This window comes from Pseudomonas sp. DD1 (assembly GCF_044510355.1).
Lineage (GTDB): Bacteria > Pseudomonadota > Gammaproteobacteria > Pseudomonadales > Pseudomonadaceae > Aquipseudomonas > Aquipseudomonas shahriarae.
In genome coordinates, this window is record NZ_MSAJ01000037.1 from 1 (window position 1) to 57,671 (window position 57,671).

Annotated in this window: 44 protein-coding genes and 2 pseudogenes (1 of these 46 running past the window's edge); 21 read left to right on the top strand and 25 right to left on the bottom strand. The window is 61.8% G+C overall.

What is annotated here, in order from left to right; genetic code table 11:
• Both PSFL_RS23210 and PSFL_RS23215 read left to right on the top strand, forming a co-directional pair.
• A pseudogene (locus PSFL_RS23210) lies at positions 1-2,456 on the top strand (hypothetical protein); the annotation flags it as partial.
• 43 nt (positions 2,457-2,499) lie between these two features.
• The gene (locus tag PSFL_RS23215) at positions 2,500-7,161 is read left to right on the top strand and encodes a hypothetical protein (protein ID WP_397470527.1); all 4,662 of its coding nucleotides are present in this window, start codon (positions 2,500-2,502) and stop codon (positions 7,159-7,161) included.
• A gap of 50 nt (positions 7,162-7,211) precedes the next feature.
• Here PSFL_RS23215 and PSFL_RS23220 read toward each other — a convergent pair whose 3' ends face one another.
• Both PSFL_RS23220 and PSFL_RS23225 read right to left on the bottom strand, forming a co-directional pair.
• Positions 7,212-9,587 carry an RND family transporter gene (locus tag PSFL_RS23220; RefSeq protein WP_057444729.1) on the bottom strand — a complete coding sequence of 792 codons (2,376 nt, stop codon included), beginning with the start codon at positions 9,585-9,587 and terminating at the stop codon, positions 7,212-7,214.
• 15 nt (positions 9,588-9,602) lie between these two features.
• The gene (locus tag PSFL_RS23225; protein ID WP_170060823.1) at positions 9,603-10,643 is read right to left on the bottom strand and encodes a YCF48-related protein; all 1,041 of its coding nucleotides are present in this window, start codon (positions 10,641-10,643) and stop codon (positions 9,603-9,605) included.
• A gap of 328 nt (positions 10,644-10,971) precedes the next feature.
• On the opposite strand from PSFL_RS23225, the gene PSFL_RS23230 reads away from it, so the two are divergent.
• Positions 10,972-12,087 carry a Gfo/Idh/MocA family protein gene (locus PSFL_RS23230; protein WP_057438653.1) on the top strand — a complete coding sequence of 372 codons (1,116 nt, stop codon included), beginning with the start codon at positions 10,972-10,974 and terminating at the stop codon, positions 12,085-12,087.
• A 998-nt stretch (positions 12,088-13,085) separates the two neighbouring features.
• Here the strand turns inward: PSFL_RS23230 and PSFL_RS23235 are convergent.
• The 10 genes from PSFL_RS23235 to PSFL_RS23280 form a co-directional block, all read right to left on the bottom strand.
• Positions 13,086-14,789 (bottom strand): AMP-binding protein, encoded by a 1,704-nt coding sequence (locus PSFL_RS23235; protein ID WP_057438654.1) that lies wholly within the window; start codon positions 14,787-14,789, stop codon positions 13,086-13,088.
• 27 nt (positions 14,790-14,816) lie between these two features.
• Positions 14,817-16,115 (bottom strand): acetyl-CoA C-acetyltransferase, encoded by a 1,299-nt coding sequence (locus PSFL_RS23240; protein ID WP_076964902.1) that lies wholly within the window; start codon positions 16,113-16,115, stop codon positions 14,817-14,819.
• The gene (locus PSFL_RS23245; protein WP_057438655.1) at positions 16,112-17,014 is read right to left on the bottom strand and encodes a MaoC/PaaZ C-terminal domain-containing protein; all 903 of its coding nucleotides are present in this window, start codon (positions 17,012-17,014) and stop codon (positions 16,112-16,114) included. The genes PSFL_RS23240 and PSFL_RS23245 overlap by 4 nt, the downstream gene beginning before the upstream one ends.
• A gap of 2 nt (positions 17,015-17,016) precedes the next feature.
• Positions 17,017-18,360 carry a 3-oxoacyl-ACP reductase gene (locus PSFL_RS23250; protein WP_115128017.1) on the bottom strand — a complete coding sequence of 448 codons (1,344 nt, stop codon included), beginning with the start codon at positions 18,358-18,360 and terminating at the stop codon, positions 17,017-17,019.
• Positions 18,361-18,503: 143 nt separating this feature from the next.
• Entirely contained in the window at positions 18,504-21,029 is a 2,526-nt protein-coding gene (locus PSFL_RS23255; protein ID WP_397470528.1) for an acyl-CoA dehydrogenase, read from the bottom strand.
• A gap of 295 nt (positions 21,030-21,324) precedes the next feature.
• Positions 21,325-22,767: an outer membrane protein transport protein gene (locus tag PSFL_RS23260; protein WP_057959848.1), complete on the bottom strand. Its 1,443-nt coding sequence runs from the start codon at positions 22,765-22,767 to the stop codon at positions 21,325-21,327.
• A gap of 125 nt (positions 22,768-22,892) precedes the next feature.
• Entirely contained in the window at positions 22,893-23,408 is a 516-nt protein-coding gene (gene praB, locus PSFL_RS23265) for an alkane oxidation protein activator PraB (RefSeq protein WP_076964898.1), read from the bottom strand.
• Positions 23,409-23,537: 129 nt separating this feature from the next.
• A complete protein-coding gene (gene praA / locus PSFL_RS23270) occupies positions 23,538-24,032 on the bottom strand; it encodes an alkane oxidation protein activator PraA (RefSeq protein WP_057438657.1) in 495 nt (164 codons plus the stop codon).
• Positions 24,033-24,178: 146 nt separating this feature from the next.
• Positions 24,179-25,456: an alkane 1-monooxygenase gene (locus PSFL_RS23275; RefSeq protein WP_057959850.1), complete on the bottom strand. Its 1,278-nt coding sequence runs from the start codon at positions 25,454-25,456 to the stop codon at positions 24,179-24,181.
• 326 nt (positions 25,457-25,782) lie between these two features.
• Positions 25,783-26,781, bottom strand: a complete 999-nt coding sequence (locus PSFL_RS23280) for an alpha/beta fold hydrolase (RefSeq protein WP_057959851.1) — start codon at positions 26,779-26,781, stop codon at positions 25,783-25,785.
• A 299-nt stretch (positions 26,782-27,080) separates the two neighbouring features.
• Here PSFL_RS23280 and PSFL_RS23285 point away from each other — a divergent pair, with 299 nt between their 5' ends.
• The 3 genes from PSFL_RS23285 to PSFL_RS23295 are packed head-to-tail and all read left to right on the top strand — an operon-like array spanning position 27,081 to position 30,375.
• On the top strand, positions 27,081-28,637 hold the full coding sequence (locus tag PSFL_RS23285) for a flavin-containing monooxygenase (protein WP_397470529.1): 1,557 nt from the start codon (positions 27,081-27,083) through the stop codon (positions 28,635-28,637).
• Positions 28,634-29,530: an SDR family oxidoreductase gene (locus PSFL_RS23290; RefSeq protein WP_120732595.1), complete on the top strand. Its 897-nt coding sequence runs from the start codon at positions 28,634-28,636 to the stop codon at positions 29,528-29,530. Before PSFL_RS23285 ends, PSFL_RS23290 begins: the two co-directional genes overlap by 4 nt.
• Positions 29,530-30,375 (top strand): metal-dependent hydrolase, encoded by an 846-nt coding sequence (locus tag PSFL_RS23295; protein ID WP_057438661.1) that lies wholly within the window; start codon positions 29,530-29,532, stop codon positions 30,373-30,375. Before PSFL_RS23290 ends, PSFL_RS23295 begins: the two co-directional genes overlap by 1 nt.
• Positions 30,376-30,438: 63 nt before the next feature.
• Here the strand turns inward: PSFL_RS23295 and hemN are convergent, their stop codons facing one another.
• The 3 genes from hemN to PSFL_RS23310 all read right to left on the bottom strand — a co-directional run bounded on the left by hemN (position 30,439) and on the right by PSFL_RS23310 (position 33,673).
• Complete coding sequence (gene hemN, locus PSFL_RS23300; RefSeq protein ID WP_397470530.1) at positions 30,439-31,824, bottom strand: oxygen-independent coproporphyrinogen III oxidase; 1,386 nt, start codon at positions 31,822-31,824, stop codon at positions 30,439-30,441.
• Positions 31,811-33,136 (bottom strand): coproporphyrinogen III oxidase, encoded by a 1,326-nt coding sequence (locus tag PSFL_RS23305; protein WP_115128013.1) that lies wholly within the window; start codon positions 33,134-33,136, stop codon positions 31,811-31,813. Before PSFL_RS23305 ends, hemN begins: the two co-directional genes overlap by 14 nt.
• Before the next feature lie 93 nt (positions 33,137-33,229).
• Entirely contained in the window at positions 33,230-33,673 is a 444-nt protein-coding gene (locus tag PSFL_RS23310) for a CopD family copper resistance protein (RefSeq protein ID WP_057959857.1), read from the bottom strand.
• A gap of 329 nt (positions 33,674-34,002) precedes the next feature.
• Here PSFL_RS23310 and PSFL_RS23315 point away from each other — a divergent pair, with 329 nt between their 5' ends.
• Both PSFL_RS23315 and PSFL_RS23320 read left to right on the top strand, forming a co-directional pair.
• On the top strand, positions 34,003-34,608 hold the full coding sequence (locus PSFL_RS23315; RefSeq protein WP_057959858.1) for an SCO family protein: 606 nt from the start codon (positions 34,003-34,005) through the stop codon (positions 34,606-34,608).
• Positions 34,608-35,078: a copper chaperone PCu(A)C gene (locus PSFL_RS23320; protein ID WP_057438666.1), complete on the top strand. Its 471-nt coding sequence runs from the start codon at positions 34,608-34,610 to the stop codon at positions 35,076-35,078. The genes PSFL_RS23315 and PSFL_RS23320 overlap by 1 nt, the downstream gene beginning before the upstream one ends.
• 997 nt (positions 35,079-36,075) lie before the next feature.
• Here PSFL_RS23320 and PSFL_RS23325 read toward each other — a convergent pair.
• Entirely contained in the window at positions 36,076-36,405 is a 330-nt protein-coding gene (locus PSFL_RS23325) for a DHCW motif cupin fold protein (protein ID WP_115128012.1), read from the bottom strand.
• Between the two features lie 135 nt (positions 36,406-36,540).
• Between PSFL_RS23325 and PSFL_RS23330 the strand changes: the two genes are divergently transcribed.
• Positions 36,541-37,035, top strand: a complete 495-nt coding sequence (locus PSFL_RS23330) for an HIT family protein (protein ID WP_115128011.1) — start codon at positions 36,541-36,543, stop codon at positions 37,033-37,035.
• Here the strand turns inward: PSFL_RS23330 and PSFL_RS23335 are convergent.
• Positions 37,016-37,486, bottom strand: a complete 471-nt coding sequence (locus PSFL_RS23335) for a GNAT family N-acetyltransferase (protein WP_115128010.1) — start codon at positions 37,484-37,486, stop codon at positions 37,016-37,018. The genes PSFL_RS23330 and PSFL_RS23335 overlap by 20 nt on opposite strands.
• Before the next feature lie 192 nt (positions 37,487-37,678).
• Here PSFL_RS23335 and PSFL_RS23340 point away from each other — a divergent pair, with 192 nt between their 5' ends.
• A complete protein-coding gene (locus tag PSFL_RS23340; protein WP_057438669.1) occupies positions 37,679-38,011 on the top strand; it encodes a hypothetical protein in 333 nt (110 codons plus the stop codon).
• On the opposite strand, the gene PSFL_RS23345 is transcribed toward PSFL_RS23340, so the two are convergent.
• A complete protein-coding gene (locus PSFL_RS23345) occupies positions 38,004-39,617 on the bottom strand; it encodes a hybrid sensor histidine kinase/response regulator (RefSeq protein WP_115128009.1) in 1,614 nt (537 codons plus the stop codon). The genes PSFL_RS23340 and PSFL_RS23345 overlap by 8 nt on opposite strands.
• Before the next feature lie 110 nt (positions 39,618-39,727).
• Between PSFL_RS23345 and PSFL_RS23350 the strand changes: the two genes are divergently transcribed.
• The 4 genes and pseudogenes from PSFL_RS23350 to PSFL_RS23365 all read left to right on the top strand — a co-directional run bounded on the left by PSFL_RS23350 (position 39,728) and on the right by PSFL_RS23365 (position 41,714).
• Positions 39,728-40,330, top strand: a complete 603-nt coding sequence (locus tag PSFL_RS23350) for a response regulator transcription factor (protein WP_057438671.1) — start codon at positions 39,728-39,730, stop codon at positions 40,328-40,330.
• A gap of 28 nt (positions 40,331-40,358) precedes the next feature.
• Positions 40,359-40,586 (top strand): annotated as a pseudogene (locus PSFL_RS23355) (ASCH domain-containing protein); the annotation flags it as partial.
• A 117-nt stretch (positions 40,587-40,703) separates the two neighbouring features.
• Positions 40,704-41,141 carry a GNAT family N-acetyltransferase gene (locus PSFL_RS23360; RefSeq protein WP_115129384.1) on the top strand — a complete coding sequence of 146 codons (438 nt, stop codon included), beginning with the start codon at positions 40,704-40,706 and terminating at the stop codon, positions 41,139-41,141.
• 81 nt (positions 41,142-41,222) lie between these two features.
• Positions 41,223-41,714: a GNAT family N-acetyltransferase gene (locus PSFL_RS23365; RefSeq protein WP_115128008.1), complete on the top strand. Its 492-nt coding sequence runs from the start codon at positions 41,223-41,225 to the stop codon at positions 41,712-41,714.
• 14 nt (positions 41,715-41,728) lie between these two features.
• On the opposite strand, the gene PSFL_RS23370 is transcribed toward PSFL_RS23365, so the two are convergent.
• From PSFL_RS23370 to PSFL_RS23380, 3 genes are all read right to left on the bottom strand, one after another.
• Positions 41,729-42,940, bottom strand: coding sequence for a TPM domain-containing protein (locus PSFL_RS23370; RefSeq protein ID WP_397470531.1), 1,212 nt, complete (start codon positions 42,938-42,940; stop codon positions 41,729-41,731).
• 129 nt (positions 42,941-43,069) lie between these two features.
• A complete protein-coding gene (locus PSFL_RS23375) occupies positions 43,070-43,447 on the bottom strand; it encodes a type 1 fimbrial protein (protein WP_115128006.1) in 378 nt (125 codons plus the stop codon).
• Positions 43,448-43,576: 129 nt separating this feature from the next.
• Positions 43,577-45,142: a L,D-transpeptidase family protein gene (locus PSFL_RS23380; RefSeq protein ID WP_115128005.1), complete on the bottom strand. Its 1,566-nt coding sequence runs from the start codon at positions 45,140-45,142 to the stop codon at positions 43,577-43,579.
• Positions 45,143-45,179: 37 nt separating this feature from the next.
• Here PSFL_RS23380 and PSFL_RS23385 point away from each other — a divergent pair, with 37 nt between their 5' ends.
• From PSFL_RS23385 to PSFL_RS23395, 3 genes are read left to right on the top strand one after another with little or no spacing between them, the layout of a single operon-like run.
• Complete coding sequence (locus tag PSFL_RS23385; RefSeq protein ID WP_115128004.1) at positions 45,180-45,878, top strand: murein L,D-transpeptidase catalytic domain family protein; 699 nt, start codon at positions 45,180-45,182, stop codon at positions 45,876-45,878.
• Between the two features lie 44 nt (positions 45,879-45,922).
• Positions 45,923-46,672 (top strand): creatininase family protein, encoded by a 750-nt coding sequence (locus PSFL_RS23390; RefSeq protein WP_057438676.1) that lies wholly within the window; start codon positions 45,923-45,925, stop codon positions 46,670-46,672.
• Positions 46,673-46,719: 47 nt separating this feature from the next.
• A complete protein-coding gene (locus PSFL_RS23395) occupies positions 46,720-46,995 on the top strand; it encodes a hypothetical protein (RefSeq protein ID WP_057438677.1) in 276 nt (91 codons plus the stop codon).
• Here PSFL_RS23395 and yfcF read toward each other — a convergent pair.
• Positions 46,970-47,602, bottom strand: a complete 633-nt coding sequence (gene yfcF / locus PSFL_RS23400; RefSeq protein ID WP_115128003.1) for a glutathione transferase — start codon at positions 47,600-47,602, stop codon at positions 46,970-46,972. The two genes, PSFL_RS23395 and yfcF, sit on opposite strands and share 26 nt — an antisense overlap.
• Before the next feature lie 92 nt (positions 47,603-47,694).
• Positions 47,695-48,240, bottom strand: a complete 546-nt coding sequence (locus PSFL_RS23405) for a DUF924 family protein (protein WP_397470532.1) — start codon at positions 48,238-48,240, stop codon at positions 47,695-47,697.
• Between the two features lie 134 nt (positions 48,241-48,374).
• Between PSFL_RS23405 and PSFL_RS23410 the strand changes: the two genes are divergently transcribed.
• Positions 48,375-49,538 carry a DUF1624 domain-containing protein gene (locus PSFL_RS23410; protein WP_397470533.1) on the top strand — a complete coding sequence of 388 codons (1,164 nt, stop codon included), beginning with the start codon at positions 48,375-48,377 and terminating at the stop codon, positions 49,536-49,538.
• 535 nt (positions 49,539-50,073) lie between these two features.
• Here the strand turns inward: PSFL_RS23410 and metE are convergent.
• Positions 50,074-52,362 (bottom strand): 5-methyltetrahydropteroyltriglutamate--homocysteine S-methyltransferase, encoded by a 2,289-nt coding sequence (gene metE, locus PSFL_RS23415; protein ID WP_057438681.1) that lies wholly within the window; start codon positions 52,360-52,362, stop codon positions 50,074-50,076.
• A gap of 119 nt (positions 52,363-52,481) precedes the next feature.
• Positions 52,482-53,255, bottom strand: a complete 774-nt coding sequence (locus PSFL_RS23420; RefSeq protein WP_315493105.1) for a M12 family metallopeptidase — start codon at positions 53,253-53,255, stop codon at positions 52,482-52,484.
• Positions 53,256-53,540: 285 nt separating this feature from the next.
• Between PSFL_RS23420 and PSFL_RS23425 the strand changes: the two genes are divergently transcribed.
• From PSFL_RS23425 to PSFL_RS23435, 3 genes are all read left to right on the top strand, one after another.
• Positions 53,541-54,638 carry a carboxynorspermidine decarboxylase gene (locus PSFL_RS23425; protein ID WP_057438683.1) on the top strand — a complete coding sequence of 366 codons (1,098 nt, stop codon included), beginning with the start codon at positions 53,541-53,543 and terminating at the stop codon, positions 54,636-54,638.
• 29 nt (positions 54,639-54,667) lie between these two features.
• On the top strand, positions 54,668-55,912 hold the full coding sequence (locus tag PSFL_RS23430) for a saccharopine dehydrogenase family protein (RefSeq protein ID WP_057438684.1): 1,245 nt from the start codon (positions 54,668-54,670) through the stop codon (positions 55,910-55,912).
• Positions 55,913-57,349: 1,437 nt separating this feature from the next.
• Positions 57,350-57,671: the 5' portion of a DUF6124 family protein gene (locus PSFL_RS23435; protein ID WP_115127998.1), read on the top strand. Its footprint extends 29 nt past the window's final position; 322 of the gene's 351 nt are visible here — the first part of the coding sequence; its start codon is at positions 57,350-57,352; its stop codon lies off the right edge, out of view.

A 57,671-nucleotide genomic window follows, 5' to 3' on the forward strand; every position in this document is an offset into this window, starting at 1 on the left:
CCCTTGAGCAGGCGGCGCACACCACCGAGCCGGCCTTGGCGCTGACCCTCGCGGCACTGCGCCGCCCGGCGACGACGGCCCACCCGCCGACAGTGATCGAACAAGGCACGGTGGGCCTGCCCGCCGAGCCACCGGCCGGCGACCAGACCCTGGTGGACTTTATTCACTCCAACGCGCGGGACAGCAGTCGCCGACGCCTGCTGGAGGCCCTGCACGAACTGCATGTACCCTGGCCGGTGCCGCCGCCCTTACCGGCGAGCATCGGCGCCTTCAAGGGCCTGTACCGCATTGATCAGCAGTGGCATGCCTCGGTGGCCGGCCTGCTGTTTCGCGTGAATGTCCTGCCGGACCTGGGCCAAGTGTTCCTGGTTCATCCGCACAAACCGCAGCACCCCGGCTTCCAGCTGACACGCAATGCCCAGGGTCGCTGGAGCCTGGACCTGGGCCTGAAACTGCGCGGTGGCGGGCCGAAGAACCGGCTCAAGGCCAAGCTGGCGCAAATCGATCAGCAACGCAGCCAGGTGTCGGAGGAAATTAATCGCATCGGTGATCAGATCAGCGTCCTGATCAAGCGCCTGCAACCGATCGACCAGTTGCTGGATGCCGCCCGCTTGAAGTTCGAGCAAGCGCATAACGCCTTGGGCAAAACGCGCCTAAGCTTGCGCAGCAAACCGGACGACCCGGCGCTGATAGCCGAGCACCGCGACAAAGTCGCCCAACGCTCCCGGACCAGGACCGCCTTCCAGCTTTTTCAGGAGCGCTTCGATCAGGCCGCCGCCGAATTGCTGCAACAGCGGCGCGAGCTGATCACGGCCTATGGCCAAATGAAAGAAGTGGACAGTCGCTTCGACTACGAAGGGCAGTGCATCGAGCAATATCAGTCGATCCTGGCCACCGATGAAATCCGCGTCAGCCAGTTGTCATCCCTCTACCTGGCAACATTCATTTCCGAACAGGGCGAGTCGCTGATCGAACTGCAAGGCGCAGCCCACGATGTCGGGGCGATGCGCTATGTCAAGGATCTGCTGGAGACCAACTTTGCGGTTTCCGAGCGCCACGCCCAGGCGATGACTGCCATTGAGAACACCCTGGAGGAAATGGCCGCACGCTTGAAGACCGGCCCCGCGCAACGCCTCAAGTACCTCAATGGTCACCCCAAGCGCCGGTTCTACAACCGCCTCAACGCCACCCTCGAATCCCTGGATGTGCTGACCGAGTTGAGCATCGACCAGACGATCCCGGCCACCACGCCCCAGGAACACTACTTCCTGGCGCGCCATGAACACCTGCAATCCTCGCTGTCGCCTCTGGAAGACTCACACCTGGAGCTACTGACCACCGAAGGCTTCACCCCAGCCGAGCGCAAGGCCGTGCTGAGCAACCTGATCAAGCATTACCGCCGCCGACTGCAGATTTACCAGAGCCTGCTGGAACTGGACTCACCTCTGGCACACCCACGGTATATGCCGCTGCTGATCGAGCGCCTGCACACCGCCCGTGACAGCGCCGAGACGGATCTGGCGGCCCTGTTGCGCGAGGATGAATTCCTGCCGCCACAACCGACGCCGTTTAAACCGGTACGCACGACGTCGCGAACCAAACGCGTATTCAAATCACGGGACAAGGGTGCCCTGGTCGGCGAGTTGGAACCCGCGCAAAGCGACATCCCCTTCCCCACCATCGTGACCCGCAACCCGATTACCCAGCAGGTCAGCGGGCGCTTTATGGAGCATCCCAATGAGGGCTGGGTAGAGATTGTCGACGCCCAGCCCACCGCGCCGGTCGAGCCATCTCCGGCGCCGTCCCTGGCGACCTTGCGCACCCAGGCACAACGGCTGCTGGAAGAGGTGCCCGGTATCGAGCGCTCTATCGAGTTCCAGAAAAAGAAGCTCAGCGACCCGACACGCCGCGATGAACTCAACCCGCAAGACTGGCGCGACATGCTCGCGCACCAGGCCGAGCGCCTCGAAGCGGTCGCGACCGAGTTGGCCAACCACCATGGGGACAAGCCGGACATGCCGCAGACCGTGGAACGCTTGCGCCGGCGCGCCAGCGACTTGCGCAGCCAAGGCACGCAGCAGTGCATCGAGGGCTACAAGGCCCAGCGCCCGCGCCAGGAACACATCGAGTTCCTGCGTAGCCACGGCGCGGTTGATATCGGCCTGGTCCACGGCGCCCAACGTACCGCGTCCAGGGACTACGTGTCGGAGTTCGCCGTGCGCGAGAAAAACAGCCTCACGGTGCTGTGGTACGCCCACTTCCACTACAGCCAGGCCGACAGTTTGCCCAGTGCCTACACCGCCGCCCATCTCAAGCGCCCCGAACAGCGCTTTGTGACCCTGCGGGACTTGATCGCCCAGGCCGGTGCAGACAGCCAGGCCATCGTGCGAGACCTGTACCACCCGATCACCGCGCCGTTTGACCAACGCCTGTTCCTCAGCCTGTTGCCCGCCTAGAACCCCGCCATGAAGGCATCTACTGCCAATAAAAAGGATGTTTATGCAAAACCTCACCCCCTCCTCCATCGCCCATGCCGTGAGCGCTCGATTTGCTGATCGCCCCGCGCTGGAAACGGTGATCCGCCAACAACTCGCCGCGGCCATCGGCGCCCAGTACCCAACGCTGACGATAGACCTGAGTCGCACGCGCCTGGCCCGGCCGCAACGCCGCAGCTGGCTGTTACAGCCATTTATGCCAGTGGTACAGGATGCGCTGGCCAGTGGCATAGCGCTGGATTTCAGCGATGTGAACAACGTGCCCTGGTACCTCTCCGACGAGCCGCCAAAACGTCTGAAACTGCCCGGTTTGACCGGGGAACAACTCAATATGCAAGTCATCGCACGCCTGGTTGGCGAACTGCCCCAGACCCTGCCCATCGCCCTGCAAAATGCCTTGGCCAAGTATTGGGACGCCGGGCATTGGCGCTGGCTTGCGCACGTGCTGATGGACACCTTGCGCGTATCCGCCCTTCGCCACACAGGCCTGGATGCCCAGGCGCAGGAGGCGATCGACCAACTGGTGGCCATCCCCGACCGTGAAGCGCGAATCGCCCGCCATGGCCAGGGTGTGGTGTTCGCCTATGGCCTGGAAGTCACCCTCAAGAGCGGGGAACAGAGCAGCCACCTGCTGAGTCCAGAACTGGTGCTGGTCCGCGCCGTGAACGGCAAGATGCCGGTGCTGCTGTGCAGCCCCGGCGGCGGCATTGAAGTGTTCGCCTCCATGGATGGGTTGGTCCAGGCCTACGGCCAGCGCCTGGGCAGCCAATATCAGGTCGACGATATCCTCATCCAGCGCTACGAGCCCGACGGCGATATCTTCGAACACCAGGCGGCGATGATCCTCAATCGCCAGTTGGCAGACCTGGGCAACCTGCGCCTGCCCACGGCCCAGCCCTTCAGCGCCTGGCAGGCGCTGTATGCTGAACTCACCGATCCCGGCCGGTTTTTCCGCGACTCGCCGGCCGCCCCACCCCAGGCCCTGGACACTCTGCGCCCACACCTGCCGAGCTGGCTGCAACAGGCCAGCGCCGACGACCGCGCGACTTACCGGCGTTATGCCCTGGCGCTGGCCAGCGCCAAACAGCGCGGCGGCGGGCGCCACTTCCTCAGTGATCTGGACGATATCCGCACCTACACCGTCAAGACCCTGCTGCAAACGCTGCAACACGACGCCGTGAACTTCGATTCCCTGTTGCCGACGCCGCCGTCTGTCGCCGCGCTGCACCCCGACGACCTGCAACTGACCTTCGCCGTCACCGCTGGCTATCCGGGCACCGTCGGAATTATCCGCCACGAGCGCATGAGCCTCACGGACATGGCCATCGACAACCTGGCCAGCCGCCCCAGCGGCACCGTGACCCTGACCCATCGCCATGGCCTGGCGCTGCCGTCGTGGCTGACCGCCGACTATTTGATGGGCGCCGGTGGCCTCATTGAAAAGGTCGATATCGGCCAGCACTACCCCCGCCTGCTGGAGCAGCATCTGCTGGGCGACAGTCCCGAGGCGCAGCAGCGTGAAGCGTTGTTTGCCGATCAGCAGGCCGCGCAACTGCCGTTGCTGGCGCTGGAGTTGTGCCTCAAACAACAGGCCGGCGTAAGCCGCCAGGGCACGCGCCTGGTGGCCGCGCTGATGCAGGGCAATGTTGCCGAGCAGCAGGTTGATAACCGTCAGGTGGTGATCCGTCATCTGGCGTTGGTGCGGGCCCCTGGCGCCTCTCCCGACAGCGTCAGCAACATGTACTTGATCGAAACGCGGGACGCCGAGGTCGGCCCTCATCTGCTGTACCGCCCGTTGTATGCCCAAGCGCTTCTGGAATTCGCCAGCCGCGAGGCGCTGTTCGAGGCCATCGCCCAGCCCGGCGAGCTACAAGACAGTGTGCTGACCTGGCTGAGCGACAGCGCCCGGCCGATCTATGCCCACGGTGGCTTGCGCGAACCGCATTACCTGCGCTTCGGCCAGGGCGATGAATTTGCCCCCCTGAATAAGCCGGTGCCGGCGCGCCTGTCCAGCGATGGCATCAACGATGAATTACAACAATGCCTGGTGACCGGGCGCCTGATGAGCTACCTGTTCAGCGACCACGCCCGTGCCTTGGTGCAACAGGCCAACCGCGAGTCGGTGTCCAACAGCGAGAGCCGCTGGCGGGTACTGCTGGAAGGCAGCAGCCTGTTGTTCGGCAACCTGCTGCTGCCGTTGCTGCGTGGTCGGGCGATGCTCACCGGCTGGTTGATGGCCCTGATGGCCAGCCTGGACCAGGACATACCGGCGCTGGATGCGCCCGACCGCCAGACCCGGGAACTGGCTGCCGTCGATCTGCTGCTCAACCTCGGCCTGCTGCTGTTCGAGGCGACGCCCGAGGTGACCGCGTCTTACCCGCCCCTGGCTGCCGGGCTCAAGGCGCGTGCACTGCCTTCGGCCCTCGCGCCGCGTATTACCGAACAATGGCCGGTGCCCGCGGCGCCGACGGTTCGCGAGGGAGCCGTGGCCCTGCCAGGTGTGTTGCCGGATACACGCCGCAATGTGCTGGACTTCAGCTTTGCCCAGACCCGTCAACGCCTGACGCCAGCCCAGCGCGTGCGGCTGAGCAGCTTCAAGGCCATCCGGCCGACGCCCATGCCCCGCCCCGTGCTGAATGGGCCACGCAAGGGGCTGTACCTGGTTGACAACATTTGGCACGCCGAGGCGAACGGCGAGTGGTTGCAAGTGAGCCTGGAGCCGGAGGGCGACATCAGGGTCGTCGCCCCTGGCGACCCCAACCGCAGCGGCCCTTACCTGCGCAGCGATGCCAACGGCGTGTGGTCGGTAGACACCCGCCTGCGCCTGCGCGGTGGCATGCCCCCCAGGCGAATCGCCGCCGAACGTCAGCGACGGGCTGAACGGGTCAGCCAACTGAAGCGTTCTTACGAACAGTTCATCCAGGGTCAGGTGGCCCGGCAAAACCGGATCGAGATTATCCTGGGGGTGATGACCAGGACCGCCGAAGACCCACGCTTCAGCGAAGCGCAACAGGCTGACAGTCGCCAGCGCTTCGATACGGCCCTGCAGGAACAGACATTGGAATACCAGCAGCAGTTGGACAGCCTGAAAGAACGCAGCGAGCTGGGGATTGCCTTGCCACCCGAATCGGTGGCGAGCTTGCTGGAAAACATCGTCAACAATACGCGCAAGCATGTGGTGGTGGCCGAGAAAGATCGCGGTGCGCTGTACCGCAACAACAGTCACTTCACGTCCCGAAGCACACGCCTGGCCGAGGCTGTGCTCAGTGACTTTGCGGCTTACCAGCGGTTCATCCGCGAAATGATTGCCATCAATGAGCGTTCGATCCACTGGCTGGAGCTGCGCGACCGCTACCTGGACCAACTGTTCAACCTGGGCACCGCCGGCAGCGAATACTACAACCGTTTGACCTGGGACCGTCCGCAGGAAATCAGCGCCCTGGCCGTCAAGGATCTGCTGATGCGCAACTACGAACTGATGACCCACAAGTACCCGGATCATCCACTGGTCGATGTACTGATCGACATCCTTGAGCCCCTGCAGGAACACTTGCGTACCCACAGTGAGCTGAACGACCTGGAACTGACGGCCGAGGACCGCGTGAGCGTGCTGGAAAGCCTGGTGGAACACTATGGCCGGGGCCTGGATTCGTTGCAGGGGCTGGGTATCGTCAATGCCGATGAGCTGGACAGCGAATATTTTGCCAAGCTGGTCACGCTGGTAGAGGGACTGTACCAGGACGCCGCCAAGCAACTGGCCGGCGAAATCAAGCCCGTCGCCCAGCCCCCCAGGCGCCCGAGCCGACGCAGCCCGGCAATGATCGGCAAGCCTCTGAAAAAAGTGATCCGTACCCCGAAAAAGGGCACCTTTATCGGTGAGGTCAAGCCAGTGGGCTCGGTGGAAACGGTGGAGGTTCGCTCCCAGGTCAGTGACCAACTGCTGGCCATGTATTCACAACGGGGGGACCAGTGGATCGAATACAAGGAGTCGCGACCACCGGCCTCTGCGCCAGCACCGCGCAGTCTGAGCCTGGTCAAGGGTGAAGCCCGCAAGCTGCTGGCCATGCTCGAAGAACACCTGCGCCGTGGCGAGCAATACCGGAGAATCTCCCGGCACCCGCAAGAAGTGCAGGAAGTGCTGCAATTTGAAGCGGTGCGTTACGACAGACTGGCCAACGAACTGCATCTGGCGATTCAGGCCCAACCCGCCGAGGCGCGTACGTCAGCGGATCAAACCCTGGTTAACAACATGCGCCAGGCGGCGTTGCGCTTGAGTGCGCAAGGCCTGGCGCTGCGTACCCAGCTGTGCCTGGACCTGCCCCCGACCCACGGCAACCTCGAGTACCTGATCGAACAGAAGCGCGCCAACATAGGGTTGCTGGGGGAGCGTATCCAACTGAGTGGCGAGCGTCGGGATTTTGTCCAGGAGTATGCGGTGAACGACCAGGGCGGCTATCCGTTGTGGTATGCGCACTTGCACTACCCGGCGGCCGATACGCCCAAGGAACTGTATACCGCGGCCCACCTGAAAACCCGGGAGCAGCGCAAGCAGAGTTACTACTCGCAACTGGCCAGGGCGCAAAGCCCCCAGGCAGTCGTGGATGTCCATCGCGGGTTGATCGGCAAGGCGTTGGTGCAGCGCTGGTTCCTGCCGCTGGCTCCCTGACCGGCTGTGGCGAGCGGAATTGCCCGCTCGCCACAGGGGGGGGGCTTGGGTCAGTGGGCGAACAAGGAGTTGCCCTTCTGCCCCGCCAGTTTCTCCGGTTTGATCAGGAACCGCGCCAGTGCCGGCAGCAGCCACAGTGCACCGAACATGTTCCACAGCAGCATGAAGGTCAGCATCAGGCCCATATCGGCCTGGAACTTGATGGCCGAAAAGATCCAGGTGCACACGCCGATCGCCAGGCACAGGCCGGTGAACAGTACGGCTTTACCGGTGGATTTGAGGGTCTGGTAATAGGCTTCCTGCAACGGCAGGCCGGCGCGCAGGAAGCTTTCCAGGCGGCTGTAGATGTAGATGCCGTAGTCCACGCCAATCCCCACCCCCAGCGCCACCACCGGCAGGGTCGCGACCTTGACGCCGATGCCCATGAACGCCATCAGCGCGTTGCCCAGCACCGAGGTCAGTACCAGCGGCAGCACGATGCACAGGGTCGCCGCCCAGGAGCGGAAGGTGATCATGCACATGGTCGCCACGCACAGGTAGACCAGGATCAGGATGGTCAGCTCGGCTTCCTTGATCACTTCGTTGGTGGCCGCTTCGATCCCGGCGTTGCCGGCGGCGAGGATGAACTCCAGGCCTTCCTTGTTGTTTTCCTTGGCGAAGTCCTGCACCGCATGCACCGCACGGTCGAGGGTCTCGGCCTTGTGGTCGTTGAGGAACACCAGCACCGGCGCCAGGGAACAATTGTTGTTGTACAGGCCATCGGCACGGGCGATGGAGTTGTTCAACACATCCGGGTTACGCGACAGGGTTTCCCATTTCAGGTTGCCCTCGTTCATACCCTTGATCATCTGCTTGGACACGGTCACCAGGGAGATCGCCGACTGCACCCCCTCGGTGTTCTGCATCTTCCACATCAACTGGTCGATGGGCGCCATGGCTTCGTAGCGCGAGCAGCCTTCTGCCTTGGTCTTGACCATCACCACCAGTACATCGGAGCTGGTGGAGTAGTTGCTGATGATGAAGTTGTTGTCTTTGTTGTAGCGCGAATCCGGGCGCAGTTCCGGGGCGCCCTGGTCGAGGTCGCCGATCTTCAGGTTCTGGCTGTACCACAGGCCGCCACCAAAGGCGATCACGGCCAGGGCGACGGAGATCGGCGCGACTTTCGGGCTGGCGAAGTTCGACAACAGGCGCCAGAACGGATGGTCGCGGTTGGCGTCCTTTTTGCTCTTGGCAATCGCGCGTTTGCTGATGCCCACATAGGAGATCGCGACCGGCAGCAGAATCAGGTTGGTGAACACGATCACTGCCACACCGATGGAGGCGCCGATGGCCAGTTCACGGATCACGCCGATGTCGATGATCAGCAGGGTGATAAAGCCCACCGCATCCGCGAGAATCGCGATCATCCCCGGCAGGAACAGTTGCCGGAACGTGCGGCGGGCCGCCGTCAGGGCGTTGTCGGCCTCACTGGATTGCAGGGCGATGCCGTTGATCTTCTGCACGCCATGGGAAATGCCGATGGCGAAGATCAGGAACGGCACCAGCATCGAGTACGGGTCCAGGCCGAACCCGAAAAAGTGCATCAAGCCCAGTTGCCAGACCACCGCCACCAGCGTGGTAATCAACACTGCGATGGTGCTGCGTACGCAGTTGGTGAACCACAGCAGCAGCACCAGGGTGATCACGAACGCGACACCGAAGAACAGCACCACCATGATCAAGCCGTCGATCAGGTCGCCGACCTTCTTGGCGAACCCGACGATATGGATCTGGACGTTGGGGTTCTGCTCCTGGAACTTGGTGCGGATCTTGTCTTCCAGTTCGTGGGAAAACTTCTGGTAGTCCAGGGCCAGCAACTTGCCCTGGTCCTGCGGGTCCGGGTAGGACTCCAGCAGCGGGATATCGACGATGCTCGACTTGAAGTCGTTGGCCACCAGGCGCCCGACCTGACCGGACTTGAGCACGTTGTTGCGCAACTGGTCGAGGCTTTCCGGCGAGCCGTTGTAGCTCTGCGGGATCACTTCGCCGCCGGCAAAGCCCTCCTCGGTCACTTCGGTCCAGCGTACGCTGGGGCTCCACAGGGACTTGAGGCCGGAGCGGTCGACACCGGAGATATAGAACACTTCGTCGTTGATCTGGCGCAGGGTCTCCATGTACTCCTTGGAGAAGATGTCACCGTCCTTGGCCTCCACCGAGATGCGCACGGTGTTGCCCAGGTTCGCCAGGTCGTTGCGGTGCTCCATCATCTTTTCGATGAAGGGGTGTTGCAGGGGGATCATTTTTTCGAAGCTGGTGGACGGGCGAATCAACGTCGCCTGCCAGAACAGGAAAATGCTCACCAGCAGGCAGATGACGATCACTGCCGGGCGGTTATTGAAGATCAGGCGCTCAAGAAAGGTCGCTTTATCGTTGTGATGACTGCTCATTCTGTCCCCGCCTTCTTATTGTTTTTTGCGTTCGGCGCCGGTTGGCTCGGCGACGCGCACGCCACCCTGCCCCACCAGAATCAAGTCGCCATTGCCCGCCGCCGTCACTGCCGAGAGTGAAATGCGGTCCGGGCGATTGAATACGCTGAACGTCAGGCCATCGTCGTGGCTGACCACCACGCTGCCGCCGTTACCCACCACCACCAGGGTGCCGTCGTCGAGCAAGGTCGCGCCCGACAGGCCGAACTCCAGGGCGCCACGGGCGGCCTTGAGCGCCACCGGCTCCCAGGTGTCGCCAAAATCGGTGGAACGGAACAGATTGCCGCGCAAACCGTAGGCCAACAGAGTCTTGGGCTGGGCGGTGCCGATCACGCCAAACAGCGAGCCCTCGTAAGGGCCTTCGAGTTTTTCCCAGGTCTGCCCCTCGTCGCTGGAGCGGAACATGCTGCCCTGCTCGCCGACGATAAACAGGCCGGCGTCCTTGACCCGGGCAATGGCGTTGAGGTGGTACTGGTCTTCGTTGTCGAGACGGTCGCTGACATCCTCCCAGGTCTTGCCCGCGTCGGTGGTCTCGATCAGCGCACCGTAGGCGCCCACGGCAAAGCCGTGGTTGGGGTCGTTGAACAGCACGTCCAGCAGCGGAGCTTCGCGGCTGAGGTCCTTGAACTGCTCGCTCCAGGTGGCTCCGGCATCGTTGCTGGCGAGGATCTTGGCGTCATGCCCGACCGCCCAGCCATGCTGGTCGTCGATAAAAAACACCGCCGTGAGCAATTGCCGGGTCGGCACCTTGGCCTGCACCCAGGTGGCGCCCTGATCATCGGAATAGAGGATATGCCCGCGATCACCGACCGCCACCAGGCGCTTGCCGGCCTGCACGACGTCGATCATCAGGCCTTTTTCGGCCCTTGGCGATTCAATGGCAAATGCCGCAGGTTCTGCGGCGTCGGTTGCAGCCTGGGCAGCCGTCGACAACGCGACAACCCCCAGCAGCGAGAGCGCTGTAGCCAGCACCGCGACCTTGCGCGACGCGAGCGGGCGGCAAAAACCCACACCCATGACAGGCTCACTCATAGACCTTTCTCCCATTTATTATTGTTAGGTCGTAACACCTTCCAGGGTGTTCGCAGTGCGCAAACCTGCAATCTAGAGCCCCTTGAGGAAGCAGGGGCCATCCTATCGGGCTTTCGAATCGTCTGACAATCGGCGCTACGTTATCTTTTGTTAACTAAAGGCCTTTTGCCCTCGCGCTGAATATAGCTGCATTCGCTGAAATGATGAGTTGCCCGCATCCGCTAGGCGATATTTTTATTCCATATATTGATCATTGGGAATTTTTATTCTATTAATTGCGCTCCTGAAACAATAATTCAAAAGGACCACCGCCATGCGCTCACTCGGAATCGGCCTGATCGGTACAGGCTTCATGGGCCGTGCCCACGCACTGGCGTTCAATAACGCCCGTGCGGTGTTTGAGCTTCCCTTCAACCTGACGCTGGCGGCCCTGGCCGATGCCGATACCAAGCGCGCGCAACGTTGCGCCAGCGCCTGGGGCTTTGCCCAGGCCCATGGCGACTGGCAACAATTGATTGATAACCCGCACGTGGACCTGGTCGCTATCACCACCCCCAACCACCTGCACTACCCCATGGCCATGGCCGCACTGGCGGCGGGCAAGGCGGTGTATTGCGAAAAACCCCTGGCGACCAGCCTGCAGCAAGCCGACGCCATGCGCCTCGCCGCCTACGAGGCTGGAGTGGTGACGCGGGTCGGCTACAACTACCAGCACAACCCGATGATCGCCCTGGCGCGACAGATGATCGACGCGGGCGAGCTGGGGCAGATCATCAGTTTCCAGGGCGAGTTCAGTGAAGACTTTATGGCCGACCCGGCGTCGCCCTGGTCCTGGCGCTGTGAGGTGGAGCATGCCGGCGGCGCCCTGGCGGACCTGGGCAGTCATCTGCTGGCGATGGCGCGTTACCTGGTGGGCGATGTGAGCAAGGTGTGCGCCGACAGCCAGACCGTCCACGCCCAACGCCCGGCCAGCCCTGGCAGTACCGAGTGGCGTTCGATTGCGGTGGATGATCAGGTACATGCCTTGCTGCGTTTTGCCAATGGTGCACGCGGCACCGTCAGCAGCAGTTGGCTCAAGCACGGCTACAAGAATCACTTGAGCTTCGAGATCAGCGGCACACACGGCACCCTGGCGTTCGATCAGGAGCGATTGAATGAATTGCGCCTGTTTCGCGCCGGTGAACAGGGGTTCCAGCGTTTACTGGCGGGCCCCGCCCTGCCCGGCTATGCCGCGTTCAGCCCGGCGGCGGGGCATCAGTTGGGGTACAACGAACTGAAAACCCTGGAAGTGCAGGAGTTGATCATGGCCCTGGCCGGGCAAGGTGCCGCGGGTACTGATTTTGAAGCGGCGTGGGAGGTGGAGCGGTTGGCGACAGCGCTTCGGCTGGCGGCGCGGGAGGAGCGGTGGGTCAACGTGAGCGAAATTTAAAGACCTGCACCGATTGATGTGGGCTTGTTCGCGATGGGCATAGGTATCTACACAACTCTCTTCTGGGGTTGTGTGTACATATCCGTTGCTGCGGTTACGGCGGCTATTGGTTCCGCCCTTACGGCGGGTCACTTTTGGAAAAGAGCCCCAAAAGTAACCAAAAGGGCTCTTGCCCCACCACTCGGCACCTCGCCCAGGCTCGGTGTGCCCGTCACCCGACATTGATTTGGGGGGCCGCCGCGATGGGCCATCCATGGCCCAGCGCGGCTAACCCGGCGTCCTGCCGGGTTACCCCCCAAATCAATATCGGATGACGGCCAGCGTGGTTTAACGGGGCGCCTAAGATCAAAATCACAAGCAAAGCGAGGCGGCCTGACAGCCGACCTGATCGTCGAGGCGTACGCGTACCTCTGTGGGAGCTGGCTTGCCTGCGATGGTCGTTAACGATGACAAATGAATACCTGACACTCTGATGTGTTCTTTCGGCCGTCATCGCAGCGATGCGGCGATCCGACAAGCCAGCTCCCACAGGGGGGAATGCAGCTTCGCGCCCCGGCTTTGGCATTGCTGTTGCTGTTGCTCTGCTTTTGATCTGGCTTTTGATTTTGATCTTAGGCGCCCCGTTAAACCACGATGGCCGCAGGCAGGTATTGCGCAGTGGGCACCCCGGCATGGATGCCGGGGTAGCCGCGACACGGCCAGGGATGGCCGATCGCGGCGGGCCCACGGAGCAATGCCTGACTGCGGGCATGCCGAGCCTAGGCGAGGCACCGAGTGGTGGGGCAAGAGCGCTTTGGTTACTTTCGCGCTCTTCGAAAGTGACCCGCCGTAAGGGCGGAACCAATAGCCGCCGTAACCGCAACAACGGATATGTACACATACCGAAAAGAGAGTTGTGTAGCTAATCATGCCGCAATGGCAGACTGTCAGTCAGCAATTGTACTGACTAGCACTCCGTCATCGCGGGCAAGCCCGCTCCCCCATTAGACCGCATCAAGTCAGCGCAATGCGCGGCGCAGGACCTTGCCCACCGTAGTCTTGGGCAATTCCTCGACGCGAAACTCGACAAACTTCGGCACTTTGTACCCCGTCAGGTATTCCCGGCAATGTGCCAACAGCTGCTCCTGGGTCAGGCTGGGGTCGCGACGCACCACGACAATCTTCACCTTCTCTCCGGTCACCCCATCCTCCACGCCAATCGCCGCCACTTCCGCAACGCCCGGGTGCAACGCGACCACGTCTTCGATTTCATTGGGGTACACGTTGAAACCCGACACCAGGATCATGTCCTTCTTGCGATCCACCAGGCGGATGAAGCCCTGTTCATTCATCACCCCGATATCCCCGGTGGACAGCCAGCCCTCGGCATCCAGCACTTCGGCGGTTTCCTTGGGGCGCTGCCAGTAGCCCTGCATCACCTGCGGGCCGCGCACCTGCAGTTCACCCGGTTCACCGATGTCGGCGAGTTCACCGTCCTCGCGGATAAAGCGCACCCAGGTCGATGGCAGTGGCACGCCGATGCTGCCGGTAAATTCCATCTCGCGCATGCGCGAGATGTCGATAGGGCTGATGCTCACCACCGGCGAGCACTCCGTCAGGCCGTAACCCTCGATGATCGGCAGCCCGGTGACTTCCTTCCAGCGCTTGGCCACCGCGGTGTGCGTGGCCATGCCGCCGGCGATGACCAGGCGCAGGTCGGAAAAGTCCCGGGCACGGAACTCTGCGTTCTCCAGCAAGCCGTTGAACAACGTGTTGACCCCGGCAATGCCGTTGAAACGCTCCTTGCGCAGGATCATCTGCACCCGCTTCACGTCCCGTGGGTTGGCGATCAGGATATTGCGCCCGCCCAGGCACATGAACATCAGGCAATTCACGGTCAGGGAAAAGATGTGGTACAGCGGCAACAACGTGACGTTGGTTTCCTGCTGGTTCTGGTCCAGTTGATCGCCCACCCACGCCTTGGCCTGCAACAGGTTGGCGATGATATTGCGGTGGCTGAGCATCACGCCCTTGGCATCGCCGGTGGTGCCGCCGGTGTATTGCAGGAACGCCAGTTCTTCACGCGCCAGCGGCACCGGCGTATGGGTCAGGCCCCGGCCCTGCTTGAGCGTCTGGTTGAAACGCAGCGCACCCGGCAGGTTGTAGGCCGGCACCTGCTTCTGCACTCGGCGCAGGATGAAGTTCATCGCCGCGCCCTTGAAGGTGCCGAGCAGGTCGCCGATGGCCGCAATGACCACGCGCTTGACCGTGCTGCCGGCCACAACTTTTTCCAGGGTGTGCGCGAAGTTCTCGAAGATCACCACGGTCTCGGCGCCGCTGTCCTTGAGCAGGTGCTTGAGTTCGTGGGAGGTGTACAAAGGGTTGACGTTGACCACCACCGCACCGGCAAGGATGGTGCCCAACAGACAGATCGGATACTGCAAGCAGTTGGGCATCATCAACGCCACGCGATCGCCCTTGCGCACGCCCTGGGCCTGCAGCCAGGCGGCAAAGGCGATGCCCTGGGCCTGCCAGGTGGCGTAGGTCATTTCGGTGCCGATGCTGACGTAGGCCACGCGGTCGCGGTATTTGTGCAAATGTTCGAGAAACACCTCGCGCAACGACGGGTAGTCCTCGATGCCGGCGTCGATGTCGCTGGGCACCCCAGGCAGATAAGCGTTCAGCCAGATACGTTCGGTTTGGTCCAGGCTTACAGCGTTCATCGCAGTCTCCTTATTGTTGTTGTACGGCTACTTTTCAATGATGGCGGTAATGCCCAGGCCGCCGGCGGCACAGATGGAAATCAAACCGCGTCCGCCACCGCGCAGGTGAATGGCCTTGGCCAGCGCCGCCAACTGGCGGCCACCGGTGGCGGCAAAGGGATGACCGCAACCGAGCGAGCCGCCATTGACGTTCATCCTGGCGCGGTCGATAGCCCCCAGTGGCGCCTCCAGCCCCAGGCGCTCACGGCAGTAATCGGCATCTTCCCAGGCCTTGAGGGTGCACAGCACCTGGGCGGCGAAGGCTTCGTGGATCTCGAAGAAATCGAAATCGGCAAAACTCAGGTTTTCGCGTGCGAGCATGCGGGGCACGGCGTAGGCCGGGGCCATCAGCAAGCCTTCGCTGCCGTCGACGAAGTTCACCGCGGCGGTTTCGCCGGTACGCAGGTAGGCCAGCACCGGCAGGCCACGAGCGGCGGCCCACTCCTCGCTGGCCAGCAGCACCACCGAGGCGCCATCGGTCAGCGGCGTGGAGTTACCGGCCGTGAGGGTGCCGTTCTGCCGATCGTAGGCCGGGGACAGGCTGGCGAGCTTCTCCAGGCTGGCATCGGCGCGCAGGTTGTTGTCGCGGGACAGGCCGCGATAAGGGCTGATCAGGTCGTCGAAGAAGCCGTTTTTATAGGCCGCGTCGAGGCGCTGGTGGCTGGTCAGGGTCAGTTCGTCCTGGGCCAGGCGCTTGATCTGCCAGCGCTTGGCCATTTCTTCGCAGTGCTCGCCCATGGACAAGCCGGTACGCGGCTCGCCATTACGCGGCAGCAGCGGCTTGAAAAACATCGAGGGGCGCACCTGCAACAGGCTGCGCAACTTGTTGCCGCTGCCCTTGGCGCGGTTGGCCGCCAGCAGCGTGCGGCGCAGGGATTCGTTGATGCCGATGGGCGCGTCGGAGGTGGTATCGGCGCCCCCGGCAACCCCCACGTCAATCTGGCCGAGGGCGATTTTATTGGCCACCAGCAACGCCGCCTCCAAGCCGGTGCCGCACGCTTGCTGCAGGTCGTAGGCCGGGGTCTCGGCGGACAGGGTGGTGGACAGCAGCGACTCACGGGCCAGGTTGAAGTCCCGCGAGTGTTTGATCACCGCGCCGGCGGCGAACTCGCCCAGGCGCAGGCCGTGGAGGTTGTAGCGGTCCACCAGGCCTTGCAGCGCGGCCACCAGCAAATCCTGGTTGCTGTCGTGGGCGTACACCGTGTTGGAGCGGGCAAACGGAATGCGGTTGCCGCCGACAATCGCCACGCGGCGCGTCGGGGCGGGGCTGAAGCTGTAGTCACTCATGAACGACTCTCATCAAAACGCGAGGTCCAGATAAACAGGCCACGCATGTGGGGTTTGTCCCCGGCCGGATTGCGCACCTCGAATGCACGGCGCGGGCCGTCTGCCGGGGCATTCCACAGGGCGACCTGGCCGGGCAGGAAGATCGGCAACTTGAAATCGCAATGGGCCTCGGCCACGTCCAGCCCGCCTGGGGGTTGCTGGGCGGCCAGGGCGCGGCCCAGGGTCCACATGCCATGGGCGATGGCCCGGCGAAAACCGAACAGCCGCGCGCCGATCAACGAGGTATGGATCGGGTTGAAATCCCCCGACACCTTGGCAAAACGCCGCCCCAGGTCCGCTGGCAACACCCAACGCTGGGTGCGCCGCACGCCCTCTTCGGGCAATGCCAGGCTGTCGCCCCATGGCTCGCCCACCGGGTTGGCGACATCGCGACGCAGGTACAGGCTTTCGCTTTGCCACACCAACTCGCCCGCGCTGTAAGCGTGGGTGGCAATACTCAAGGCCTGGCCCTTGGCATGGGCCACCCAGCGTTCGGCAAACACTTCCAGGCGCAGGGCCTGACCTTCCTGCAGGCGTCGATGTTGGCGAATGCGATTGGCCAGATGCACCATGCCGCTGGCCGGGTACGGAAAGCTCGGGCGCGTCAGCAACATCAAGTGCAAGGGGAACGCCAGCACATGGGGGTAGGACAGCGGCACCCCTTGCTCGCGCCGAAAGCCACAGGCCCGGCCATAAGCCGCAATAGCATGGGCGCTCAACTCCACCGCCGAGCGCACCAGGCGCTCCCGGGGCAACGTGGGGGCGCCTTCCAGCCTGGGTTTGCGCATCGCCAACAGGCCGTCCAGCAGCAGGCGATTGCGCGACGGTGGCGGGTCGATAATCTGCGTCACGTCGTCCATGCTCAGGCTCCCAACAGGCTTTGGCCACATACGCGCACCACCTGGCCGTTGACCCCGCCCGAAGCCGGGTGCGCCAGCCAGGCGATGGTTTCGGCGACGTCGATGGGCTGCCCGCCCTGGGACAGGGAGTTCATGCGCCGCCCCGCTTCGCGAATCATCAGCGGGATTTTCGCGGTCATCTGGGTCTCGATAAACCCCGGCGCCACGCCGTTGACCGTGACCTGTTGCGCCGCCGCCACTGGCGCCAGGCCCTGCACCAGGCCAATCACCCCGGCCTTGGAGGTGGCGTAATTGCTTTGCCCCAGGTTGCCGGCGATCCCGGAGATCGACGACACGCACACAATCCGCCCACCGGCCTTGAGCCCCTGCCCTTGCAACAAGGCTTCACTCAACTGCAACGGCGCTTCGAGGTTGACCGCCAGCACACTGCGCCAGGCGGTTTCGGTCATCTTGGCGATGGTCTTGTCGCGGGTGATCCCGGCGTTGTGCACCACCACATCAAACGCGCCATGCTCGGCCACATAGGCCTGCAACTGCTGCTGCGCATCGGCGCCGGTGATGTCCAGCGCCCAGGCCTGGCCGCCGACGCTGCTGGCCGCCTGCTCCAGGGAGGGCAGCGCTTGCGGCACATCCACGCACACCACGTGCGCGCCGTCACGCGCCAGCACCTGGGCGATGGCCAGGCCGATGCCACGGGAGGCCCCAGTGACCAGGGCGCGGCGGCCGCTGAAGGGTTTGTCCCAGTTGATGGCGGGGGCGGCATCGACCGGTTTTTCCAGGCGCACCACCTGCCCCGAGACATAGGCCGAACGCCGCGACAGGAAGAAGCGCAGGCTGCTGTCCAGGGACTGCTCGGCACCCGGCGCGACATAGATCAACTGCACGGTGATCGCCCGCCGCAGCTCCTTGGCCAAGGATCGCACCAAGCCCTCCAGGGCTCGCTGGGCGATGGCCTGGGGCAAGTCCTGGCAGTGTTCGGGCGCGGTGCCCAGCACCACCACCCGCGCGTGCGGCCCCAGGCGCCGGGCGTTGGCGTGGAAAAATTCGTAGAGTTCGTCCAGTTGCTTGAGGTCGACCACGGCGCTGGCATCAAACACCGCGCCCTGGACCTTGACCGTGGACGGCGCCTTGAGCGTGGCGGCCTGGGCCGGCACAGTGTCGGTGGCCTTGAAGAGGCGCCGCACTTCGTCCGCCAGGCGCCCTGCCCCAGCGATAATCACCGGGTTGGCCAGGCCCTGCTGGCCGCTGCGGTGACGTTGCAGGGCCAAGGGTTGCGGCAAGCCGATAGCCTGGGCCAGACGACGGCCCCAGGCAGAATTAACAAAAGAAAGGTAGCTGTCGCTCATAAATCAATCCGTTTTCCTGACCTGCAAATCCAACCCCTTGTGGGAGCTGGCTTGCCTGCGATGGCGGTGGATCCGATTGCATCTGTGGCGCAGATACACCGCTATCACAGGCAAGCCCGCTCCCCCGTTGAGCGCGCTCGTTTCTAGTTCACCGGGGCGTTTTCACGTTTTCTGCTGCTGGGTTTGGCCGCTTGCTCCAACGTTTGCTGGCGCTTTTGCAAGGCCTCCAGCAACCCGAAGTCCTGTGGGAAGTCGTCCACCTGGATGCCGTGATCGGCGTATTCCACATAGCGCGCCAGCAAGGCGTCTTCGTCGGCGCTGATCAAATCCAGGGCGCGGGCCTTGATGCGCCAGGCGGTAAAGGCCGTGCTGCTGATCGGCATCGGGTCGAGGGTGCCTTGCTTGACCGCCGCCTTGAGCCGCCCTTCGATCAACTCCACCTGGGGTAGCAGGCGGAACGCCAGTTCGCCATAGGCCAGCTTGTCGACTTCCGGACGCGGGATGTAGGAATTGGCCAGCAAACGGTCGCGGCTTTCGCCCGGGGTCTGCACCAGCTCGGCCACCTGGGCCAGCAGGCGGTCGGAGGGTTTGCGCTGGGGAATGCCGAACGGGAAGCTCAAGCCACGCATCACTGCCGCAGCCGGCGTCGAAGGATAATTGTCGAGCACCTCGGCCAGGGCTTCATGGGCCCGCAACAAGGCATCCTGGGCCGACCAATGCACCAACGGCAGGTCGGCCTGGGGCCGGCCATCGTCCTCAAAGCGTTTGAGCACGCAGGACAGGATGTAGAGCTGGGACAGAATATCGCCCAGGCGCCCGGTGATGCTTTCCTTGCGCTTGAGCGCGCCGCCCAGCACGCCCATGGAAATATCGGAAATCAACGCCAGCACCACCGACAGCCGATTGGCCTGGCGGTAGTAGGACGCCAGCGCCGGATCCGTCTTGGCCGGTACGCCAATCAGCCGTCCGCCTGTCAGGGAATGCACTGCCGCACGTACGGTGTTGGCCAGCACAAAACTCAGGTGACCGAACATGGCGCTGTCGAACTCGAGCAACGCCTGGCGATTATCAGTGTTGCGCGCCGCTTCCATTTCTCGGAACACGTAGGGGTGGCAACGGATCAGGCCCTGACCGTAGATGATCAGGCAGCGGGTCATGATATTCGCGCCTTCCACCGTGATCGCGATGGGGCTTTGTTGATAGGCACGGGCCAGGAAGTTGTTGGGCCCCATGCAAATACCCTTGCCGGCGACGATGTCCATGCCATCGTTGACGATGATCCGCGCACGCTCGGTGACGTGGTATTTGGCAATCGCCGAGATAACCGAGGGTTTCTCGCCGGCATCCAACGACGCCACCGACACTTTGCGTACCGCATCGCAGGCATACAGGTGCCCGGCCATACGTGCCAGGGGCGCCTGCACCCCTTCAAACTTGCCAATCGGCAGACCGAACTGCTTGCGCATCGCCGCGTAGGCCGTGGTACCGCGTACCGCCACCTTGCCCAGGCCGACGTTGGCCGACGGCAGGGAAATCGCGCGCCCGGCGGCCAGGCATTCCATCAGCATGCGCCAACCGTTGCCCACTTGCTCGCGGCCGCCGATCACCCACTCCAGGGGGATAAACACGTCCTTGCCGGTGGTCGGGCCGTTCTGGAACACCGCATTGAGGGGCCAATGGCGGCGACCACTGTTCACCCCGGGATGGGAAGTGGGGATCAACGCGCAGGTGATGCCCAGCGAACCGGGCTGGCCCAGCAGGCCGTCAGGGTCTTCGGCGCGAAAGGCCAGGCCGAGCACCGTGGCGATGGGGCCGAGGGTGATATAGCGCTTGTCCCAGGTCACGCTGAAGCCCAGCACTTCCTGGCCTTCATGCATGCCCTTGCAGACGATGCCCAGGTCGGGAATCGCCCCGGCGTCGGAGCCGGCATAGGGGCTGGTCAGGGCAAAGCACGGGATGTCTTCGCCACGGGCCAGGCGCGGCAGGTAGTAATTGCGCTGGGCGTCGGTGCCGTAATGCAGCAACAGTTCGGCGGGGCCCAGGGAGTTGGGGACCATCACCGAAATCGCTGCCGCCGAGCAACGGGTCGACAGCTTCATCACCACTTGCGAATGGGCATAGTGGGAGAAGCCTTTGCCGCCATATTGCTTGGGAATGATCATGCCGAGGAAGCCGGCGTCCTTGGTGTACTGCCAGCCTTCGGGCGACAGGTCCTGCCAGACCTGGGTGGTTTCCCAGTCGTTGGCCATGTCGCAGAGGGTTTCTACTTCGTTGTCGAGAAAGGCCTGTTCTTCGGCGCTCAAGCGTGCCGGCGCGGCTTGCAGCAGGCGCGGCCAATTGGGTTTGCCGCTGAACAACTCGGCGTCCCACCACACGGTGCCGGACTCGATAGCCGCGCGTTCAGTGTCGGACATGGCCGGCATGATCGTGCGAAACAGACCCAGGGCCCTGCTGGTCAACAGCGTGCGACGCAGGGGCTTGATGCTCATCAGCAGCGCCGGTACCACCACCAGCAACGCCGCAACGCTCAGGCCAAACCCTGCAACCACATTGAACAGATAGCCGCCCGCCAACCAGGCCAGGCCAGCACCCAGCCACAGGGTGGCTGCCGCTTGTCGATACGCCAGGGCAGTCGCCACAGCGAGTCCCGCCAATAACCAGATAACCATGGAGATACCTCTACTTATTATTCAGGGCACGGCACGCACAGCAGCAGGTCGGTACGGCCTGCGACTGATCACCACACTACAAACTTGAAAAGCCAAATTCAAATTTTGTTTTGAAATTTTTATTTAATGTCTTTGCGAAATAATTCTCGGCCGAACGCGTCAGCCGAAGTGTTAAAGGGAGAAGGAAATCACCAGGGGTCGCGTGGGCGCCCCACAGGTGGAGCACCGGGTAAACGCAGTAGAAAGATGCGCTGACTACGCGTTTACCCAGGCACTACGCAGATACAACCCCAGGTCAGAAGGCGTAGGTAGCCGACAGGCTGACCACTTCGCCCTTGGCCTCGGATTTGCCATCCAGCGACGCTGCGCCAAGACGGTCAACGTTCTTGGTCTTGAGCTTGACGGTCTCCACAAACTGGCGGGAATACGCGCCGTCGATGCTCAGGCCCGGAATGGCGCGGATGTTGTAGCCAAAGCCCAGGGAAGCGAAGGTGCGATCCCCATCCGGGATACGCGGGTCACGGGTGGAGTTGCGGGTTGGGGTCTGGTCGAAGGCCACACCGGCACGCACGGTAAAGTCATCCGTGAGTTTGTAGTCACCGCCGAACGAATACATCCAGGTGTTCTTGTACTTGTACGGGATCGACACGATGGTGCTGCCATTGGACTTCAAGGTCAGCGCCTCGAAGGAGGACCATTGGGTCCAGGTCACACTGGCGCCCAGGGTCAGGCGGTCAGAGAAGTCGTGTACCCAGTCCAGGGACGCGTTGGCAGGGATATCCAGTTGCGTGGAGGCATTGGCACCGCCCGGATACAGTTTCAGCCCAGGGTAAGCCAACTCGACCAGGGTTTTACCGTCGACCACCGGGGTGGTCATCAGCCCTTCCGAGCCTGGATCGGCGTACATGTTGTACTTGCCCTCCAGCTTGTTCTTGATCTTGGCGTGATAGTTCAAGCCCAGGGTGTCCTGCGCCGTGGGTTTCCAGGTCATCCCCGCAAACCAACCCAGGGAGTTATTGTCGACTTTGACCCGCATCAAGGCGAAGCCCTGGCCGGCCGGGAACGGAATCATCCCGAAGTCCGGCGACTGCGCAGCAGCGGCATACAGATCGACGTTCTGGCTCACAAAGCCTTTGGTGTGCTGGAGAATCGCACCACCACCGATGGAAAACTCATCATTGACCTTGAACGACAGGGAGCCGGTCAGGCCCACGGTTTCGATGCGGGTGTCCACCGCGAAGTCGCGACCTTTCCAATCCTCATCCCAGGTTGTGCGCGCGCCCATCGGCACCACTTGGCTCAAACCAAAGGCAAAACGATCGTTGATCGGGATCACCATGAAGCCAGTGGGTACCCACGCTTCGAAGCCGCCTTGACCGCCATTACCGGTGCGAGGTGTCGATGTTAACTCGCCAGTATTGGGATCATAGACCGTGTTGGACGTCGGATTGCCAGCGTAGTCATACGCCGACCCTTTGTATTTGATGTCGATGTTTGCGTAGTTGATGGTGAACTGCGAAATGGTCTTGTCAATGAAAGCCATGGCAGCAGGGTTGTTGTACGCCGATGACGGGTCGTTCTTGAACATCGACCCCCCACCAAACGCCCGGCCCCAACCAGCAGTGTTTGCGGTTGGCGTCATGAAACCACCCGCCTGAACGGTTCCCGCTGAGGCGATCAGCCCGCCCAACAATGCCAGGCCTAACAACGCCTGGGCCTGCTGCTTCATATTATTCATGCGTCACTCCTTATTGTTTTTATTTGTCACAGCCGGTTGGACCGAACGGCTTTACCTCAACAGATGCCTCTGACGAGGCACCTGTTTTTCACCGGGTGATCAAGCCTATTTCCGAAGTCCCGGCATCAAGGAACAATGGTGACGCCGGTAGCGCCTACGTTCAGTGTCACCACCGTGCAACTGCCGCTAAGCGGCTGGTTGGTCGCAGCAAGAGTGATACTTGGAGACGGAGCTGGGGTTGAGGCCAGCGCTACATCGATAGCCGTAGGGCCGCAGTTGGTTGGAGGGAACGAAGTGATCGTGTAACCAACGTTGTAAGCTTTACCGGCACTTGTGCTGGTGGCTTCCAGCAACCAAGGCAAACCAGTGATATTGGGTAGGTTGCACAGCACGCTTGATCCTGGAGAGATAGTTACTTTGGTGATATCTGCCTTACCATCAGGGCGCACCTTGCCTTCGAATACAGCCTTACATGTTACGGGCTGCTGAAACGACGAAGGTGATTTAACAACAATGCTCCCAGTCGCCCCTGTAGTAAACGTCGCTCCAATTGGACTAAAAGACGCCGCACTGGCCATCGAAGCCGCGCCAAAGCACAGAGCAAACGAACTTACACAAACGAGGGTTTTCAAACTTTTCATTATTTTTCCTCACATGTATGGCGAGTCATTTCGCCGGGGTAATGGCCATGATCGAGAGGTCACGGAGAAACAGCAGAACTTCCCTTTCCAGCCAAATTTCAATTCATTTACCGCTACAAATTCGGGGGTTTACTCGACGACTTTGAACGTCGGCGGCATCTTGATCGACACGGTTTTGATCTTGCAGTCTTCGCCAATCGGCACATTGACCGCTTCCAACTTGCCGGTGGCGTTATCCCAGGTGCCTTCGGCAGTGGACGGGCCACACTTGCCGCCCAGGCCAAAGGCGTGCACATCGACGCTGATCTTCGACATGGAGCCGCTCCTGGCATCCCTGGCCACTAATATCCACGGCAGGTTGATGGCCTCGACGCGGCTGCACTTGAGGCCACCGTCGAACTCGACCTTGTCGACATTGACTTGCGAACCATCGGCCGCGACCTTGCCGGCCACCTTGATGGTGCAGTCGGCGCTAATCAGCGCGCCCTTGGAAAAGCTGATGGGGCCCTGGGCAGTGAAGGCGCTGCCGGCGGGTTCGATACGGGCGGCCTGGGCCTGGTGATAGGCAATAAGCCCCAGTGCAGCGAGCACGATATGCGCAGTGAACTTGGCAGGTGTTTGCATGGTGTACGTCCTTCCCTTGATTTTATTTTTGTTAGGGTCAAACAACTTTCTTGCAACTAAGCAGCACTCGAAACCGGCAAACCCTGGGCGATGAAAACCTGCGCGATACACAGATCCCGAGTGCGCCCTACAACGGTTAATTCACATTAGAAGGTGCTGGTCTTGCCGTACTTCTCCAGTATCTTCAAGCGTTTGGATGGCTGGATATTGGCCAGGGTGACATCCCCCGAATAATGCCGTAGTACCCGGTGATCCATACGCCGGCGCCATAAGTAAGGGATATAGGCCCAGACAATCATGCTGGCGTAGCCATACGGCAGTTGCGGCGATTCATCAAAGTGGCGCAACGACTGATAACTGCGAGTCGGGTTGGCGTGATGATCAGAGTGGCGCTGCAACTGGAACAGAAAGATATTGGTGACAATACGGTTACTGTTCCACGAGTGGCGCGGCGAACACCGTTCATAACGGCCGTTAGGCAACTTCTGGCGTTTAAGCCCGTAGTGCTCGACATAGTTCACCACTTCCAGCAACGAGAAGCCGTAGATGCCCTGGATCAACAGGAAGGGAATCACCGCCATGCCCAGCCAGGCGATCATCGCGCCCCACAACACCACGCTGTACATCCAGGCGCTGAGTACGCCGTTCTTCCAGTGCCACGCCGGCAGGCCGAGCTTGCGCAGGCGTTCGCGTTCCAGGTTCCAGGCCGAGCGCGCACTGAACCACACCGAGCGCGGCAGGAACGCCCAGAAGCTCTCCCCCAGTCGCGAGCTGGCCGGATCTTCCGGGGTGGCAACGCGTACGTGATGGCCACGGTTGTGTTCGGTGTAGAAGTGCCCGTAGAAGGTCGGCGCCAGGGTGATCTTCGCCAGCACAATCTCCAGCAGGCGCGGCTTGTGCCCCAGTTCATGGGCGGTGTTGATCGCGATACCGGTGGCAGCGCCGGTGGACATGGCCATGCCCAGGTAGGTAAACCCACTGACCTCACCGTGCAACTGCACCCGGGCCGTCAGGAAGCTGGCGGTTTGCGCCATCCAGCTCGAAGGATCGAGGGAGGCGGTGAGTTGCAGCAGCCCGCCGCTGATCATCCAGTCGATGCCGCTGACGGCCAGCCAACCGGTGATCACCACCGAGGAAATAACGAACAACACCCCGGTGTAGACGATCCAGCGGTAGTACTTCTGCGATTCAAGGCCGCTGACAGCGGATTCCGGTGGGTTGCTGACGTCTTCGCCGAGCAGGCCGTCGATCAGCGGGATCAGGCCGAAAATCACCAGTACACCGACCCACCACAGTTGTTGTACGCCGGTAGTGATGGCCAGGGCGCCGGACAGCAGCGGGGTCGCCAGAGGCATGATGCCGAGCCACCACAGGTGGCGCTTGCCGTCGGTCCAGACGTGGGGGGCGGCCAGGGTCTGATTCATGGCAACCTCCGGGCGCACTGCGCGGCAGAGAGTGAGAGCGAAGCAAAAGAGGCAGAAAAGCGGTTCAGGCGGCACTGAAGGCCACTTGAAACAAACCATGCGATAAAAGGCGTTTTTTTCATTATTTTATTCGCTCTTAGGCATTTCAAAAATCATTTCAAAATAAATATTGAAATATTTTTTTAAATAAATAGCGCGGAATCGATAGGTCGTCAACTACTTTTTCGGGGCCTTTTTTACGTGACCGGCCAGTCTCTTTTTCATCCGTTCGGTCAGGTGTCTAGGGCAAGCGTCAGCGACTTTCGACCACGCCGTGGGCGTCATGATTATTTACTCGCCAGCGCAAACGGCGGGTGCAACACCGTGGCGCTTGCCACCGGCTTGCTGCGCTTGGCCACCTGCTCGACCAGTGCCGCCACGCGCTCGGTGGCGGTGATTGGCAGCATATGGCCACGGCCTTCGACCAGCTGCAGCTTCAGCCCTGGCACCTTGTCTGCCAGGGCCTGGCCGTGCTTGCGGAAGTCCAGCACCTTGTCCCGCGAGCCATAGATCAGGCCGATGGGCAGGCGCAGTTGCGGGTAGCGCTTGACCATCTCGGGCAGGTAATCGTTGACCAGACTGATTTCGGTGGAAGCGGCATAGAAGTTATCGGGGCGCATCCCCAGCAGGCCGCCGCCACGGGTGGCGAAGTCGGCCGGCGCCGGGTCGGGAGCGAACACGCCCTTGACCACCGCACCACTGGTGAGCATGCCGATGGGCACCGTCAGCGTGCGCGACACCCAGCGCCGCAGCCAGGCCGGGCGCACCGCCAACGACAGAAACACCAGGGGGAGCATGCGCTGGGGATGGGTCAGGGGTGCCACCAGCACCAACCCGGACACCGCATGGGGATGGTCCAGGGCCAGGGCCAGGGAGATCGCCCCGCCCAGGGAATGCCCCAGCACCAGGGGCTGGCCCAGGTCCAGGGTCTGGATAAAGGTCGCCACTTGCCGGGCCTGGCTTGGCAGGTCGGCACCGGTGCCTTTGCGGCGGGTGGAATAGCCTGAGCCGGGTCGGTCCAGGGTGATCACCCGAAAGTGCTCGCGCAGTTGTGCGGCCAAGGCATAGGTCAGGTTACGACTGCTGCCCATCAGGCCGTGGATCATCACCAGCGGCGGGCCCTTGCCCTCGTCTACATAATGAAAGCGCTCGCCATCCACTTCCAGAAAGCGCCCGTTACTTGGAACAGCCGCTTCGATACGGCGCGTCATCCAGGCACTCAAGCCCCATAACGCCGCACTGGCAGCCATAAACACACCCGCAGCGACAACCCATTCGACAGCCATAGCTCGGTCCTCTGCTTCCCTGCTGCTGGCGATCTGACCGGTATTGGTCAAGACCTCAGCCATCGTCCACACCCTGGACTTCAACTGCGCGCGTCAAGCGTTCGTCCGTCGGACAAATCGCACATAAAGGACAAGGGTCTAGCGTAGACGACATTTTCAGGTAGATTATTTAAAATCTTTTTTAAAATAATAAATACAATTTTTCTTTGCAATGGTGTTCTATCTAAAAGCCAAAACAAAAAAGGAGCACATCCGATGTCAACACCCGTAAGGCGCCCACAGCCCACGAGGGACACCCTATGAATGCCTCTACCCAGCCAAGCGGCACGGCAGATTGCGTCGATATCGCAATCATTGGCTCAGGCTTCGCCGGCCTGTGCATGGCGATCAAACTCAAGCAAGCCGGGCTCGACGACTTCTTTATTGCCGAACAGGCCGACTCCCTGGGCGGCACCTGGCGCGACAACCAATACCCGGGCTGCGCCTGTGATGTGCAATCCCACGTCTATTCGTTTTCCTTTGCGCCCAACCCCGACTGGACCCGCCAGTTCGCCCCCCAGGCGGAAATCCGTGCCTACCTGGAACATTGCGCACAGCGCTTTGAGTTGGCGCCGTACCTGCGTTTTGGCATGGGCCTGCAACAGGCGGTGTTCGATGAGCAACTGCAACGCTGGCAATTGCAGTTCAGCAATGGCCGCCGCGCCAGTACACGGGTACTGGTGTCGGGGATGGGGGGACTGTCCCGCCCGGCACTGCCGGATATTCCGGGGTTGGACAGTTTCAAGGGCAAGCGCTTTCACTCCCAGCACTGGGACCACGACTATTCACTCAAGGGCAAGCGTGTGGCGGTGATTGGCACCGGCGCCAGTGCGATCCAGTTCGTGCCGCGTATCGCCCCCCAAGTGGCGCACCTGGACCTGTTCCAGCGCACCCCGCCGTGGATCATGCCCAAGCCGGACCGCCCCATTTCAGGTTTTGAGCGCTGGGTGTTCAAGCATCTGCCGTTCACCCAGCGCCTGGTGCGCGGGGCTTTCTACTGGGCCCTGGAAGGTCGGGTGGTGGGCTTTGCGCTGCACCCGCGCCTGATGAAAGTGGTGCAGAAAATCGCCGTGCGCCATCTGCACAAACAAGTGGCGCGCCCTTCCCTGCGCAAAGTCCTGCGGCCGGACTACACCATCGGCTGCAAGCGCGTACTGATCTCCAACGACTACTACCCAGCGCTGTCACGTAGCAATGTCGAAGTGGTCACCGACGCTGTACTGCGAATCGAGGCCGACGGGGTCGTCACCGCCGATGGCATCAAGCACCCGGCGGACTGCCTGATCTTCGGCACCGGGTTCCAGGCTACCGATCCCCTGCCCCGCGACTGCATCATCGGGCGCGGCGGCATTGACCTGATGGAGGCCTGGCGCGATGGCGCCCATGCGTACAAGGGCACCACCGTGCCGGGCTATCCGAACCTGTTCCTGATCGTCGGGCCCAACACCGGGCTGGGCCACAACTCGATGATTCTGATGATCGAGGCACAGGTCACCTACATCCTCGATGCCCTGCAACAGATGCGCCGCCAGCAAATCGCCACGGTCGAGGTCAAGCCAGCCGTGGAAAGCGCCTACAACCAGCAAATCCAGGCAAAACTCCAGCGCACTATCTGGAACACCGGCGGCTGCCGCAGTTGGTACCTCGACCCGCGCACCGGCAAAAATACGACGTTGTGGCCCGGCTCGACCTGGCGCTTCAAACAGGTCACCCGCCAGTTCGCCCTGCGCGATTATCAGGTCACGCCACTATTGACCGGCGCCACACCGCGCCCCGTTGCGCCACCCCATGCCACCGCAGAAGGAAGCCTGTCATGAAGTCATTCAATGGCCGCGTGGCGGCCATCACCGGTGCCGCGTCCGGTATGGGCCGCGCCTTGGCCCTGGCCCTGGCGCGCGAGGGTTGTCACCTGGCCCTGGCGGACAAGAACCAGACCGGCCTGCAACAAACCGTGGAGCTGATCCAGCGCAGCAGCCTGGCGCCGATCCGCGTGACGTCAAGGGAGGTGGATGTTGCCGACCGCCAGGCCATGGAGGATTGGGCCGCCAGTTGCGCGGCAGAACACGGCCAGGTGAATTTGATTTTCAACAATGCCGGGGTGGCCCTGTCGAGCACCGTGGAAGGTGTGGACTACGCCGACCTGGAGTGGATCGTCGGCATTAATTTCTGGGGCGTGGTGTACGGCACCAAGGCCTTTCTGCCCTACCTCAAGGCCAGCGGCGAGGGGCATGTGGTCAACACCTCCAGCGTGTTCGGCCTGTTCGCCCAGCCCGGCATGAGCGGCTACAACGCCACCAAGTTCGCGGTGCGCGGCTTTACCGAGTCCCTGCGCCAGGAACTGGATTTGCAACGCAGCGGCGTCTCGGCCACCTGCGTGCATCCCGGTGGGATCCGCACCGACATCTGCCGCAGCAGCCGGATCGACGCGAACATGACCGGGTTCCTGATCCACAGCGAACAACAGGCCCGCGCCGACTTCGAAAAACTGTTTATCACCGACGCCGACCAGGCCGCCAAGGTCATCCTGCAGGGCGTGCGCAAGAACAAGCGCCGCGTGCTGATCGGCCGCGACGCCTACGCCCTGGACCTGCTCGCGCGCTGGCTGCCGGCGGCCTATCAAGGGCTGGTGGTGTTCGCCAGCCGGCGCATGGCACCGAAACAGCGCAAGGCCCTGCCACCCTCCCCCCTCTCTGAACAGGAGTCGCCATAATGCTGCCCATTCGCCGCGACCTGCGTTTTACCCTGCCTGCCGAACGCATCAAGGACTGGCACGAGCAAGGCCCGTTCATCACGCACTTTTTCAATGCCCTGTCGTTGCTGTTTCCCCAGGGCGAATTGTTCTTCATGGACAGCGTGCGCCACTATCGCCAGCGCATCGACGACCCGGCGTTGAAAAAGGAGATCCAGGGTTTTATCGGCCAGGAGGCCATGCACAGCCGCGAGCACGTGGCCTACAACGAGCTGCTGCAAGCCGCCGGGCTGCCGGCCCACCTGCTGGACCGCCGCTTGAAATTTATGCTCGACCTGCAAAAGAAGCACTTGCCGCCGTCCTTCAACCTGGCGGTGACCATCGCCCTGGAACACTACACGGCGATGCTCGCGGAAATCCTGCTCAGCGACCCCACGCGTTTTGGTGATTCGCTCAAAGGCTACCAACAGATGTGGTACTGGCACGCCCTCGAAGAAACCGAGCACAAGGCCGTGGCCTTTGATGTGTGGAACAGCGTGATCAAACCAGGGTCCAAGCGCTATCTGCTGCGCACCGGGACCATGCTGTTCACCACGGTGTTTTTCTGGCTGGTGGTGTTTGATTTCCACCTGCGCCTGCTGATCGCCGATCGCCGCGCGGGCGGGCATCTGAAGGGCTTCTGGCGGATGCTGAAGTTTCTCTACGGGCCCAAGGGCGTGTTCCCGCGCATGGCGCGGCCGTGGCTGCATTATTTCAAGCCAGGGTTTCATCCGTGGGATCACGACAACCGGGCACGCTTGGAGGGGATTGATAAGCTGGTGGAAGAGATTGAGCGCACCAACGGCGCGGCAGGCGCCTATACCTGAGCCGTGGTGAGGGGGGCTGTGGCGAGGGGGCTTGTCCCCTCGCCACAAGGGTGGATTCGGTGGTCAGACCGTGCGGGAAAACTGCCCCTTCTGCTGCCCACCCAGGTACGCATCAAACGCCATCGCCACGCTGCGCACCATCAGCTGCCCCTGGGGCAGCAACTGCACCCCATCGTCCTCGACATGCAGCAAACCATCCGCCACTTGCTCATCCAACTGTGACAACGCCTGGGCAAAGTATTCGGTAAAGCGGATCGCATGCCCCGCCTCGACCCCGGCAAAGTCAATGCGCCCATGGCACATCAGGCCGTTGATCACGTCCCGGCGCAACACGTCATCGGCGTTCAGGCGGTAGCCGCGCTGCACCGGCAACAACCCGGCGTCGATCCGCGCGTAGTACTGGGACAACTCCTTGACGCTCTGGCTGTAGCTGTCGCCCACCTTGCCGATGGCCGAGACGCCCAGCCCGATCAGGTCGCAATCGGCATGGGTCGAGTAGCCCTGGAAATTACGCTGCAAGGTGCCATTGGCCCGGGCCAGGGCCAGTTCGTCGTCGGGCAAGGCAAAGTGGTCCATGCCGATGTACACATAACCCGCTTCGGTCAGCCGGCGAATGGTCAACTCCAGCAGCTCCAGCTTGCGCTCCGGCGGTGGCATGTCTTCGGGGCGGATCATGCGCTGGGCGCGGATTTGCGTGGGCAAATGCGCGTAGCTGTAGGCCGCCACACGGTCCGGGCGCAGGGCAATCAGCTTGCCCAGGGTCACGTCGAAACTGGCCACGGTCTGCAATGGCAGGCCGTAGATCAGGTCCACGCTGATGGACTTGAAGCGTGCCTGCCGGGCGGCCGTGACCAACTGCACAATCTGCTCTTCGCCCTGCACGCGATTGACCGCCGCCTGCACATCGGCATCAAAGTCCTGCACGCCAAAACTCAGGCGATTGAAGCCCAGCCCGCGCAGGTTATGGATGCGTTCCACGCTGATGGTGCGCGGGTCGACCTCAATGGAAAACTCATGGTTGTCGCTGGTATCCAGGCTGAAGCCCTGCGCCAGGCTTGCCATCAACTCGGCCAGTTGCGCATCGTCCAGGTAGGTCGGCGTACCGCCCCCCAGGTGCAACTGGGTCAGGGGCCGCGTGCGATCGAACAGCGCGGCCTGCATCTGGATTTCGCGCTTGAGGTAGCTCAGGTACTCCACGGCGCGATGGGTCTTGCGCGTGATGATCTTGTGGCAACCGCAGTAGTAACAAAGGCTCTGGCAGAACGGTATGTGGATGTACACCGACAATGCCTTGGGTGCCGCCCCCTGGTTGCTGGCCGCTACTGCCTGCTGATAGTCATCCAGGGCAAACGCCGAATGAAACTGCGGCGCCGTCGGGTACGAGGTGTAGCGCGGCCCCGGGCGGTCGTATTTCTGCACCAGGGCCCGGTTGAACTCAAACGCTTTCATGGTCGATGGTCTCATCGTTGGAGCAAGGGGGAACCGCGCTGCCTGCCCGGTCAAACAGCGCGCAGAGGGCTTCGACCCGCTGCCGGCCCGCAGGCAGCACACAGAGGAAGCGCTCGGACAAGTCGATCAGGCCGTCCTGGTGCAGGTGCTCCAGCAGCGGCCAGATCGCCGAAAAGTAGCGGGAAAAAATCACACCATAACGGCGCTCCAGCGCCTGGATATCCAACTCCAGGTCACAGGCCAGGCGCTCCATGACATGCTGACGGATCTGATCGCCCGCCTCGCAGCGCCAGCCGCGGGCGGTGGGCAACAGGTCGCTGTCCAACTGCTGACGATAGCGCGCCAGGTCGTCGGTGTTTTGCGCATACAGGTTGTCGAGCTGGCTGATGGCGCCCAGGCCAAAGCCGATATGGTCGCAGTAACCGTGACGAGTAAAGCCCTGGCAATTGCGGCTCAGGCGTCCGTGTTCCTGGGCCAGCGCCAGGTCATCGTCAGGGCGTACGAACTGGCCCAGGCCAATGTAGTGATAACCGGCAGCTTCCAGGTGCTGGAAGGCGATCGCGCGCATCGCGCACTTGTCGGCATTCGACGACAGCGCCCGCGCCCGTTGCTGCTGGTAGCGCCGGGGGGCCTGGGCATAGTCGAACACTTGCAGGCGGTCCGGCTCGAGGGCGATCAGGCTGGCCAACTTGGCTGCAAAGCTGTCGCAGGTCTGCCAGGCGTGGCCATACCCGAGGTCGACATTCACCGAGCGAAAACCCAGGGTGCGCGCCGCGTCGATCAGCGACTGGATGGGCGCCGGGTCTTGATAGCCGGCCACCGAAGGTGTGACGTCGCCACTGGCATCCGACACGCCGATATTGATGTGATTGAAGCCCAGTTCACGCAGGCGGCCCATGGTCGCCCAGTCGGTGTGCAGCGGGTCGAGGTCGAGGCTGTAGTCACCCTGGTCATGCTCGAGAAAATGCAGGCGACTGCGCAGGTGCGCCATCAACCGCTGCAGGTCGGCCATTGCCGGGGTAGCGCCGCCCAGATGGAATTGATCCACCGGCTGGCGCCCACCCACGTGGCAACCGACCAGGTGGATTTCCTGCTCCAGCGCGTCCAGGTAGTCATCGGCCACCAGGCCCGCCGGCCATTGCAGGTTCAGCGCCAGGGGACGCTGGCGTTGGCGACTGCTGCGCATGGCGCGCAACAGGTCGAGGGAGCCGATCCCCGTATGAAATTTGCCGATGTCGACCTGGCCCTGGTCCAGCACGCTTTGGTCACGGCGCAGGCGCCACTCGCGGGCGGGATGAATGACAGTGAGCATGACGGCCTCCGGGTCTGGCTACGGTGGGTCATTGTGCGGTGCGACCGGACAGCGCACCTTGATATGCATCAAGGCCAGGGAATACGAGGGGGGTTACCAGGTGATGTAGAACATGCTTTTGGCCAACAACACAATGGCGACCATATGGCAGAACAGGCTCAGATGAACGAAGCGCAAATAGGCCGCGCTGACCCGCCCACGCCGCATCAGCCACACCGTCAGCAAAAAATGCATCAGCACACTGGCGGCGAGGATCAACTTGAGCGTCAGCAAGGCGCCGAATGCCGAACTCGATGGCGCCGCCAGCACCGGCAGATAGCGCAACCAGACCATGCCGATACCCGCGCCGAACAGCACCAGCAGCACCCACGGCATCAAGGCCCTGGCACGGTTGCCGATGCCCTGCTCCACCAGCAGCATGACGCGGGCCGGCAGTTGCTTGTGCACGCTGGCGAGGATCAGTACTTCAAAGAACACCGTGCCGATAAACATCAGCGCCGCGAACAGATGGGCCAGCAGAAACAGGAGATAGAGCATCAGCGCCTCACAGTGGGCCGGTCCGTATGGCGTGACTGTGCCCCAGGCCGGGGGGACGCTGCCTTGATGCGGGTCAAGGGCCCTGATAATCGTTGAAACATTTGCCCAAAGCCTTGTACGCCGGGCGTTTCAAGGCGTCTGCGACAGTGTGCCACAGACGCAATCGCCCCCTTGGCTGGTAAGGTGGCGACCGCCCCTGTGGCAGAACGTCGCAGATTATCAAGCGTGATCAACACCGGTAGACTACCCACCCTGCTTGTTCACCGCTTTTCAAAGCCTGACTGACCTGTTATGCGCAGCCGTCAGGCGCTTCACGGGACGCCCACTTCATGAATACGTTACTCACCCGCCGCAAGGTCCTCACCGGTATGGGCCTGCTGGGCCTGGGCCTGCTGAGCGGCTGTGACACCGGCCCCAAGCTGAATTTCAAGTACGGCAAGGATCTGAGCAACAAGATCATGGGCCGCACGTTCAAGCTCAAGAATACCGCCGGCGAAACCGTGACCCTGACTTCGTTTCGCGGCTTGATGCCGGTGGTGTTCTTCGGGTTCACCCAGTGCCCGGCCGTGTGCCCCACCACCCTGGCGCGCATGGCCCAGGCCAAGAAGCTGATGGGCCGCGACGGCGAAATCATGCAGGTGATCTTTATCACCCTGGACCCGGAACGCGATACGCCCGAAGTGCTCGACGCCTACGTCAAGGCCTTCGACCCCAGCTTCGAAGCGCTCTACGGCACGCCGGAAGAAATCGCCGTGGCCGCCAAGGAGTTCGGGATCTTTTATGAAAAGATCCCCGCAGGCGACACCTACACCCTGTCCCACACCGCCACCAGTTTTGTGTTCGACACCCGCAGCAACCTGCGCCTGGGCCTGTCGGCATCCCTTAACGCCAAAGAGTGCGCAGAAGACCTGCTCACCGTCATGGAGGTCTGCTAATGACTGCTGTCCACACCCTCAAGCGCATCGCCCTCGGCCTTTCCCTGCTGGGCCTCGCCGCCCACGCCAGCGCCCAGGTCCAGGTCAGCGATGCCTGGGCCCGCGCCACCGTACCGGGGCAGCATTCGAGCGGGGCATTCATGACCCTCACCGCCGACAGCGACAGCAAGCTGCTGAGCGTCAAGTCGCCGGTGGCCAAGGAAGTGCAGATTCATGAGATGAGCATGAAAGACGACGTCATGCGCATGGGCCCGGTGGATGCCGTGGCACTGCCGGCCGGCCAGGCGGTGAAGCTTGATCCCGAGGGTTATCACGTGATGCTGATGGGCCTGACGGGCCAGATCAAGGAAGGCGACCAGGTGCCGCTGACCCTGACGGTGGAAGATGCCAAGGGTGACAAGCAGACCCTCGAAATCCAGGCGCCGGCCCGCAGCCTGGGCAGTGCTGGTGGTCATCATATGAACCATTGATCCTGAGGGTGGGAGCTGGCTTGCTCGCGGTGGCCATAGGTATCTTCTTCTGGGTATGTGTACATATCCGTTGCTGCGGTTACGGCCACTTAGGGTTCCGCCCTTACGGCGGGTCACTTTTGGAAAAGAGCCCCAAAAGTAACCAAAAGGGCTCTTGCCCCACCACTCGGCACCTCGCCTAGGCTCGGTGTGCCCGTCATCCGACATTGATTTGGGGGGCCGCCGCGATGGGCCATCCATGGCCCAGCGCGGCTAACCCGGCGTCCTGCCGGGTTACCCCCCAAATCAAAATCGGATGACGGCCAGCGTGGTTTAACGGGGCGCCTCAGATCAAAAGCAAAGCGAGGCGGCCTGACAGCCGACCTGATCGTCGAGGCGTGCGCATATACCTGTGGGAGCTGGCTTGCCTGCGATGGCGGTGTATCAGCCAATACATTTATCGACTGATACACCGCCATCGCAGGCAAGCCAGCTCCCACAGGGGGGAATGTAGCTTCGCGCTTTGGCTTTGCTGTTGCTGTTGCTGTTGCTCTGCTTTTGATCTGGCTTTTGATCTTGATCTTAGGCGCCCCGTTAAACCACGATGGCCGCAGGCAGGTATTGCGCAGTGGGCACCCCGGCATGGATGCCGGGGTAGCCGCGACACGGCCATGGATGGCCGATCGCGGCGGGCCCACGGAGCAATGCCTGACTGCGGGCATGCCGAGCCTAGGCGAGGCACCGAGTGGTGGGGCAAGAGCCCTTTGCTTACTTTGGGGCTCTTCCAAAGTGAGCCGCCGTAAGGGCGGAACCCTAAGTGGCCATAACCGCAGCAACGGATATGTACACATACCCAGAAGAGGATACCTATGGCCACCGCGAGCAATCCAACTCCCACAGGGATCTTTGCCGAGCGCAGAGCATTGTGCCACACCGCCCATCAAATACGGGAGTTGTGCCGAGACACCAAACTCTGAAAACCCCAACGATGGATCCATCTCAGCCGATGGACGACTAATCAATCCACAATAAACAGCCTGGCCCCGGTGGCTGTGCTCGACCGGTGCCCGTCCCTGTCATTGCCCACCTGATAACTCATCCCCGCCGTCAGGGTGAACTGGCGGCCATCCTCCAGTTCGGTCTGCAACTCCCCCTCCAGGCACAACAACACATGACCGCGCCAACACCAGTGGTCAGCCAGGTAGCCAGGGCTGTATTCCACCATGCGCACGCGGGTGGTGCCGAAATGGCAGGTGCGCCATAGGGCGCTGCCGGTTTCGCCAGGGTGCAACTCTGGTTCGACGGTCGACCAGTCGGTGGTGCCAAAAGGGGTAGCCAGTAGATCCATGATTGCCTCAGCGTTAAAGCAAAGAGCAGGACAGTACCCACAAGACCCGCCCGTCGAAAGACACAGATCGCGCCCATTTCTGGGATACAGGGGGTTGCCTTTGGTATCCTGCCGGCCCGACCCAGGTGCCCGGCCATGCACATTGCTCCGTCCCATATCCTCCACGAAACCGAACACTGGCTGCTCAACCATCACCTGGCCTCGGCCCTGCCCGGTTATTTGATGCTGGGGGCCAAGACGCCAATCAGCTCGCTGGCTGACCTGCCCGACGCGGCCCTGGCGGAAATGGGTGGCCTGCTGGCGAAAACCCAGCGGGTGATGGAAGTACAGCTCCAACCCAAGTGGCTATACATCAGCCGCTTTGGGCATATGCCCGGCTTCCCGCTGCATTTTCATTTGATCCCGGTCTACGACTGGGTCGAAACGCTGTTCTGGGAGGATGAGCGCTACCGGGTGCTGCAAGACTTCGGCACTGGCAGCAACGGGCAAGCGGCGACGGATGGGGCCGAACTCACCCTGTTTATCTGGCGCGAGTTCGGTGAGAACCCGACGCCACCCGCGACGGCCGGGCTCACGGTGCCGGGCGTGATCGAGCGGCTGCGGGCGGCGTTCAAACAGTCAGGCGCTTGACCATCGGGATACACGCCAGCTCCAGCCCCGAAGGCGAATGATAGATGGACTGTTCGCAGCCTTCATAACCACGGCTGCGATAGAACTGCGCGGCATTCAACGTCGCGTCCAGCACCACCTCCTCAATCCCCAACTCCAGCGCCACTTGCTCCAGGTGCTCAAGCATCTGCCGGCCAAAACCGCGCCCGATAAAACCGGGCAGCACAAACAGCGCCCCCACTTCCCGGTGCGCCGGGTCGAGCATGCCCGTGGCGACCGGCTCGCCATCGACGCAGCCCAGGTAAAACGGCTTGGTCATTAGCGCGGTATAGCCGTCCTCGGCCGCGCCACGGGTCCAGGTCAGCATCTGTTCGGCGGTGTAGGCGCCGATGCATTGGCCGCGGATCGCCTGACGGCGAATGTCGAAGGCGATGGGGCCATCGTCGTCGGTGGCGCGTCTGATTTGCAGCATGCGAATCTCCCAGAATTAACTCTGTTTGCCGTGACCTCAAGGTGCCATTAGCACACTTGTGCTAATCGACCCCGCAGGCCCCCGGCGCTATATTCCCCGGTACTCCAATGCTCCCCGCCAGCACGTCGAACCCGCCGTGCAAGGGATCGTTGTGCGTTGAAAACACTAAAACAACCCCAAGGAAGACACGCCATGAAACTGCACTCCCCTGTCGCCCGCCTTGCCCTGTTGGGCGCCCTGATGCTCGGTGTTGCCGGTTGCAGCAATATCAAGCCTACCGAAGACCACCTCAAGACCCTCTCGGAAACCAACCTCGGCGAGCCGGTCAAGCGTGTCTCCAATGTCCGCAGCGACTCCATGACCACCTATTACATCGCCAGCACCGCTTCCGGTGACTACAACTGCTCCGTGCCCAGCGGTGCCAGCGGCGGGATGTTTGCAGTGGCCAGCTTTGGCATGATGAAACCCGCCGCCTACTGCCAACCCAAGGGCGCCCGGGGTAACGGGTTGACGCCGTTTAACTAGTAACCGGCCCCTGGCTGAGGTCGCGCAGGGTGCCCCGTAGTTCAGCGGGGCGCACTGGCTTGGACAAAATGGCGATCTGCCGGTCGTGCAGCGCCACCTGGATCTTCTCCACCTCATGCCCGGTCAGAATCAGCGCCGGCACCGCCACGCCACGCTGTGCGCGCAACCGGTCAATGCACTCGATACCGGTGGCGTGGTTGCCCAGGTCATAGTCGGCGACGATGATGTCGCAATCGCTGACCAGGTTATGCCCGCTCGACTCCGCCTGCACCTGGCAGCCCCAACGCTCCAGCAATGCCTGGGTGGCCAGCAGTACGTTGTGGTCATCTTCCACCAGGCACACCTTCAAGCCGGTCAACAACCCCGCCTGGCGTGCATCGTCGCGCACCGGGGGTTGGTGGGGCGCGGTCGCCAGGTGCAACCCGCGCAGGCTGACGGACGTGCCATGGCCCACCCGGGAGCGCAGCACCACGTCCATGCCCATCAACTGCCCCAGACGCTTGACGATGGACAAACCCAGGCCGACCCCTTCGACGTCCTTGTCGCGCAGGTGGCGGACGCGATAGAACTCCTCGAAGACCCGCGGCAGATGCTCCTCGGCAATCCCCCGGCCCTGGTCGTGAATCTCCACCCGCACCTCGCCGCCGCGCTGGCGCACGCCGATCAGTACCGGGCGCTGGCCGCCGTACTTGAAGCAATTGGAGAGCACGTTCTGCACCATCGTTGCCAACAGCGCCGGATCCACCCGCACCCAGTGGGCGCAGGGGCGCAGGCGCAGTTCTACGCCGGCCCAGCGTGCGGCTTCGGCGTTTTGCCGCAGCAGGTCGGCCAGCCACTCACCCAGGTGCACCACCTGGTATTTGGGCAGCAGCCGGCCGTTGTCGAGGGTGTAGAGATCGAGAATGGAGCGGAACAACTGCGAGACGTTGAGCAGCGAACGGTCGATATTGTCCACCAGCCGCCGCTCCTCATCGCCCAACCGCGCTTCACGCAGGCACGCCGTAAACAGGCCGATGGAGTGGATGGGCTGGCGCAGATCATGGCTGGCCTGGGCGAGGAAGCGCGACTTTTCCAGGTTGGCGGCGGTGGCCTCTTCAGACGCCTTGCGCGTGCGCTCCAGCAGCAGGTGGGCGTAGACCGGGATCACCGTGCTGGTAATCATCAGCATCAGCACCATAAAGGGCTGCGCCTGCCACAACGGGGTCAGCCGATACACAATCAGCAGCGCCAGCAACGCCAGGCCCGTGGCAATCGCCAGGTAGCGCGAGCCATAGCGCATGCCATTGCCCAGGTTGACCCAGACCATCACCGCATACAGCGGCAATGCCGCCTCGCCGCCGACTACCAGGCCGAACGAGGTGCCGGTGTAGTCGTGGATCATCCCGAAAACCCGTCGCGCCGGGTAATGCCCGGGCCAGCGTGCAATCACCTGACGCAGCACAACCGAGACCAGCAGAAACAGGCAAATATAAATAATCACCGGCACATAGCGGTCCATCGACTGCCCCGGCAAAAAGCCCAGCAGGCTGATGTACACAATGGCGCAGACGGCCACCACAATACGCAGGTTGGCTTGGTCCAGTTCGGCGTCTTTCACGAACTTCATGGGCAACGTCCTTGTACGGTCATCGTCTAAACTGTGCCCCCAGCAGGCAGGCGCTGAGCAGAGTGGTAAAGTAGCACGCCACAGAACCTGGCCCCAGGGAGGAGCACACCATGACATGCCGGATCATCATCGCCGACGACCATCCCATGTTCCGCGAAGGCATGCTGCGCACCGTGCAACGCCTGCTGCCCGAGGCCCGCGTGGAACAGGCCGGCGACCTGGATACAGTGCTGCACCTGCTCAAGAGCGGCAGCGAAGTCGACACCCTGATCCTCGATTTGCGCTTCCCCGGCCTGACCTGTATCAGCCAGTTGGGCGAGCTGCGCCAGCAACTGCGGCGCACCACGCTAATCGTGGTGTCGATGGTCGATGACCCGGGGTTGATCGAACAGGTGATGGCGCTGGGCGCCGATGGTTTTATCGGCAAGAACATCGCCCCCGAAGAAATCGGCCAGGCCCTGCTCGCCATCCGCCAGGGCGAGGTGCTGGTCAAGTTCGCCCCCTCGGGGCTGTTGCCCCTGGACACCAACACCCTGACCGCGCGCCAGCAGGAGGTGTTGCGACTGATCGCCCAAGGCAAGACCAACAAGGAAATCGCCAAGGCCCTGGATATTTCGCCGTTTACCGTGCGCATCCATGTGTCGGGGTTGTTGAGAAGTCTGAACGTGCCATCGCGGGCAGCGGCGGCAGTGAAGTACAACACCCCTCTTTAGGAGCAGCACCATCAAAGCCCTCTCCATCGTGCGCCCCAGCGGCAGCCGCATCGCCGCAGGCGAAAAAACCCTGGAAATCCGCCGCTGGCAGCCACAACTGGAGCCTTCCCAGGACCTGCTGATTGTCGAGAACGGGCGCTTCCTGCATACCGATGGCGATGAAGATGAAACCGGCGTGGCCGTCGCCATCGTGCGGGTAAAAGCAGTGCGTGCGTTCACCCCCGAGGACGTGCCAGCGGCCTGCGCCAGCTATTTCGAGGAAGGCTGGCTCGCCTGGGAACTGAGTGATGTACGGCCGCTCACCCGCCCCTTCACCGCCCTGGCGGCACGCGGGATCTACGACGTTGAATTCATGGATAACAGCGAGAACTGCATGAACAGCCCTATCAGAGTCGCCACCCCGGCAGATATCGACGCCATCTTCGACATTCGCACCAGCGTCAGGGAAAACCACCTGTCCCACGAGCAGTTGGCAGAAATGGGCATCACCCCCGATGCCATCCAACTAGCCATGCAGCAAGCGCCCTGCGTCTGGGTCGCCGAGGTGCAAGGTGTAGCGGTCGGGTTTGCCATGGCCGATATCGACGACGGCTGTGTATTTGCCGCCTTCATCCGCCCCGAATTCGAAGGCCGCGGGCTGGGCCGCAAACTGATGGAGCAGGCCGAAGCCTTGTTGTTCCAGCACCATCGACAGATCTGGCTGGAAACCGCCCAAGCGAGCCGGGCCAGTGGGTTTTACCAGCGCCTGGGGTGGGTGGTGGTGGAGCAATTGGCGGGCGGGGATATTCGGATGGAGAAGCACCGGCAATAAGCCCGGCACTGGGATTTTCGCCAGCGCACCGACCCCGCTATCATGCAGCCCCTCGTTCAATCGCCCAGCCCAGGAATCCCCATGCCCGCCCTCACCTTGCGCAACGCCACGCCGGCAGACGCCCCCCGCTGCTACGAGATCGAAATCAGCGCCTATGAGGGCGATGAAGCCGCGACCCTGGAGAAGATCGCCACGCGTATCGCCCTGTACCCGCAAGGCTTCCTGATTCTGGAAGCGGACGGTCAGGTAGTGGGCTTTATCAACGGCGGTTGCGCCCATGATGTGGTGATGTCGGATGAGGCCTTCAAGGAGTTGGTGGGGCACTCAGCGGATGCGCCGAATGTAGTGATCATGTCGGTGGTGGTGGACCCGGCGCACCAGGGCAAGGGCTACGCCAGGCAATTGATGACAGCCTTTGTGCAGCGCATGCGCGGGATGGGCAAACAGACCATCCACTTGATGTGCAAGGAGCAGCATGTGCCGCTGTACACACGCATGGGTTACCAGTATGTGCAGCCCTCGGCGTCAGACCACGGCGGGATGGCTTGGCATGAAATGGTGATGACGCTCTGAGCCGGCACGGGGCCTCACCAGCTCCCTGAGGCCCCACCGCCGCCGCTGGAACCGCCGCCACCGGAAAACCCGCCACCGGAGCTTGAACTTGAGCTGGAGCTGGAGCTTGAACGGTCACTGGAACCGGAGCTCGACCCGCCCGTGCCCTGACCATAAATGAACAACGCCGCGAACGAGCTGATGGGCCAGGCGAACAACCAGCCATCAAGCCCCATCTCCAGCATGTACCCCGCCGCGCCATAGACCCCCAGCACCATCACCGATTGCACGCAAAAACCCAGCCGACTGTGTTTCCAGGCGGCTTTCATCGCCGCGAACAGGATCAGGTACAGGCCCAGCACCGCCAGCGCGGCCAGCGGCCATGCCAGCCAGTTCATAAAGGACACTTCAGTCAGGTAGTGATCCACCAACCCCAGGCCGATGCTGTAGGTCATCAGCCCCACTACGCAATAAAACACCGCCTTGGCCTGCCATAACGCGCCAAACAGGGCCGCGCTGATCGACATACAAAACGGCAGCGCCAGCACATAGATCGGCCAGGCCTTGCCATTGATCGCGGCCAGTGCCGTCAGCAACACGGTCAGCACCAGGCCGGCAATCAGGCCGCGGCGCCAATGCAGCTTGCCCGAGGCCAGCAGCACCCCGCCGACAGCCCCCAGAATCAGCGCCAGCAACACCGCAGTTTCATCCACTGTTTCGCGGGTCTGGTCTACTGCCGGCAAGTCCCCCCCCTCGACCAGCACGGTCAGGGCGTCCACGGCGCGCTGCACACCGCCAGCGTAATCGCCCTGGCGAAACGCCGGGTTCAGTTGCTCCTCGATAATCCGGTGGCTCAACAGGTCCGTGACCACCCCCTCCAGGCCGTAACCGACTTCGATCCGCACAGTGCGGTCGTCCTTGACCACCAGCAGCAAAATACCGTCGTCGATGCCCTTGCGCCCCAATTTCCAGGCGCGAAACAGTTGGGTGGTGAATGTTTCGAGGTCAGCGTCGCCCGTACTCGGCAGCAGTATCACAGCGATTTGCGCGCCTTTGCGTTGTTCGAGGTCTGCCAGTTGCTCAGTCAGACGCTGCTGGGTCGAGGTATCCAGGGTATGGGTCAGGTCGATCACCCGCTGGTTCAGCGGTACATTCTCCAATGCTGGCGGCGCCGTTTGCGCCACGGCCAACGTGGTGAACACCATGACCAGCAGGCCCAAGACCGATTGCCGTATAAACTGCCCCATAGTTTGTTACCTGACGTTTCATCCTGAAGACGCCGACTTTACCTGATCAACGCGCATTGAATCTCCAGGCTGACGCGAAAAGTTCGTGGCAACACGCCCCTGCGAGCCGGACCTTCGACATCGCGACAATCAGGGATAACTCAGCGTCACCAGGTAAGCCCCTGAACGCAACGGTTTGCCTGCCGCATCGCTCAAGTTGTATTGCCGATCGAAGTAACGACCATTGCGCGTTTCAGTCACCATCTTGACCTTGACCACCGAGTGGTCCAAGGCACTGACGGTACGCACCGGCTCGACACCCTGGGCGCTGACGTTGCTTGCGGGTACAAACTGCGGGCAACCACTCAGGGCCAATGTCGCCCCCGCCCCATCGCCCGTAGTGCATGTTGCCTCGACGATGCTGCCGCGGAAATGGATAACGCCGTGGCTCACGGGCGCCGCCTGGGCAGTGCCACTGACGAGCGCGAAAAACAGGCTGATACCGACTGCCAAACGTTGACTGCTCATATTGAACGCTCCTGGGTATGTACCCATCACGTCGGCAAGCTTGGTCGGTTTCTTGAGTGTTTGAGAAATGCCTGATGGTTAATTTTTCAAGGATGCCAACCGGGTCTCATATTGCGCGTCGCTGCGCACCTACAGGACCGCGCCCAGGGCCTTCAACAGCACGCCATCGCGGCCATAGATATCCGGCGCGTACAGCAACGCCCCCTGGCTATCCACCTGCACCGTCCAGTACCCCAGCAACACCGGGACCGGCGTGGCCAGGCGGAACTCATGGGTCAGCCCGGTCGCCAGCAATTCCTCGGTCCGCGCTTTTTCTGCCGGGTTCACCAGCAGATCGCGCAGCAGCATCGGCTGCTCCACCCGCACACACCCCGAGCTGAACGCCCGTGGCCCCTTGCTGAACAACGGTTGGCTGGGCGTATCGTGCAGGTACACGGAGAATGGATTGGGGAAGCGCATGACGATCTTGCCCAGCGGGTTGCGCGGGCCGGCGTCCTGGCGCAGGAGGATGTTGCCGGGGTGCGACCAGTCCACCTGCTCGGGCAACAGGGCGCGGCCTTCACTGTCGAGCACTTTGAGGTTCTGTTGGCGCAGGTACTCCGGGTTCAGGCGGATGGCCGGCAGTTTGTCCTCGCGCATGATGGTCGGCGGGATGGTCCAGGTAGGGTTGAGGGTCAGGCGTGTGATGCGCGACTTGAGCAGTGGCGTCTGCCGTTCGGCGCGGCCCACCTGCAGGCGGGTCTGCCACACGGGCACACCACCCTGGTAGACACTCAACTGCGCCGCCGCGACGTTGACCAGAATGCCATCCGGCTCCAGGTCCTGGGCCAGCCAGCGAAAACGTTCGAGGTTGACCCGCAGTTGCTCGCGGCGCACCGCCGGGCTGACGTTAAGCTCGGCCACCGTGCCCGGGCCGATCACCCCGTCGGCTTGCAGCGAATGGCTGGCCTGGAAGCGCTTCACCGCCGCCACCAGCTCATTGCCGTATTGATTGCCCTTGGGCACGCTCGCCAACTGGCCGCCACTGACCAGGCGTCGGGCCAGGGCCGGCACCCGTGGGTCTTCGCCACCGGGACGCAGCAATGGGCCGTCGGCAATCACACCCCACTGCGGCAAGGGTTGCAGGCGTTGGGTGGCATACGCCGCGCGCAGGCTACGATACAGACCGGCTGCGGGCCGGGCCTGGTCGAACGCCGCCGGCATGTCCGCAAGCCCCGCGTTGGCCAGGGCCAGCACCGCAACGGCCGGATCCTCAGTTGGCGGCTGGGAATGCCACAGCGGCTCGTAATGGGCCTGCTGCAAACGGCCATAGTGCAAGTCATGCAGGGCCTGCAGGTAGTGCTGGCTGGTTGCGAAGTCGGTACACAGCACATTGCTGGTGGTTGCCACGTCGGGCAGCCGGTAGTGCGCCGGATCGAGGCCGTCGTCGGCCAGCAACAGCAACTGGCCCTGCAGGGCCGTTCGGCGATCGTCCACCGACCACAGGGCAGCATTGCCTTGTTGCTGGTAAAAAGCCTGCAGCCGCAGCTCGGCCGGTGTATCCAGTTGGGTCGCCAAATCGGGGCAAACACTCGACAACTGCCCAAGTGCCAGCTGTACTGGGTTTGGCGGCTCGACCGGCAGTTCATCGGCCATGGCGACCAATGGTGCTACGAGCAAGCAAAGGCTCAAGTAACATGCGTGTTTTTTGAACAATGGCTTAGCTCCAATCTACGGCGGAGATGCTTGATAAATGCTGAATATTTACTGCCGACTCGGCCTGATCGCCGCCGCCCTGGGCGCGTTCTGTACGGGTGCCTTCGCAGAGAATGCCAAACCTCATACCTTGTATAACAGCCTGGCGCGCTCGGCTCCAGAACTCAATCCCACTGTACTTAAAAGTGCCCTCAGCGCGATGCAGTGTGCTGTCAATAACGGCCAGGAACGCTCTGAACGCCTGGCCGTGATCGACTACTCACAACCTTCGACCGCCCGTCGCCTGTGGATTTTCGATCTGCGGCAAAAAAAGCTGGTGCTACGCGACCTGGTAGCCCACGGGCAAAAATCCGGGGAAAACTTCGCCACCCAGTTCTCCAACAGCGAAGGCAGCCATCAATCCAGCCTCGGGTTGTTCCGCACCCAGGAAAGCTACCAGGGCACCCATGGCTACTCGCTGCGCATGGACGGCCTGGAGCCGGGGTTCAATGACCAGGCCCGCGACCGTGCCATCGTGATCCACGCCGCCGACTACGTCAGCCCCTTGTGGAGCAAGCGTGAAGGCCGCATCGGCCGCAGCCAGGGCTGCCCCGCCGTGCGACCGCAGGTGGCGCGCCAGGTGGTGGACAAACTCAAGGATGGACAGTTCATGTTTTCCTGGTACCCCGACCAGCGCTGGCTGAAATCCTCGCCCTACCTCAATTGCAAGCCGCGCCAGATCGCCAGCGCCGGTTGAGGTAGTATCTGGAAGGCCGAGCCTGACCAGAGAGAGAACCTCCAATGCTTTTGCACCAGTCAACGTGGATCGAGATAAGCCAATTTCTCGACCGTAGCCGCACCGTGGTGATTCCTATCGGTTCCAATGAACAACATGGCCCTACCGGCCTGTTGGGCACCGATTGGATGTGCCCGGAAATCATTGCCCATCACGCGCAAAAAGACGCCGATATCCTGGTCGGCCCGACCTTCAATATCGGCATGGCCCAGCATCACCTTGGGTTCCCCGGCACCATCTCCCTGCGCCCGTCGACGTTTATCGCCGCCATCGGTGACTGGACCCGCTCCCTGGCGGCCCACGGCTTTGAGAAGATCCTGTTTCTCAATGGCCACGGCGGCAATATCGCCACCATCGAAGCCGCCTTTTCCGAACTGTACGCCGAGGCCAGCTTCGCCCGTCGCCCTGCCGGCTTTGCCTTGAAGCTGTGCAACTGGTGGGACCTGGAAGGTGTTGGCGAACTGGCGCGCGCGCAGTTCCCGACGGGGCATGGCACCCATGCCACCCCTTCCGAGATTGCGATTACCCAATGGGCTTATCCGGACTTGATCAAGACCGCCGACTATTCACCGCAGATCGCGTCTTCCGGCCCGATCCGCGAGGCCCAGGATTTCCGCGCCCGCCACCCGGATGGCCGGATGGGTTCCGACCCGGCCCTGGCAACGCCTGAGAAAGGCGCTGAACTGGTGGTGCTGGCCGCCAAGGGCCTGGTGTCCGCAGTGGAGGCTTTCAGCCGCGAAGCCATGCCAAACTGACGGTTGCGACACCGGCACACAATAAAATCTATAAGAAGGACCTCTCCATGAAACCCCATCAGAAGACCTTTGATCGCATCCGCAACGCCGTCCTGCCAGAGTATCGCGAGCGCGTTGCCGACTATTTGATCGAGTACGAAAACGTCCTGCAGGACCCGACTGCCGATGCCGATCAGGCCAGCGCCGCCGCCCAGCAGTTGCGCGGCTACATACGCGGCCTGAACACCACCCGGGTGCTCGGCATGGAAGACTGGGAAGACCTCGACCGCCGGGTCGCGCAGGAATGGCCGCTGGGCGCTACAACGCCGGACGTGCCTGGTTGACCCAGGCCTGTACCGATGGCCGCTGCCACTGACGCTGGGCATATGCCACCAACCGCGCGGGCACCGGATCGCCATTGAGGATCAGCCGGTTGAGCATCACGGCCAGGTCCACATCGGCAATCGACCATTGGCCAAACAGGTAGTCGTCGCCCTCGGCCAACCATTGCTGCGCCGCCGCAATCAGCTTGTCGGCCGCCACCTGGCCCTGGGTTGATAACGGGCCATATTGGACCCCGCAAAACACCACCAGTGTGGAGCGTTCCTGGCGGATCGCCAGCAGATCGCTGCGCAACCATGCCTGAATCTGCCGTGCCCGCGCACGTTGGCGCGGCTCCCTGGGATACACCGGCACCTGCGGGAACACATCCTCCAGGTACTCGGTAATCGCCGACGACTCGGACAAGGCAAACCCAGCCTGCTCCAGGGTCGGCACCCGCTGGGTCACGGACAGCCCGGTAAACACCGGAGACTGCTGCTCCAGCGCGTCAAGGTCGAGGGGGCGCACCTCGAACGGTAGGCCTTTTTCCCGCAGGGTCACAAACACCGACATTGCATACGGGCTGGTGAACAGGGCATCGACATACAAGCGCATCGGCAGGTCAGTCACGGTGGCATCTCCTTGGGTGAGCAGCCACGCTACGAGATGTGCGGCGATAAATACAATGTCGCTTTTTTATCGGCCCATTCCCGCGAGGAATACTAGCCAGAAAATCCGCCGCCCGTGAGAAACGCCTGCTCCTGCTCAGTCGTCACCCGGCCCAACGCCGCGTTGCGGTGCGGAAAGCGACCGAATCGCTCGATGATCTCGGCGTGCTCCTTGGCCCAGTGATAGGTACTGGCGTCGAGCTGCTTGTTCAAGACCAAAGACCGTTGTTGGTCCTCAGGGCTTTCGGAATGTTCGAAAGGCAAATAGCAAAACGCCCGCAATGCCGGATCAATCAGCCGATCCATCCCGGCGTCGATCATACGTGCGGCATAAGCCCTGGCCAGTGGATCGGTCGCGAACATATGGGCGGTACCCCGGAAGGTATTGCGCGGGTATTGATCGAGCAGGATCAGCAGCGCCAGCGCGCCGTCGGGCTCGTCCATCCAGTGTTCCAGTTCGCCCCTGGCTGCCTGGAAGTGCGCCTCGTGGAAGCGGGCGCCAAACTCGGCATCGAACTGTGGATCTTTCTTGAACCAGCGTGATGGGCCCGCCGCCATCCAGAATTGCACGACAGCCTTGATATCAACGAGGACGCTCATAAGTCACTCCAGGGTGGTCAAAGTCTGCGCCCTACCCTAGCACCTGCAGGGCCCGATTCCGACTGAGAAATCCACAGCTGCCGACGAATGTTATAAGATAACCGCCCCTACATTCCCGCCGGCGACCCTGCACCATGACCGACGCTGTTCCCGCTGCCCGTTTACGCCAACGCCTGCTCTCCATCGACGCCCTGCGCGGCCTGGTGATCCTGTTCATGTTGCTCGACCACGTGCGTGAGACGTTCCTGCTGCACCGCCAGGTCAGCGACCCGATGAGCATCGACAGCACGGAGCCGGCGCTGTTTATCAGCCGCACCCTGGCCCACTTGTGTGCGCCGGTGTTTGTGTTGCTGACCGGCTTGTCGGCGTATCTGTACGGCGAAAAGTACCAAGGCCGTGGCGATGTTGCGGCGTTTCTGTTCAAGCGCGGGCTGTTCCTGGTGGTGCTGGAATTTACCCTGGTGAACTTCGCCTGGACCTTCCAACTGCCCCCCAGCGTGATCTATATGCAGGTGATCTGGGCCATCGGCGTGAGCATGATCGCCCTCGCCGCACTGGTGTGGCTGCCCCGCCCGCTGCTGATCGGCCTGGCGCTGGTGATCATTGGCGGGCATAACCTACTCGATGGCGTGCATTGCGCGGCGGGGTCGGCGTGGCATATTCCCTGGACGATCCTGCATGAGCGCAGCTGGATCGAGGTGAGCGACACCCTGCGCCTGCGCACGACCTACCCGGTGTTGCCGTGGATCGGGGTGATTGCCCTGGGTTACAGCCTCGGCCCCTGGTTTACCGGGGCGATGCCGGCGGCGCGGCGTCAGCGGTATCTGTTGCTGGCGGGCATTTGCGCTCTGGTGGGCTTTGGGGTGTTGCGCACGATCAATGGTTACGGTGAGGCACCGTGGCACAGCCATGACAGCCCGGTGCAGACCTGGATGAGCTTCTTCAATATCACCAAGTATCCGCCGTCATTGCTGTTCCTGGCGCTGACCCTGGGCGTGGGGCTGCTGTTGCTGCTGGCCTTTGAACGCGCCGGGCAGCGGCGCTGGATCGACATACTGGCGGTGTTCGGCGCGGCGCCGATGTTCTTCTACTTGCTGCACCTGTATGTGCTGAAGGTGTTGTACGTGATGGGGGTGGCGCTGTTTGGCCTAAACCAGGGGACGCACTTTGGGTTCGACAGCGTGGGGGCGGTGTGGCTGGTGGCGTTGTTACTGCCGCTGGCGTTGTACCTGCCCGTGCGCTGGTTTGCCCGGCTGAAGGCCCGGCGGCGGGATATAGCGTGGCTCAAATACCTTTGAGCACAAAGATCCACATGTGGGAACTGGCTTGCCTGCGATGGCGGTGGGTCAGTTGCCAGAAGCAGTGAATGGGCTGCCGCTATCGCGGGCAAGCCCGCTCCCACAGGGGGGTTGCGCGTGGCATAGAGTTTTGGTGCCGCCACAAATCAAATGTGGGAGCTGGCTTGCCTGCGATGGCGGTGGGTCAGTTGTCAGAAGTAGTGACTGGGCTGCCGCTATCGCGGGCAAGCCCGCTCCCACAGGGAGTCTGCGTGTGGTAGAGAATTTGGGTGCCGCCACAAATCAAATGTGGGAGCTGGCTTGCCTGCGATGGCGGTGGGTCAGTTGTCAGAAGTAGTGAATGGGCTGCCGCTATCGCGGGCAAGCCCGCTCCCACAGGGGGGCTGCGCGTGGCAGAGAGTTTTGGTGCCGCCACAATTCAAATGTGGGAGCTGGCTTGCCTGCGATGGCGGTGGGTCAGTTGCCAGAAGTAGTCACTGGACTGCCGCTATCGCGGGCAAGCCCGCTCCCACAATGGGATTTGTGTCAGCCGCAGTTACGCCCATTCAGCGCGCAATTGCCGGGCAGCTGTAACCATGTGAATCAACGCCGCTTCCGTCTCCGGCCAGGCGCGGGTCTTCAGGCCGCAGTCGGGGTTGACCCATAGGCGCTCGGCCGGGATGCGCTGGGCGGCTTTGCGCAGCAGGTTGGCCATTTCCGAGGCGTCGGGCACCCGGGGTGAGTGGATGTCGTAGACCCCCGGGCCAATGTCGTTCGGGTAAGCGAAGGCTTCGAACGCGTCCAGCAGTTCCATGTCCGAACGGGAAGTCTCGATGGTGATCACGTCGGCATCCATCGCCGCGATGGACTCGATCACGTCGTTGAATTCGCTGTAGCACATATGGGTATGGATCTGGGTTTCGTCACGCACACCCGAGGCGCACAGGCGGAACACTTCGGTGGCCCAGTCCAGGTAGTGCTGCCACTGGGCCCGGCGCAGGGGCAGGCCTTCACGGAACGCCGCTTCATCAATCTGTACGATCTTGATGCCCGCCGCTTCCAGGTCCACCACTTCGTCACGGATCGCCAGCGCCAGTTGCCGGGCCTGCACTTCGCGGCTCACGTCTTCGCGGGGGAATGACCACATCAGCATGGTCACCGGGCCGGTCAGCATGCCCTTCATGACCTTGTCGGTCAGGCCTTGGGCATAGCGGATCCACTCCACGGTCATGGCTTTCGGGCGGCTCAGGTCGCCGAAGATCACCGCCGGTTTCACGCAGCGAGAGCCATAGCTCTGCACCCAGCCAAAGCGGGTAAATACATAGCCGTCCAGCTGTTCGGCAAAGTACTCGACCATGTCGTTACGTTCGGCTTCACCGTGCACCAGCACGTCCAGGCCAAGGTTTTCCTGCACTTCAACGGCGTGCTTGATCTCGCTGTGCATCGCCTCGACATATTCGGCCTCGCTTAACTTGCCGGCCTTGAACGACTGGCGCGCCAGGCGGATCGACGCGGTCTGCGGGAACGAACCAATGGTGGTGGTCGGGAACAGCGGCAAGTCGAGGCCGGCGCGCTGCTGGGCGATGCGTTGGGCAAACCGCGACTGGCGCTGGCTGTCCTTGGCGGTGATAGCCGCCACGCGAGCTTGTACCGCCGGTTTGTGGATACGCGGCGAGGCCCCGCGGGCCGCTTGCACGGCGCGGCTTTGGGCCAAGGCAGCAAGCACGTTCGGCGCTTCGGGCTGGTTGATGGCCTGGGTCAGCACGGCGACTTCTTCACACTTTTGTACGGCGAAGGCCAGCCAGCTTTTCAGCTCGGCGTCGAGCTTGTCTTCACGCCCCAGATCCACCGGGCTGTGCAGCAGCGAACAGGACGGCGCAACCCACAGGCGATCACCTAGGCGTTCATGGGCGTGCTGCAAGGTAGCCAGGGCATTTTCCAGGTCGCAGCGCCAGACGCTCCGCCCGTTGACCACCCCCAAGGACAGCACCTTATAGGCCGGCAGACGGTCGAGAATCGTCGGGTATTGGTCAGGTGCGCGCACCAGATCAATGTGCAGGCCATCGACCGGCAAGTTGGCCGCCAGGCCGAGGTTTTCTTCGAGCCCGCCAAAGTAAGTGGCGACCAGTTTTTTCAGCGGGTCACGCTGGATCAGGTTGTAGGCGCGTTCAAACGCGTTTTTCCAGTCCTGGGGCAGATCCAGCACCAGGATCGGCTCGTCGATCTGCACCCATTCCACGCCCAGGTCCGCCAGGCGCTGGAAGATCTGCCCGTACAGCGGCAGCAGGCGGTCGAGCAGGTCGAGCTTGTCAAAGTCACCGCCCTTGGCCTTGCCCAGCCACAGGTACGTCAGCGGCCCGATCACCACCGGCTTGACGGTGTGCCCCAGGTCGCGGGCCTCCTGGACTTCTTCGAACAATTGGTCCCAGCCCAGATGGAACTGCTGGTCCGCGCTGAATTCAGGCACCAGGTAGTGGTAGTTGGTGTCGAACCACTTGGTCATTTCCTGGGCGTGGGCACCGCCGCAGCAGCTGTCGCTGACGCCACGGGCCATGGCAAACAGGGTATTGAGGGTGGCATGCCCATCAGCCGGGCGGAAACGCTCGGGGATCACACCAAACATCAGCGAATGGGTCAGCACCTGGTCATACCAGGCAAAATCCCCAGCCGGCAGCAACTCGATGCCGGCCTGTTTCTGCAAGTCCCAGTGGGTCTTCCGCAATTCACGGCCGACGGCGCGCAGACCGGCTTCGTCCAGCTCACCCTTCCAAAACGCTTCCTGCGCTTTTTTCAGTTCACGATCGCGTCCAATGCGCGGAAATCCAAGGGAATGAGCGACAGCCATGACAAAAACTCCAATGTGTTGGTATGGGAGCTATTGTCGGCAGCGGGTCATAATGAGACAAACTCATTTTACTGTAGATGATCACGAATCTCGCTCATGATCGGCCTACCCCAGGCTTTTTATGGAGACGGCTGAACGTGACGGAAGTCCCACCAACTGGCAGAAACTGGTTTTTTCTTGACCTCGGGTGGATAGAGCGAGCGGACAAAGTGGATATCACCCTCGGAGAGCTCATTGTTGTCCCCAATAGCATCTCCACTGTTGAGCCAGGATGAATTGAAACCATAATGCATGATGGATTTACGATCATAGTCAGATGACACAACATCGGAAACCAACGGCCCAAAATTCGCTTTTAGTTCTTTCTCCCCACCTTTATCCATGTAGGTTTTCTTGACTTCGGACCAATTGATATCCAAATCATTGTTTTCGTGCTGATGTTCATGTTGCAACCCCAAAACATGACCGAACTCATGCTGGATCGTACCGGCGTTATAAGCATTCGGCCCACCCTTGAGGCCGATGACCATTGTAGGTTTGTCGGGCGGTACATAGAGCGAGCGGGTACCCAAGTACGAATGCCCACCGGAAATATCGTTGTCTGCGGCAATCCGGATATCCCCGTCGGCGGCGTCAGTGAACTCAAAGTGCAGATTGACGTGAGGCGCCCATTTATTGATGTTGGCTTTGGTAAATTCTTCTTGCGCTTTACTCATGCCCATCAGGGAAATTCTTATGACTGAGTGTTGTGGCCATAACGCCGAAGCTGACGCCACCCCACGCTTTTGCCTGGAAGACGCAGCAACCTCTTCCTTGGCAGTTTGATCGGCGTTCTCGTTGGGCAGGTAGTTCGGTGGATAGGCAGATGAGTGAGCGTTCAGTTGGACAGTCAAAGTCGTAGCTCCAGCAGCGATGTATTTCCCATTACGTCGTAATTCGGCGCTATAGGTTCCACTGGGGCCATGACAAGGGTTTACGCGTGACGATCAAGCGTGCGCCTGGCGACTAAACCACTGCCTGACCGCCTGGCCACACGGTTATGCACCCATTTGATGACCAATACCTGAGTGGCCTGTAGGCCCAAGCCTGCAAATTCCGCTGACTAACCTTTCGATCCTGAGCAAGTGCGGGCACAATGCCTGTCCTTTTTTGGCAGGCTCCGCCGCAGGCTCTGAAAAATGATCAAAACCCCGTATTACCTCATCGACAAACAGAAGCTTCTGGTCAACATGCAGAAGATCGCCTACGTGCGCGAGCAGTCCGGCGCCAAGGCGCTGCTGGCGCTCAAGTGCTTTGCCACCTGGTCGGTGTTCGACCTGATGCAGGAATACATGGACGGCACCACGTCCTCGTCGCTGTACGAGCTCAAGCTCGGTCGCCAGAAGTTCGAAGGTGAAGCCCACGCCTATAGCGTGGCCTGGGCCGACGATGAGATCGAGGAGATGCTCGACAACTGCGACAAGATCATCTTCAACTCCATCAGCCAGCTGCAGCGCTTTGCCGAGCGCAGCGAGGGCAAGACCCGCGGCCTGCGCGTCAACCCGCAAGTGAGCAGCTCCGACTACCTGCTGGCCGACCCGGCGCGTCCCTTCAGCCGTCTGGGCGAGTGGGATCCGGTGAAGATCGAAGGCGTGATCGAGCAGATCTCCGGCTTCATGTTCCACAACAACTGCGAGAACGGTGACTTCAACCTGTTCGACCAGATGCTGAACACCATCGAAGAACGTTTCGGCGCACTGCTGCACAAGGTCAACTGGGTCAGCCTCGGCGGCGGCATCCACTTTACCGGCGAAGGCTATGCCATCGACGCGTTCTGCCAGCGCCTCAAGGCGTTCTCGCAGAAGTACGACGTGCAGGTGTACCTGGAACCCGGCGAAGCGGCGATCACCAACAGCGCCTCCCTGGAAGTGACCGTGCTCGACACCCTGTACAACGGCAAAAACCTCGCCGTGGTCGACAGCTCCATCGAAGCCCACCTGCTGGACCTGCTGATCTATCGCCTCAACGCCAAACTGGCGCCAAGCGATGGCGAACACACCTACATGGTGTGCGGCAAGTCGTGCCTGGCCGGTGATATCTTCGGCGAATATCAATTTGATCAGCCGCTGGCCATCGGCGATCGACTGTCGTTCATCGACACGGCAGGCTACACCATGGTCAAGAAAAACTGGTTCAACGGCCTGAAAATGCCGTCCATCGTAGTGAAACAACTCGACGGTACAGTCGAAGTGGTTCGTGAATTTGGTTACGACGACTACCTGTCCAGCCTTTCGTAAAGCGGACAGATAAAGGAGAGATAAAGCAATTGAAAAAGAACGTTCTTATCATTGGTGCAGGAGGTGTCGCCAAGGTGGTGGCCCACAAGTGCGCGCAGCACAACGACGAACTCGGTCGTATTGCTATCGCGTCGCGCAACATCTCCAAATGCCAGGCCATCATCGACAGCGTCAAGGCCAAGGGTAGCCTCAAGGTACCCGCCCAGATCCAGGCCTTTGCCCTGAACGCCCTGGACGTGGAAGCGACCAAGGCACTGATCCGCGAAACCGAATCGCAGATCGTCATCAACGTCGGCTCCGCCTTCCTCAACATGTCGGTACTGCGCGCCTGCATCGATACCGGCGTGGCTTACCTCGACACCGCCATCCACGAAGAGCCGGGCAAGGTCTGCGAGACCCCGCCGTGGTACGGCAACTACGAGTGGAACCACCTGGAGGAATGCAAGCAGAAGAACATCACTGCGATCCTCGGTGTGGGTTTTGACCCAGGTGTGGTCAACGCCTATGCGGCGCTGGCGCAACAACAGCATTTTGACCGAATTGATTCGATCGACATTCTCGACGTCAATGCCGGCAGCCACGGCAAATATTTCGCCACCAATTTCGACCCGGAAATCAACTTCCGCGAATTCACCGGGCAGGTGTGGAGCTGGCAGAACAGCCAGTGGACCAGCAACACCATGTTCGAAGTAAAACGTACCGACGACCTGCCGGTAGTGGGTTCACAGAACCTGTACCTGACCGGCCACGATGAAGTGCACTCGTTGTCGAAAAACCTCGACGTGCCCAACGTGCGGTTCTGGATGAGCTTCGGCGAACACTACATCAATGTGTTCACCGTACTGAACAACCTCGGCCTGCTCTCCGAGAAACCGGTCACCACCGCCGAAGGCCTGGAAGTGGTGCCTTTGAAACTGGTCAAGGCCGTGCTGCCTGACCCGTCCTCGCTGGCACCGGGCTACACCGGCAAGACCTGCATCGGCGACCTGGTCAAGGGCACCAAGGATGGCCAGCCACGCGAGCTGTTCATCTACAACGTGGCCGACCACGAAGACGCCTTTGCCGAAACCGAAAGCCAGGGCATCTCCTACACCGCCGGCGTACCACCGGTAGCCGCTGCGCTGCTGGTGGCCCGTGGCGAGTGGGACGTGCAACGCATGGCCAACGTTGAAGAACTGCCAGCCGAGCCGTTCCTCAAGGCACTGGACGTGATGGGCCTGCCGACCCGTATCAAGGACGAAAAAGGCGACCGCGCCTGGGATGCTATCGCCTGATAGCGTCTTGATTGACGGATCGCTCCCACGTCCTGTGGGAGCGATCAAAAACATTGCCCGGATCGTTGCATGGGCGGATATCAATGTTGCCAGTGCCTAAGCTATCGCAGGCAAGCCAGCTCCCACAGGGTTTATCGGTGTTTGCAGGATCTGCGCACCTTCACGTGGGCGTCCTACAGCGAACTCGTTATGCCAGCTGGCCCAAATTAATGTGGGAGCTGTCGAGCCCCAGCGAGGCTGCGATGGCGGCAGTATTGCTGGCATTGATGTTGGCTGACCTACCGCTATCGTAGCCTCGCTAAAGCTCGACAACTCCCACAGGGTTTGTCGGTGTTTGCGGGATCTTCGCACCTTAACGCGGGCGTCCTACAGCGAACACGCAATGCCATCTGGCCCAAAACAATGTGGGAGCTGTCGAGCCCCAGCGAGGCTGCGATGGCGGCGGTACTGCTGGCATTGATATTGGTTGACCAACCGCTATCGTAGCCTCGCTAAAGCTCGACACCTCCCACAGGGTTTATCGGTGTTTGCAGGATCTGCGCACCTTAACGTGGGCGTCCTACAGCGAACTCGTTATGCCAGCTGGCCCAAATTAATGTGGGAGCTGTCGAGCCCCAGCGAGGCTGCGATGGCGGCAGTATTGCTGGCATTGATGTTGGCTGACCCACCGCTATCGTAGCCTCGCTAAAGCTCGACAACTCCCACAGGGTTTATCGGTGTTTGCGAGATCTGCGTCTTTGAACGCTGGGGCTCTGGAGCGAGCACGCTATTAACGCTGCCCCAAAACAATGTGGGAGCTGTCGAGCCCCAGCGAGGCTGCGATGGCGGCGGTACTGCTGGCATTGATGCTGGCTGACCCACCGCTATCGTAGCCTCGCTAAAGCTCGACAACTCCCACAAGGTTTGTCGGTGTTTGTGGGATCTGCGCACCTTAATGCTGGCGTCCTACAGCGAACACGCAATGCCATCTGGCCCAAATTAATGTGGGAGCTGTCGAGCCCCAGCGAGGCTGCGATGGCGGCGGTACTGCTGGCATTGATATTGGTTGACCAACCGCTATCGTAGCCTCGCTAAAGCTCGACAACTCCCACAGGGTTTATTGGTGTTTGCGGGATGTGCGCACCTTAACGCTGGCGCACCAGATGCTTCCTACATCCGTTTCAGGTTGTCCCTCGGAAAGGTGCTGACTAACCTTCCCGTTGCCGCTGCCAAATCAGCGGCCGGATTTGACCGTCCGACCAAACCAGTACGCTACAGCACCCCAGACCTATTTCAGGCGTTTTTCTTATGTCTGATGTATCGTGTCGCGGCAGCTGTGCGCGGGATACCTTCGGGTATGCCGGAATCACTGGTTTCCGGTCGGTCAACCCGCGTACAGCTGCCACCCTACTCGTTTGACCGCGAACGGTGGCAGCTCCACCTACCAGGAGCTTCACCATGATCAAACACAGCCCCAACCCCCCACCCAGCTACGATGCCAGTCTTCTGCGCGATGCGGCGGATCGTGCGATCAACCACTATCTGCACCCCGAGCCCCCCACCCCAACCGCTCAACCCAGCGACCCGGCGTCAGCAGCATTATTTACCGTGCGCACCGACCTGGACGCCGAAACCCTGCTGATCAATGCCTCGCAAGACCTGGCGTCGATCAACGTGATCGCCACGCACCTGGCCTTTGAAGTCGACGGTACGCACCGCAGCGTGGCGCTGGGCCTTTGCCGGATGCTCGAAGGCGTGCAGCTGCTGGTCGACCAGGCGC

Excerpts from the sequence above, each read along its gene's own strand:
- PSFL_RS23315 (WP_057959858.1), top strand. The coding sequence starts at position 34,003 with ATGAATACGTTACTCACCCGCCGCAAGGTCCTCACCGGTATGGGCCTG.
- PSFL_RS23345 (WP_115128009.1), bottom strand. The coding sequence starts at position 39,617 with ATGAAGTTCGTGAAAGACGCCGAACTGGACCAAGCCAACCTGCGTATT.
- PSFL_RS23385 (WP_115128004.1), top strand. The coding sequence starts at position 45,180 with ATGCTGAATATTTACTGCCGACTCGGCCTGATCGCCGCCGCCCTGGGC.
- PSFL_RS23405 (WP_397470532.1), bottom strand. The coding sequence starts at position 48,240 with ATGAGCGTCCTCGTTGATATCAAGGCTGTCGTGCAATTCTGGATGGCG.
- PSFL_RS23425 (WP_057438683.1), top strand. The coding sequence starts at position 53,541 with ATGATCAAAACCCCGTATTACCTCATCGACAAACAGAAGCTTCTGGTC.
- PSFL_RS23375 (WP_115128006.1), bottom strand. The coding sequence starts at position 43,447 with ATGAGCAGTCAACGTTTGGCAGTCGGTATCAGCCTGTTTTTCGCGCTC.
- PSFL_RS23245 (WP_057438655.1), bottom strand. The coding sequence starts at position 17,014 with ATGGACGACGTGACGCAGATTATCGACCCGCCACCGTCGCGCAATCGC.
- PSFL_RS23350 (WP_057438671.1), top strand. The coding sequence starts at position 39,728 with ATGACATGCCGGATCATCATCGCCGACGACCATCCCATGTTCCGCGAA.
- PSFL_RS23370 (WP_397470531.1), bottom strand. The coding sequence starts at position 42,940 with ATGGGGCAGTTTATACGGCAATCGGTCTTGGGCCTGCTGGTCATGGTG.
- PSFL_RS23230 (WP_057438653.1), top strand. The coding sequence starts at position 10,972 with ATGCGCTCACTCGGAATCGGCCTGATCGGTACAGGCTTCATGGGCCGT.
- PSFL_RS23335 (WP_115128010.1), bottom strand. The coding sequence starts at position 37,486 with ATGCTGCAAATCAGACGCGCCACCGACGACGATGGCCCCATCGCCTTC.
- PSFL_RS23295 (WP_057438661.1), top strand. The coding sequence starts at position 29,530 with ATGCTGCCCATTCGCCGCGACCTGCGTTTTACCCTGCCTGCCGAACGC.
- PSFL_RS23305 (WP_115128013.1), bottom strand. The coding sequence starts at position 33,136 with ATGCTCACTGTCATTCATCCCGCCCGCGAGTGGCGCCTGCGCCGTGAC.
- PSFL_RS23390 (WP_057438676.1), top strand. The coding sequence starts at position 45,923 with ATGCTTTTGCACCAGTCAACGTGGATCGAGATAAGCCAATTTCTCGAC.
- PSFL_RS23215 (WP_397470527.1), top strand. The coding sequence starts at position 2,500 with ATGCAAAACCTCACCCCCTCCTCCATCGCCCATGCCGTGAGCGCTCGA.
- PSFL_RS23285 (WP_397470529.1), top strand. The coding sequence starts at position 27,081 with ATGAATGCCTCTACCCAGCCAAGCGGCACGGCAGATTGCGTCGATATC.
- PSFL_RS23255 (WP_397470528.1), bottom strand. The coding sequence starts at position 21,029 with ATGGTTATCTGGTTATTGGCGGGACTCGCTGTGGCGACTGCCCTGGCG.
- PSFL_RS23325 (WP_115128012.1), bottom strand. The coding sequence starts at position 36,405 with ATGGATCTACTGGCTACCCCTTTTGGCACCACCGACTGGTCGACCGTC.
- PSFL_RS23235 (WP_057438654.1), bottom strand. The coding sequence starts at position 14,789 with ATGAACGCTGTAAGCCTGGACCAAACCGAACGTATCTGGCTGAACGCT.
- PSFL_RS23365 (WP_115128008.1), top strand. The coding sequence starts at position 41,223 with ATGCCCGCCCTCACCTTGCGCAACGCCACGCCGGCAGACGCCCCCCGC.
- PSFL_RS23290 (WP_120732595.1), top strand. The coding sequence starts at position 28,634 with ATGAAGTCATTCAATGGCCGCGTGGCGGCCATCACCGGTGCCGCGTCC.
- PSFL_RS23240 (WP_076964902.1), bottom strand. The coding sequence starts at position 16,115 with ATGAGTGACTACAGCTTCAGCCCCGCCCCGACGCGCCGCGTGGCGATT.
- PSFL_RS23220 (WP_057444729.1), bottom strand. The coding sequence starts at position 9,587 with ATGAGCAGTCATCACAACGATAAAGCGACCTTTCTTGAGCGCCTGATC.
- PSFL_RS23225 (WP_170060823.1), bottom strand. The coding sequence starts at position 10,643 with ATGGGTGTGGGTTTTTGCCGCCCGCTCGCGTCGCGCAAGGTCGCGGTG.
- PSFL_RS23395 (WP_057438677.1), top strand. The coding sequence starts at position 46,720 with ATGAAACCCCATCAGAAGACCTTTGATCGCATCCGCAACGCCGTCCTG.
- PSFL_RS23410 (WP_397470533.1), top strand. The coding sequence starts at position 48,375 with ATGACCGACGCTGTTCCCGCTGCCCGTTTACGCCAACGCCTGCTCTCC.
- PSFL_RS23330 (WP_115128011.1), top strand. The coding sequence starts at position 36,541 with ATGCACATTGCTCCGTCCCATATCCTCCACGAAACCGAACACTGGCTG.
- praA (WP_057438657.1), bottom strand. The coding sequence starts at position 24,032 with ATGCAAACACCTGCCAAGTTCACTGCGCATATCGTGCTCGCTGCACTG.
- praB (WP_076964898.1), bottom strand. The coding sequence starts at position 23,408 with ATGAAAAGTTTGAAAACCCTCGTTTGTGTAAGTTCGTTTGCTCTGTGC.
- metE (WP_057438681.1), bottom strand. The coding sequence starts at position 52,362 with ATGGCTGTCGCTCATTCCCTTGGATTTCCGCGCATTGGACGCGATCGT.
- PSFL_RS23310 (WP_057959857.1), bottom strand. The coding sequence starts at position 33,673 with ATGCTCTATCTCCTGTTTCTGCTGGCCCATCTGTTCGCGGCGCTGATG.
- PSFL_RS23250 (WP_115128017.1), bottom strand. The coding sequence starts at position 18,360 with ATGAGCGACAGCTACCTTTCTTTTGTTAATTCTGCCTGGGGCCGTCGT.
- PSFL_RS23340 (WP_057438669.1), top strand. The coding sequence starts at position 37,679 with ATGAAACTGCACTCCCCTGTCGCCCGCCTTGCCCTGTTGGGCGCCCTG.
- PSFL_RS23260 (WP_057959848.1), bottom strand. The coding sequence starts at position 22,767 with ATGAATAATATGAAGCAGCAGGCCCAGGCGTTGTTAGGCCTGGCATTG.
- PSFL_RS23280 (WP_057959851.1), bottom strand. The coding sequence starts at position 26,781 with ATGGCTGTCGAATGGGTTGTCGCTGCGGGTGTGTTTATGGCTGCCAGT.
- PSFL_RS23320 (WP_057438666.1), top strand. The coding sequence starts at position 34,608 with ATGACTGCTGTCCACACCCTCAAGCGCATCGCCCTCGGCCTTTCCCTG.
- hemN (WP_397470530.1), bottom strand. The coding sequence starts at position 31,824 with ATGAAAGCGTTTGAGTTCAACCGGGCCCTGGTGCAGAAATACGACCGC.
- PSFL_RS23360 (WP_115129384.1), top strand. The coding sequence starts at position 40,704 with ATGAACAGCCCTATCAGAGTCGCCACCCCGGCAGATATCGACGCCATC.
- PSFL_RS23275 (WP_057959850.1), bottom strand. The coding sequence starts at position 25,456 with ATGAATCAGACCCTGGCCGCCCCCCACGTCTGGACCGACGGCAAGCGC.